General features: G+C 57.6%; 54 protein-coding genes and 1 riboswitch (2 of these 55 running past the window's edge). Of the genes, 24 read left to right on the plus strand and 30 right to left on the minus strand.

Annotated elements, in window-relative coordinates:
• The 4 genes in view from cobG to AC5SEO_RS17935 are tightly spaced (at most 5 nt apart) and all read right to left on the minus strand, a layout consistent with a single transcriptional unit that may run on beyond the window.
• Positions 1–673, minus strand: the 5' portion of a protein-coding gene (gene cobG / locus AC5SEO_RS17920; RefSeq protein ID WP_174068687.1) for a precorrin-3B synthase. It extends 686 nt beyond the left edge of the window; 673 of the gene's 1359 nt are visible here — the first part of the coding sequence; the start codon lies at positions 671–673; its stop codon lies beyond the left edge, outside the window.
• The gene (cobN, locus tag AC5SEO_RS17925; RefSeq protein ID WP_174068688.1) at positions 670–4020 is read right to left on the minus strand and encodes a cobaltochelatase subunit CobN; all 3351 of its coding nucleotides are present in this window, start codon (positions 4018–4020) and stop codon (positions 670–672) included. Before cobN ends, cobG begins: the two co-directional genes overlap by 4 nt.
• Before the next feature lie 5 nt (positions 4021–4025).
• Positions 4026–5063 carry a cobalamin biosynthesis protein CobW gene (cobW, locus tag AC5SEO_RS17930; protein WP_003516415.1) on the minus strand — a complete coding sequence of 346 codons (1038 nt, stop codon included), beginning with the start codon at positions 5061–5063 and terminating at the stop codon, positions 4026–4028.
• Positions 5060–5446 (minus strand): DUF1636 family protein, encoded by a 387-nt coding sequence (locus AC5SEO_RS17935; protein ID WP_174068689.1) that lies wholly within the window; start codon positions 5444–5446, stop codon positions 5060–5062. The genes cobW and AC5SEO_RS17935 overlap by 4 nt, the downstream gene beginning before the upstream one ends.
• A 155-nt stretch (positions 5447–5601) precedes the next feature.
• Positions 5602–5817, minus strand: a riboswitch (cobalamin riboswitch).
• A 127-nt stretch (positions 5818–5944) separates the two neighbouring features.
• On the opposite strand from AC5SEO_RS17935, the gene cobO reads away from it, so the two are divergent.
• Entirely contained in the window at positions 5945–6562 is a 618-nt protein-coding gene (gene cobO, locus AC5SEO_RS17940) for a cob(I)yrinic acid a,c-diamide adenosyltransferase (protein WP_035252400.1), read from the plus strand.
• Position 6563: 1 nt separating this feature from the next.
• Positions 6564–8021, plus strand: coding sequence for a cobyric acid synthase (locus AC5SEO_RS17945; RefSeq protein WP_174068690.1), 1458 nt, complete (start codon positions 6564–6566; stop codon positions 8019–8021).
• Here AC5SEO_RS17945 and cbiB read toward each other — a convergent pair.
• The gene (gene cbiB, locus AC5SEO_RS17950; RefSeq protein WP_174068691.1) at positions 8008–8973 is read right to left on the minus strand and encodes an adenosylcobinamide-phosphate synthase CbiB; all 966 of its coding nucleotides are present in this window, start codon (positions 8971–8973) and stop codon (positions 8008–8010) included. The two genes, AC5SEO_RS17945 and cbiB, sit on opposite strands and share 14 nt — an antisense overlap.
• Between cbiB and cobD the strand changes: the two genes are divergently transcribed.
• Complete coding sequence (gene cobD / locus AC5SEO_RS17955; protein ID WP_174068692.1) at positions 8972–10018, plus strand: threonine-phosphate decarboxylase CobD; 1047 nt, start codon at positions 8972–8974, stop codon at positions 10016–10018. The two genes, cbiB and cobD, sit on opposite strands and share 2 nt — an antisense overlap.
• Here the strand turns inward: cobD and AC5SEO_RS17960 are convergent.
• The 9 genes from AC5SEO_RS17960 to AC5SEO_RS18000 all read right to left on the minus strand — a co-directional run bounded on the left by AC5SEO_RS17960 (position 10000) and on the right by AC5SEO_RS18000 (position 19372).
• On the minus strand, positions 10000–11277 hold the full coding sequence (locus AC5SEO_RS17960; protein ID WP_003516405.1) for an L-fuconate dehydratase: 1278 nt from the start codon (positions 11275–11277) through the stop codon (positions 10000–10002). The two genes, cobD and AC5SEO_RS17960, sit on opposite strands and share 19 nt — an antisense overlap.
• Positions 11278–11313: 36 nt before the next feature.
• On the minus strand, positions 11314–11643 hold the full coding sequence (locus tag AC5SEO_RS17965; RefSeq protein WP_003516404.1) for an L-rhamnose mutarotase: 330 nt from the start codon (positions 11641–11643) through the stop codon (positions 11314–11316).
• A gap of 11 nt (positions 11644–11654) precedes the next feature.
• Positions 11655–12788, minus strand: coding sequence for a mannitol dehydrogenase family protein (locus tag AC5SEO_RS17970; protein ID WP_174068693.1), 1134 nt, complete (start codon positions 12786–12788; stop codon positions 11655–11657).
• Positions 12785–13795 (minus strand): zinc-binding alcohol dehydrogenase family protein, encoded by a 1011-nt coding sequence (locus tag AC5SEO_RS17975; RefSeq protein WP_025594697.1) that lies wholly within the window; start codon positions 13793–13795, stop codon positions 12785–12787. Before AC5SEO_RS17975 ends, AC5SEO_RS17970 begins: the two co-directional genes overlap by 4 nt.
• A gap of 3 nt (positions 13796–13798) precedes the next feature.
• Positions 13799–14620, minus strand: coding sequence for an amidohydrolase family protein (locus AC5SEO_RS17980; RefSeq protein ID WP_174050226.1), 822 nt, complete (start codon positions 14618–14620; stop codon positions 13799–13801).
• Between the two features lie 4 nt (positions 14621–14624).
• Positions 14625–15638: an aldo/keto reductase gene (locus AC5SEO_RS17985; protein ID WP_495363904.1), complete on the minus strand. Its 1014-nt coding sequence runs from the start codon at positions 15636–15638 to the stop codon at positions 14625–14627.
• Positions 15639–15759: 121 nt separating this feature from the next.
• The gene (locus AC5SEO_RS17990; protein WP_003516397.1) at positions 15760–16701 is read right to left on the minus strand and encodes an ABC transporter substrate-binding protein; all 942 of its coding nucleotides are present in this window, start codon (positions 16699–16701) and stop codon (positions 15760–15762) included.
• A 74-nt stretch (positions 16702–16775) separates the two neighbouring features.
• Positions 16776–17798 (minus strand): ABC transporter permease, encoded by a 1023-nt coding sequence (locus AC5SEO_RS17995; protein ID WP_003516396.1) that lies wholly within the window; start codon positions 17796–17798, stop codon positions 16776–16778.
• A gap of 8 nt (positions 17799–17806) precedes the next feature.
• Positions 17807–19372: a sugar ABC transporter ATP-binding protein gene (locus AC5SEO_RS18000; protein WP_013637002.1), complete on the minus strand. Its 1566-nt coding sequence runs from the start codon at positions 19370–19372 to the stop codon at positions 17807–17809.
• A gap of 254 nt (positions 19373–19626) precedes the next feature.
• Between AC5SEO_RS18000 and AC5SEO_RS18005 the strand changes: the two genes are divergently transcribed.
• Entirely contained in the window at positions 19627–20319 is a 693-nt protein-coding gene (locus tag AC5SEO_RS18005) for a FadR/GntR family transcriptional regulator (protein ID WP_013637003.1), read from the plus strand.
• A gap of 43 nt (positions 20320–20362) precedes the next feature.
• Positions 20363–21895, plus strand: coding sequence for a UxaA family hydrolase (locus AC5SEO_RS18010; protein ID WP_025594703.1), 1533 nt, complete (start codon positions 20363–20365; stop codon positions 21893–21895).
• A gap of 94 nt (positions 21896–21989) precedes the next feature.
• On the opposite strand, the gene purH is transcribed toward AC5SEO_RS18010, so the two are convergent.
• From purH to htpX, 4 genes are all read right to left on the minus strand, one after another.
• Positions 21990–23606: a bifunctional phosphoribosylaminoimidazolecarboxamide formyltransferase/IMP cyclohydrolase gene (gene purH / locus AC5SEO_RS18015; RefSeq protein WP_174068694.1), complete on the minus strand. Its 1617-nt coding sequence runs from the start codon at positions 23604–23606 to the stop codon at positions 21990–21992.
• A gap of 153 nt (positions 23607–23759) precedes the next feature.
• Positions 23760–25400, minus strand: coding sequence for a heparinase II/III family protein (locus tag AC5SEO_RS18020; protein ID WP_076845212.1), 1641 nt, complete (start codon positions 25398–25400; stop codon positions 23760–23762).
• 151 nt (positions 25401–25551) lie between these two features.
• Positions 25552–26937, minus strand: coding sequence for an RsmB/NOP family class I SAM-dependent RNA methyltransferase (locus AC5SEO_RS18025; protein ID WP_495363905.1), 1386 nt, complete (start codon positions 26935–26937; stop codon positions 25552–25554).
• Positions 26934–27899, minus strand: a complete 966-nt coding sequence (gene htpX / locus AC5SEO_RS18030; RefSeq protein ID WP_065662925.1) for a zinc metalloprotease HtpX — start codon at positions 27897–27899, stop codon at positions 26934–26936. Before htpX ends, AC5SEO_RS18025 begins: the two co-directional genes overlap by 4 nt.
• 119 nt (positions 27900–28018) lie before the next feature.
• Here htpX and AC5SEO_RS18035 point away from each other — a divergent pair, with 119 nt between their 5' ends.
• Positions 28019–28219: a DUF1674 domain-containing protein gene (locus AC5SEO_RS18035; protein ID WP_003516384.1), complete on the plus strand. Its 201-nt coding sequence runs from the start codon at positions 28019–28021 to the stop codon at positions 28217–28219.
• A gap of 62 nt (positions 28220–28281) precedes the next feature.
• On the opposite strand, the gene AC5SEO_RS18040 is transcribed toward AC5SEO_RS18035, so the two are convergent.
• The 8 genes from AC5SEO_RS18040 to hemE form a co-directional block, all read right to left on the minus strand.
• Positions 28282–29163, minus strand: a complete 882-nt coding sequence (locus tag AC5SEO_RS18040) for a ParB/RepB/Spo0J family partition protein (RefSeq protein WP_003516383.1) — start codon at positions 29161–29163, stop codon at positions 28282–28284.
• A 31-nt stretch (positions 29164–29194) separates the two neighbouring features.
• Entirely contained in the window at positions 29195–29989 is a 795-nt protein-coding gene (locus AC5SEO_RS18045; protein ID WP_003516382.1) for a ParA family protein, read from the minus strand.
• A 19-nt stretch (positions 29990–30008) separates the two neighbouring features.
• Complete coding sequence (rsmG, locus tag AC5SEO_RS18050; RefSeq protein WP_174068695.1) at positions 30009–30626, minus strand: 16S rRNA (guanine(527)-N(7))-methyltransferase RsmG; 618 nt, start codon at positions 30624–30626, stop codon at positions 30009–30011.
• Between the two features lie 11 nt (positions 30627–30637).
• Entirely contained in the window at positions 30638–32521 is a 1884-nt protein-coding gene (gene mnmG, locus AC5SEO_RS18055; RefSeq protein WP_174068696.1) for a tRNA uridine-5-carboxymethylaminomethyl(34) synthesis enzyme MnmG, read from the minus strand.
• A 62-nt stretch (positions 32522–32583) separates the two neighbouring features.
• Positions 32584–33915 (minus strand): tRNA uridine-5-carboxymethylaminomethyl(34) synthesis GTPase MnmE, encoded by a 1332-nt coding sequence (mnmE, locus tag AC5SEO_RS18060; protein ID WP_035252361.1) that lies wholly within the window; start codon positions 33913–33915, stop codon positions 32584–32586.
• Between the two features lie 85 nt (positions 33916–34000).
• Entirely contained in the window at positions 34001–35266 is a 1266-nt protein-coding gene (rho, locus tag AC5SEO_RS18065) for a transcription termination factor Rho (protein WP_013637014.1), read from the minus strand.
• Positions 35267–35451: 185 nt separating this feature from the next.
• Positions 35452–35997 carry a protoporphyrinogen oxidase HemJ gene (hemJ, locus tag AC5SEO_RS18070; RefSeq protein WP_026330887.1) on the minus strand — a complete coding sequence of 182 codons (546 nt, stop codon included), beginning with the start codon at positions 35995–35997 and terminating at the stop codon, positions 35452–35454.
• Positions 35994–37028 carry a uroporphyrinogen decarboxylase gene (gene hemE / locus AC5SEO_RS18075; RefSeq protein WP_111802466.1) on the minus strand — a complete coding sequence of 345 codons (1035 nt, stop codon included), beginning with the start codon at positions 37026–37028 and terminating at the stop codon, positions 35994–35996. Before hemE ends, hemJ begins: the two co-directional genes overlap by 4 nt.
• Positions 37029–37435: 407 nt before the next feature.
• On the opposite strand from hemE, the gene AC5SEO_RS18080 reads away from it, so the two are divergent.
• The 5 genes from AC5SEO_RS18080 to dnaQ are packed head-to-tail and all read left to right on the plus strand — an operon-like array spanning position 37436 to position 41043.
• Positions 37436–38257, plus strand: coding sequence for a pyruvate, water dikinase regulatory protein (locus tag AC5SEO_RS18080; RefSeq protein ID WP_003516369.1), 822 nt, complete (start codon positions 37436–37438; stop codon positions 38255–38257).
• Between the two features lie 31 nt (positions 38258–38288).
• On the plus strand, positions 38289–38888 hold the full coding sequence (locus AC5SEO_RS18085; RefSeq protein ID WP_174068697.1) for a Maf-like protein: 600 nt from the start codon (positions 38289–38291) through the stop codon (positions 38886–38888).
• Positions 38881–39741, plus strand: a complete 861-nt coding sequence (locus AC5SEO_RS18090) for a shikimate dehydrogenase (protein WP_174068698.1) — start codon at positions 38881–38883, stop codon at positions 39739–39741. The genes AC5SEO_RS18085 and AC5SEO_RS18090 overlap by 8 nt, the downstream gene beginning before the upstream one ends.
• Positions 39741–40349, plus strand: coding sequence for a dephospho-CoA kinase (gene coaE / locus AC5SEO_RS18095; RefSeq protein ID WP_025594720.1), 609 nt, complete (start codon positions 39741–39743; stop codon positions 40347–40349). Before AC5SEO_RS18090 ends, coaE begins: the two co-directional genes overlap by 1 nt.
• Positions 40342–41043 (plus strand): DNA polymerase III subunit epsilon, encoded by a 702-nt coding sequence (gene dnaQ, locus AC5SEO_RS18100; protein WP_003516361.1) that lies wholly within the window; start codon positions 40342–40344, stop codon positions 41041–41043. The genes coaE and dnaQ overlap by 8 nt, the downstream gene beginning before the upstream one ends.
• Before the next feature lie 120 nt (positions 41044–41163).
• On the opposite strand, the gene secB is transcribed toward dnaQ, so the two are convergent.
• Positions 41164–41646, minus strand: coding sequence for a protein-export chaperone SecB (gene secB / locus AC5SEO_RS18105; RefSeq protein ID WP_003516359.1), 483 nt, complete (start codon positions 41644–41646; stop codon positions 41164–41166).
• A 99-nt stretch (positions 41647–41745) separates the two neighbouring features.
• The gene (locus AC5SEO_RS18110; protein WP_149910365.1) at positions 41746–42303 is read right to left on the minus strand and encodes an FxsA family protein; all 558 of its coding nucleotides are present in this window, start codon (positions 42301–42303) and stop codon (positions 41746–41748) included.
• A gap of 141 nt (positions 42304–42444) precedes the next feature.
• On the opposite strand from AC5SEO_RS18110, the gene AC5SEO_RS18115 reads away from it, so the two are divergent.
• The 5 genes from AC5SEO_RS18115 to gyrB all read left to right on the plus strand — a co-directional run bounded on the left by AC5SEO_RS18115 (position 42445) and on the right by gyrB (position 47771).
• Positions 42445–43143, plus strand: coding sequence for a Tim44/TimA family putative adaptor protein (locus tag AC5SEO_RS18115; protein WP_003516349.1), 699 nt, complete (start codon positions 42445–42447; stop codon positions 43141–43143).
• Positions 43140–44252, plus strand: coding sequence for a murein transglycosylase A (gene mltA, locus AC5SEO_RS18120; protein ID WP_038489214.1), 1113 nt, complete (start codon positions 43140–43142; stop codon positions 44250–44252). The genes AC5SEO_RS18115 and mltA overlap by 4 nt, the downstream gene beginning before the upstream one ends.
• The gene (locus tag AC5SEO_RS18125) at positions 44249–44818 is read left to right on the plus strand and encodes a Smr/MutS family protein (protein ID WP_013635178.1); all 570 of its coding nucleotides are present in this window, start codon (positions 44249–44251) and stop codon (positions 44816–44818) included. The genes mltA and AC5SEO_RS18125 overlap by 4 nt, the downstream gene beginning before the upstream one ends.
• Positions 44815–45180: a helix-turn-helix domain-containing protein gene (locus AC5SEO_RS18130; protein WP_003516346.1), complete on the plus strand. Its 366-nt coding sequence runs from the start codon at positions 44815–44817 to the stop codon at positions 45178–45180. Before AC5SEO_RS18125 ends, AC5SEO_RS18130 begins: the two co-directional genes overlap by 4 nt.
• A gap of 155 nt (positions 45181–45335) precedes the next feature.
• Positions 45336–47771 (plus strand): DNA topoisomerase (ATP-hydrolyzing) subunit B, encoded by a 2436-nt coding sequence (gene gyrB, locus AC5SEO_RS18135; RefSeq protein ID WP_003516345.1) that lies wholly within the window; start codon positions 45336–45338, stop codon positions 47769–47771.
• A gap of 104 nt (positions 47772–47875) precedes the next feature.
• Here the strand turns inward: gyrB and AC5SEO_RS18140 are convergent, their stop codons facing one another.
• A complete protein-coding gene (locus tag AC5SEO_RS18140; RefSeq protein WP_174027876.1) occupies positions 47876–48478 on the minus strand; it encodes a nitroreductase family protein in 603 nt (200 codons plus the stop codon).
• A gap of 127 nt (positions 48479–48605) precedes the next feature.
• Here AC5SEO_RS18140 and AC5SEO_RS18145 point away from each other — a divergent pair, with 127 nt between their 5' ends.
• From AC5SEO_RS18145 to AC5SEO_RS18180, 8 genes are all read left to right on the plus strand, one after another.
• Complete coding sequence (locus AC5SEO_RS18145) at positions 48606–49448, plus strand: fumarylacetoacetate hydrolase family protein (protein ID WP_019565943.1); 843 nt, start codon at positions 48606–48608, stop codon at positions 49446–49448.
• 125 nt (positions 49449–49573) lie between these two features.
• A complete protein-coding gene (locus AC5SEO_RS18150) occupies positions 49574–50806 on the plus strand; it encodes a polyhydroxyalkanoate depolymerase (protein WP_174068699.1) in 1233 nt (410 codons plus the stop codon).
• 68 nt (positions 50807–50874) lie between these two features.
• Positions 50875–51642: a M48 family metallopeptidase gene (locus AC5SEO_RS18155; RefSeq protein ID WP_013635183.1), complete on the plus strand. Its 768-nt coding sequence runs from the start codon at positions 50875–50877 to the stop codon at positions 51640–51642.
• 102 nt (positions 51643–51744) lie between these two features.
• Positions 51745–52407: a phosphoribosylanthranilate isomerase gene (locus AC5SEO_RS18160; protein WP_003516340.1), complete on the plus strand. Its 663-nt coding sequence runs from the start codon at positions 51745–51747 to the stop codon at positions 52405–52407.
• Between the two features lies 1 nt (position 52408).
• Positions 52409–53629, plus strand: coding sequence for a tryptophan synthase subunit beta (gene trpB, locus AC5SEO_RS18165; RefSeq protein WP_019565940.1), 1221 nt, complete (start codon positions 52409–52411; stop codon positions 53627–53629).
• A gap of 4 nt (positions 53630–53633) precedes the next feature.
• Positions 53634–54473 (plus strand): tryptophan synthase subunit alpha, encoded by an 840-nt coding sequence (trpA, locus tag AC5SEO_RS18170; RefSeq protein ID WP_003516338.1) that lies wholly within the window; start codon positions 53634–53636, stop codon positions 54471–54473.
• A gap of 27 nt (positions 54474–54500) precedes the next feature.
• Positions 54501–55394 (plus strand): acetyl-CoA carboxylase, carboxyltransferase subunit beta, encoded by an 894-nt coding sequence (accD, locus tag AC5SEO_RS18175; protein WP_003516336.1) that lies wholly within the window; start codon positions 54501–54503, stop codon positions 55392–55394.
• 85 nt (positions 55395–55479) lie between these two features.
• Positions 55480–56859, plus strand: a complete 1380-nt coding sequence (locus AC5SEO_RS18180; RefSeq protein ID WP_173739217.1) for a bifunctional folylpolyglutamate synthase/dihydrofolate synthase — start codon at positions 55480–55482, stop codon at positions 56857–56859.
• 49 nt (positions 56860–56908) lie between these two features.
• Here AC5SEO_RS18180 and trxA read toward each other — a convergent pair whose 3' ends face one another.
• Positions 56909–57116 carry the 3' portion of a thioredoxin gene (gene trxA / locus AC5SEO_RS18185; RefSeq protein WP_003516334.1) on the minus strand. The gene runs 113 nt beyond the window's last position, so 208 of the gene's 321 nt are visible here — the last part of the coding sequence; its start codon lies beyond the right edge, outside the window — the gene reads right to left on this strand; it ends in the stop codon at positions 56909–56911.

Here is a 57116-nt window from a genome sequence, read left to right on the forward strand (position 1 = left end):
AAATCGCCTTTATCGTCCGCAAATCCAGATCGCGGCCACGGGCAAGCGGTCCTTTGCCCGCCAGATGGACGAGCAGCAACAGGACCACATCCGCCGCCTTGTCGGCTTCAACAAATCCCGCCCGTAGCGCCTTGCTCTCCGGACCTCCGACAAGCAATTGCCAGAAAACTCGATGATCGAGCCGCACCGCCTTCAGACGGATATCGGCCAGCAAATCGCCCATGGAAAGACGGCCGCCCCCATCGATGATGACGGACATTTTTGCGGCGAGGTTGTCATGCAACGCCAGCGCGGCAGCCTCTCTGCGAATCTCATCCGCAATAGCACTGCCATCGGCGATTTCCCGATCGTCCCGACCGGAAAGAGGTGAGGTCTCGACTGCCAGTCCGTCGCGAAGCGGCAAACCGAGCGCCAGAACATCATTCTCCAGGTCGCAGGCGCTTTCCCGCGTCAGGCCGCGGAACTGCAGGCTGCCACGTGCCGTGATGTCGATCACCCCGTTGCCGTGCCGCTCAGCAAGATCGCAAAGCGCGATCATATCGCGGGGCGTAATATCCGCCTCGAATGCGATGCGCGACAGGTAGCCGTCACCGGTCAGCATCGGGGTCGATAAGGCCGGACACGTCCCACGGCGGCCAAACGGCTGGACCGGATCGGAAGGGGCCGTCCTCATGCGCCGACCCTTTCAGAACGGGGCAGGATCAGCATTTCAAGTTCCGCATCCACCGCATTGCGGCGGCTGTGCCACAACCCGCGACGACGGGCAGATAAAAAGCGCGTCGCCATGACCTCCGCCGCCTTCGGATTTTCCCGCAGGATGAAATCGCGCACGTCCTCATTGCCGAAATAGGCGTCGTAAAGCGCCTCGATCAGCGAGGAAGATACCGCATGGGTGGTTTCGGCAAAACCGATCAGCCGGTCAACCGTCTCGGCAAATTCAGCCGCCCCGCGCGGGCCGTGCCGCATCTGTCCGGCAATGAAGCGCGGATTGACGGCGCGGGCCCGAACAACGCGCGTCAGCGCATGTGAAATGGACCGCGCGCGCGGACGCGCGGGATCGGTCGTATCCAGCGCCACGATATCGGCAACGCCGCCAAGGACTGCCTTTGCGGCGGAAAACCCACCAATGAAGGCGACATCGGAAGAGCCGTCGAGAAGATCCCGGCCCGGATCGTCACCGGTGTGAACGAGAAGGTCGGCACGGCGCACCAGCTCGACAAAACCGGCATCCTCGAAAATCTCAAGCCCATCCGCACCGCCAAAGGCATGGCTTGCCGCATCCAGATAGGCTTGCCCTAGTTCCTCACGTTCTTCCCATTTTCCGCTGGCGAGTTTCTCCTCAGTGCCCGCACCATAGGTGCCGGGTGCGGAGCCGAAGATGCGTGCCGGTATATGCCCGAGTGCCACCGCCTCTTCCGCCAGCGGATTGTCGCCCGGCGCTTCATCCCGCCGCGCGACGGCCTTGGCGGCGGCGTTTAGAAGAGCGATCAACGCCGGAAACATGTCGCGGAACAGGCCGGAAATCCGGAATGTGACGTCGACACGCGGCCGCCCGATACTCGCCGGCGGCAGAACCTCAATGCCTGTGACGCGACCCGTCGCCAGGTCATGGATCGGTCTCGCCCCCATCAGATGCAGCGCCTGCGCCACATCCTCGCCGCCATTGCGCAGGCTGGCGCTGCCCCAGAGATCAAAAACCAGATGTTTCGGCCAGTCGCCATGGGATTGCAGATGGTGCCGAAGCACTTCTTCGCCCGCCATGCGGCCCAGCTCGAAAGCCGTCGGCGTCGGCATGGTGCGCGGATCGGCAGCATAAAGATTGCGGCCCGTCGGCAGGACATCGAGACGCCCGCGCGCGGGTGCGCCGGAAGGACCGGGGACAATATGGCGGCCATCGAGCGCGGCAAGCAGCGCTGTTTTTTCCGCCGCAGCACTTTCAAGCCTCAGAAGATCGGTCTCGCCTTCGGGGCTGCGGCCAAAAACATGCTGGCCATCCTTGATGGCGAAGTCCTTGAGGTCGCAGAGGAAGGCGTCGATGCGCGACAGCGCCGCATCGGCATCGTCCTTTGCACCGACACCGGCATCCGCCGCAAGACCGGTTTCCAGCGCCTTCTCTACGATCAGTTTCGCCAGCCGGTCGCGGCGGCGGCGGTCGAGCCCATCCGCCTGCGCATATTCGTCGACGAGCTGTTCCAGAGCCGATTGTTCCGGCGAAAGCCCCGCATCTACCAGCACAGGCGGAACATGGCCGATCGTGACGGCAGCGATCCGCCGTTTGGCAACCGCCGCTTCACCCGGATTGGAAACGATGAACGGATAGACCACCGGCAAAGACCCGGTGACGATTTCAGGAAAACAATCGCGGGAAAGCGCAACTGTCTTGCCGGGCAGCCATTCCAGTGTGCCATGCGCACCGACATGCACAATGGCATGCGCCCCTACGACACGCTGCATCCAGGCGCCGAAAGCGACCAACGCATGACGTGGCGGCAGGGCAGGGTCATGGTAATCCACCCGCCGATCCTCATTTCGCCCACGATCCGGTGCCAGGGCCACGAATATCTGGCCGAAACGGGCGACGCGAAAACGGAATGCGCCGTCGGCTAGTGCGTCGTCCTGTTCGGCCGAACCCCACGTGCTATCCACGGAGGCGGCAACCCCTTCAGGCAAACCCAAAAGAAAATCACGATAGTCTGAAAGTCCGACAGCCGCTACCTGCTGCTCGACACAATCCAGCAAAGCCCGCGCCGTTTCGGGAATATCCGAAACCACATATCCTGCCGCGGCCAGATCGCGCAGCATTTCAAGCACGCTTTGCGGCACATCGAGACCAACGGCATAACCCGTGCGCCCCGGCGCAGCACCGGGATAATCCGGCATCAAAATGACGATCCGCCGTTCCTGTGGCGTGGACTGTTTTAATTGCAGAAAGGCAGCGATTCTGTTTGCCACCTGTTCGACGCGATCAGCCTCCGGTACATTGATGAGGCTGATACCGCCATCAGTCCGCACCTGCTTGAATGATATCGCGCCAGAAAGAATCCGGCCATCGAGTTCCGGCAGGACCACATGCATGGCAAGATCGGAAGGGTTGAGACCGCGCGCATTTTCCGCCCAGCCGTCCCGTCGCGTCGTCGCCATAACCACCTGAAACACCGGCACGCCGAGGCGATCAAACAGGGTTTTACCGCTGTCGTCCATCTGGCTGGCAAAAGCCGTGGCGGCAACGATGGCGGCGGGCTGGAGTTCGTGCAGTACGGTTTCGAGAAAGCGAATTGCCTCCCCATCCTTGAGGCCGCTGACGAAAATCGGCAATGGCGCAAAACCGCGCTGAGAGAGCGCGTTAAAAAGCGCATCCACGGGCGCCGCATCGGCCGCAAGAAGCATGGAGCGGTAAAAGAGAATAGGAAGGACAGCTGCACCGGCGGGAAAACCGGCGCAGGCTTCCGCCTGATCCACGACGCCTTTACCCGGCCGGTAAAAGCCGGCTTTCGGCAGCGGTTGAGCCTCGATATCTGGCCATGCGCCACCACTTACAAGGGCAGCAAGACCAATGGCAAGCCGGTCCATATTTTCCCGCCCACCCTCGCGGAAGAAGGCGAGGACGGACGCCAACGTCTGGCGATCAACAGTCGAGGCCGCTTCGAGCTTTTCGTCTCTCTCACTGCATTCACCCGGCAGGAGCATAAGTTTTATGCCACGTCGCCGCGCCATCGTGCTGAGCTGATCGACGCCATAGCGCCAGCGTTCCGCGCCGCCGAGAATCCGGATAAGGATGACACGGGCATGTTCGGCCGTCTTTTCGATCCACAGATCGACCGACATCGGATGCCGAAGCTCGGAGAGGTTGGCAGCGGACAGGGACGGAAGCGCGCCCTCTGCCTGCCGCCATGCCTGTTCCAGCCCGGCAAGATCGCTTGCCGAAAAAGACAGCATCACCACATCCGATCGCGGCTGGTTGAGATCAACCGGCTCGATCAGGTCGTCCAGAGACGAAGATGTGGTGGCGAGAATGTGCATTTCTATCAGGCGGCCAGCATCTGTTCGATCTTTTCGCGGTTGAGGCCCTTTTCGCCTATGACGACGAGGCGGCTGCGGCGCTCTTCACCGGCCGCCCAGGGACGGTCATAATAATGGTTGACGCGGCTACCGACTGCCTGCACCTGCAGGCGCATCGGCTTGGTGGATACTTCGACGAAACCTTTGATGCGCAGAACATTTTCCGCAGCCGCTGTCTCAGCGATACGAGCCGCCAGCGCTTCCGGATCGGTCACGGCCGGCAGGTCGATGACGAAGCTGTCGAAATCGTCATGTTCGTGGTCAAGTTCACCATCGTGATGGGTGCGGCGGTTTTCGATATCCTCTTCAACCGCAAGACCGAGGCCGATCAGCACGGCCGGATCGATGACGCCATTCGAGGCGACGACGATCTTTGCGGCCCGCGGCAAATGCTCGAGAATATGAGCCTTCGCCTTGTCCAGACCGGCGCTATCGAGCAGATCCGCCTTGGTCAGCACGATAAGATCGGCACAGGCGATCTGGTCCTCAAAAACCTCTTCGACCGGATCGTCGTGATCGAGGGCTTCGTCATTTGCGCGCTGGGCGGCAAGGGCTTCCATGTCATGCGCCACCTGACCCTCGGCAAGGGCAGCGCCATCCACAACAGCCACCACAGCGTCAACCGTCACGCGGCTCTTGATGGCAGGCCATTGAAATGCCTGCACCAGCGGCTTGGGCAGGGCAAGGCCGGAGGTCTCGATGAGGATATGCTCCACCTTCGGCTGCCGGCTTAGAATCTGTTCGATGGCCGGCTGGAAATCATCCGCCACCGTGCAGCAGATGCAGCCATTGGCCAGCTCAACGATGTTTTCCTCCGGGCAGCTCTCAATGCCGCATCCCTTGAGGATATCCCCATCGATGCCGATATCACCGAATTCGTTGACGATGATGGCAAGCCGCTTGCCATCTAGCTTTTCGAGAAGACCGCGCAGCAGCGTGGTTTTTCCAGCCCCCAGAAAGCCAGTGACGATGGTGCAGGGAACGCGGTCCAGAAGGGTGCTCATGATCTCTCCTCGGTAAAATCGAATGGGGGAATGCGCGCCACCATGCCGCGCTTCAATGTGTCGGGGCGGCCGCGCCAGGGCATCAGGCCATCTGCGGAGGCGGCCAGCATGCGAGCGCCGGTCAGCAGGTCTTCCGCATCGTTGGGCGTCAGCCCGCCGAATACATAGGACCAGCCATCGGCACCGCGCAGCACGGCACTGAGGCCTCGTTTGCAATTGCCAAGGCAATTGACGGAGCGAACATCGATACCGGAGTCACGCGCTTTTGCGATGGCAGCTTCCGCAAGGATGGTGCCGGGGCGCGGCTCCGCATTGGGATCGGTGTCGTCGCGACAGCTTCGGCAGACAAAAACGACCACGCCGGAAGCTGTGTTGGCTTCCATTGTCCCGTCCGCACAAGAAGATGTTGTGGTAATATCCAAACCGTTCCGCTTTCCGCGCCTTTAAACTCATCGGGGTGCGGATGTCGAAAACAGCGCACTGAAAAGCGCGGCTGCAAATCAATTCGACCGGCTGACCGGAGCACCCCGCCCGGGAGACGTTTTTTCCTGAAACGGCAGGTCTCCTGGCTTGCGGCTTTAAAACACCCTGCACCACCTTCCCGGGCCAATTTTATGGTCCAGTGGCTTCATAGTGCGGGCTTACCGCTTACAGTTGCGGGGGCAGCCACGGAATGACCCCGTTATGGGGTGGAACCGTGTTCCCTCTTAGCTTTTCCCGTTGCCGGGAAAAGACCGTCAGTGCCTTACCCTTAGGCTGAACGGGCGTGACGGTCAATGCTGCCGGCTTGTCGATTGCCGGGTGCGGCAAATTGAGTATAGTCGCCGCTCCGAATGGCGGGGGCATACGGTCCCGCGCCGCTGGACGAGAAGGAAAACGCGATGACACGCGATATCAGCGACAGCGAAGCCGAACGCCACCGGCAGAAAATGGTCAACCGCAAGACGGTTCAGGATGCCGAAGTCGCGGAAAAGACCATCGAAAAAGGTCTGCTGATGATCAATACCGGCCCTGGCAAAGGCAAATCCACGGCCGCTTTCGGCCTTGCCCTGCGCATGCTCGGCACAGGGCGGCGGGTCGGCGTCGTGCAATTCATCAAGGGCGCATGGTCGACGGGTGAACAGCAGGCCCTGACTTTGTTCGGCGACAGGGTGGAATGGCGCACTATGGGCGAGGGGTTTACCTGGGACACGCAGGACCTGAAGCGCGATGTCGCGGCAGCTACAAAGGCCTGGGAGGAAGCGAAAGCACTGATGGCCGACGAGACGATCGGATTGCTGGTTCTCGACGAACTGAACATTGCGCTCCGCTATGATTACCTGCCGCTGGAAGAGGTCGTCGAAACGCTTTCCAACCGTAGATCCGATCTGCATGTCATCGTTACCGGCCGCAACGCCAAACAACCGTTGATCGACGCTGCCGACATGGTGACGGAAATGACCCTCGTCAAACATCACTTCAAGGCGGGCGTAAAGGCGCAGGCCGGGATAGAATACTGACATGACTGCACGTGTGCTGATGTTTCAGGGAACCGGCTCGGATGTCGGCAAATCGCTGATGGTGGCTGGCCTTGCCCGCGCCTTCGTCAGGCGTGGCCTGTCCGTCATGCCGTTCAAGCCGCAGAACATGTCGAACAATGCGGCGGTCACTGCCGATGGCGGCGAGATCGGTCGCGCGCAGGCGCTGCAGGCGCGGGCAGCAGGCGTTCCGCTGTCGGTTCACATGAACCCGGTGCTTTTAAAGCCGCAGAGCGAAACCGGCGCACAGGTCGTCGTACAGGGTAAAATTGTCGGCAATGCCAAGGCTGCCGATTATCAGCACATGAAAGCCGGGCTGATGCCGCGTGTGCTGGAGAGCTTCGAGCACCTGAAACAACAGGCCGATCTGGTGCTGGTGGAAGGGGCGGGAAGTGCTTCCGAAATCAACCTCCGCGCCAACGACATCGCCAATATGGGTTTTGCCCGCGCCGCAGATGCTCCCGTGATTCTGATCGGCGATATCGACCGGGGCGGGGTCATCGCCAGCCTCGTGGGCACAAAAACCGTTCTCGAACGCGATGATGCCGCGATGATAGAGGGCTTCATCGTGAACCGCTTTCGCGGTGACCCTACGCTGTTTTCAGACGGCATGCGGATGATCGCGGAAAAGACCGGCTGGGCGTCCATCGGGCTATTGCCGCATTTTTCCGATGCTGCGAAATTGCCGGCGGAGGACGCCCTTGGGCTTACCGGCCCGGCGCAACAAAAGCCCGGCGCGAAAATCCGCATTGCCGTGCCGATCCTGCCGCATATCTCCAATTTCGACGATCTGGATCCGCTCGACATGGAGCCGGATGTGGAACTGATCCGAGTGCGGCCGGGCGAGACCATTCCCGCCGATTGCCGGCTGGTTCTGCTCTGCGGTTCGAAATCCACCATAGCTGATCTGACCGTGCTGAAAAATGCAGGCCTCGACATCGACATCAAGGCACATGTGCGCCGCGGCGGTTATGTTCTCGGTCTCTGCGGCGGATACCAGATGCTTGGAAAAACCGTTGCCGACCCTGACGGCATCGAAGGACCACCAATGACGGTCGGTGGGTTGGGCCTGCTGGATGTGACGACGGTTTTGACCGGCGACAAGAGGCTCGTTTCCGTCCAGGGACAGAGTTTCGACGGAATTCCCTTATCCGGCTATGAAATGCATGTTGGCGAAACAACGGGTGCCGCGGGCAACCTGCCATTTTCGACCATTGACGGACATGCCGATGGCGCAATTTCGCCCGATGGCCGCATCTTAGGCACCTATATCCACGGCCTGTTTGCGGATGACCGCCAGCGCGGGGCGTGGCTTGAGCGCCTTGGTGGGCAGAGCACGCAACTGAACTATGATGCGCAGGTGGATGCCGTTCTTGATCGCCTGGCGGCCCATATGGAGAACCACCTCGATCTCGACAGACTGCTTTCTATAGCGCGATAAGGATTGCCAGCAATCCGAACAGCCCGATCAGCAGGAAGTCTGCGATCCTCGCCAGCCTGAGCGCTGTGCGAATATCGCCAGCAACCAGTGTCGCTCTTCCGCCTTCGCCCATGAAACGAGCCTCGATCATCTGCCCGCCATAGGAGCGCGGCCCGGCCAGCGCAAAGCCCAGTGCCCCGGCCAATGCCGCCTCCGGCCAGCCGGCATTGGGAGATCGGTGATGCCGCGCATCGCGGCGTATCGCGGCAATTGCCCCTTTCGGTGATGCACCCTTCACGAAAAACGCGGCGACCACGAAAAGACCGCCGCTCAGTCTCGATGCCGGCAAATTGACCAGATCGTCCAGCCGGGCCGACGCCCAACCAAAGGCCTCATGGCGTGGCGAGCGATGACCGATCATGCTGTCGGCCGTGTTGATTGCCTTATAACCCGCACCGCCTGGCAGCCCCAGAAGACCAAGCCAGAGGGAAGGGGCGACAATGCCGTCAGAGAAATTTTCAGCCAGGCTTTCAATCGCCGCCCGGCAGATTGCCGCCTCATCCAGCGCCTGCGGATCGCGCCCGACGATCATGGAGACAGCTTTGCGCCCGCCGTCAATCCCCTCGCGTTCCAGCGCAATGGCGACGGCCTCCACATGCTGTTCCAGACTTTTTTGGGCCGGAAGTGACGCCCCAAGCACCGCAACAAGCAACAGACCAAGGGGCAATAAAAGCAGAACCGATTGCACTAACCATGCAACAAGCACCGTCAGCGCCAGAAAAACGGAGAGCGCCGCGACGCCTGCCGCCTTGCGCTGCGAAAATGAAGCACTCTCCCGGTTCCATTTTTTGTCCAGCAGCGCGATAAGCGAACCGATCCAGGTGACGGGATGACCGATGCGTTTGAACAGCCAGTCCGGATATCCAGTCAGGCGTTCGATCAAGAGCGACAGAAAAGCGAGAGCGAAGAACATGGGCGATAAGGTACCGGAAAAGGCGCAGGCTACGATCCGTCACGGCGGCAATCTCGGCAAGGCGCGTCTGATGTTTCCTGAAGCGCCGGAACCGTGGATCGACCTGTCGACCGGGATCAATCCGCACTCCTACCCGCATTCTCCCGTTCCCGCCAGCGCATTTGCCCGCCTGCCGGAGCCTGACGCGGCCGAAGAATTGAAAAGGTTGGCCGTCGCCTCTTTCGGCGCACCATCAGCCGGGCATGTGGTTCTGTCCCCCGGCACCCAGATGCTGATGCCATTGCTGGCTCACCTGGCACTCGAACGAGGAGCGAAAAGCGGAGCCGTGCTCTCACCCGCTTATGCCGAACATGCCCGCACCGCGCGCATGGCCGGACTGACAGTGACCGAGGTAGACCATATCAGTGGTCTGTCAGCTTACGACTATGCGGTGGTGGTCAATCCCAACAACCCCGATGGTCGCGTCACGGATCGAGAAGCTTTGTTGTCGCTGGCCGAGGCGATGCGCCGCAAAGGCGGCCTGCTCGTCGTAGACGAGGCCTTTATCGAGACAGGACATACGGAAAGTCTTGCGAATGCCGCAGGGCGCGACGCGCTGGTGGTACTGCGATCCTTCGGCAAGTTCTATGGCATGGCAGGGGTCCGGCTCGGTTTTGCGCTTGCGCATCCCGACATCGCTGCGGAACTGGAGGCAAGGCTTGGCCCCTGGGCAGTATCCGGGCCGGCGCTCAACATCGCGATGCAGGCTTTGGCGGACAGGGAATGGCAATCATCCATGCGCCTCCGGCTTGCGGCAGAAGCACAGCGTATGAGTGAATTGCTGGAAAAAGCGGGCCTGAAGATTGCCGGCGGTACGTCCCTGTTTACCCTGGTGCGGGACCACCGGGCTAAAGAACTGTTCGATCACCTTGGCCTGCACGGCATTCTGGTGCGCATTTTTGATGAAAGGCCGAACGACATGCGTTTCGGCCTTCCCGGCAGCGAAGCGGAGTGGCAGCGCCTCACGGAAGCGCTGTTATCCTTCAATCATCCCTTGAACGTGTAGGTCGCAATAGAATCCGGCTTCATTTCGATGGAGAAACCGGGCAGCTTCGGCGGCATGTACGCGGCATTGCGAATATCGCAGGGTTCGATGAAATGCTCGTGCAGATGGTCGACATATTCGATCACGCGGCCTTCCTTGGTGCCGGAAACCACGAGATAGTCGATCATCGACAGATGCTGCACATATTCGCAAAGGCCGACGCCACCGGCATGCGGCCAGACCGGCAAATTGTATTTGGCAGCAATCAACAAAACCGCCAGCACCTCGTTGAGACCTCCCATGCGGCAGCTGTCGATCTGCACGACGTCGATTGCACCTTCGGCGATGAACTGCTTGAACATGATACGGTTCTGGCACATTTCGCCGGTTGCCACCTTCACGGAGCCGATGGCTGCACGGATCTTGCGATGGCCGGCGACATCGTCCGGGCTGGTCGGCTCTTCAATGAAGAAGGGCTTGGCGAAGGCAAGTTGCTTGACCCATTCAATCGCCTGATCCACTTCCCACACCTGGTTGGCGTCGATCATCAGATAACGGTCGGGGCCGATCACCTCGCGGGCGATGGTGAGGCGGCGGATATCGTCTTCGAGATCACGGCCAACCTTCATCTTTACATGGTTGAAACCGGCATCGATCGCTTCCTGGCAAAGACGGCGCAGCTTGGCGTCGTCATAACCGAGCCAGCCGGCTGATGTGGTGTAGCAGGCGTAGCCTTCGTTCTTCAGCGTCTCGATACGTTCCTTTTTGCCGCTTTCGGCTTTTTTGAGGATCGCAAGCGCATCGTCCTTCGTCAGCACGTCAGTTAGATAACGGTAATCGACGATATCGGCGATTTCTTCAGGGCTCATATCGGCAACAAGCTGCCAGACCGGCTTACCCGCCTTTTTGGCCAGCAAATCCCAGACAGCATTTACGACAGCGCCGGTGGCGAGATGCATCGCGCCCTTGTCCGGGCCGATCCAGCGCAGCTGGCTATCACCAGTCAGGTGGCGCCAGTATTTGCCGGGGTTCTCGGTGACCGTCGCCAGATCGGTTCCGACCACCAGATGGCGCATCGCCTTGATGGCCATGCAGCAAATCTCATTACCGCGGCCAATGGTGAAGGTCAGCCCGTGGCCTTTCAGTTCCGGTTCGTCGGTGTCGAGAATGACGTAAGCCGCCGAATAATCCGGGTCGGGGTTCATCGCATCCGAACCATCAAGGCTCTGGGAGGTCGGAAAACGCAGGTCGAAAACTCGCAGATCAGTAATTTTGGTCATGGCCGTTCACTCGCGGTCAGTGTCAAAGGAAATCGTTCAGTCGTGGTGGAAGGTTTCTTCCATCATTGCCCACCACTCGCCCTCCTTGCGGCTTTCGAGTGGTTGCTGGCAGGGAATGGTGAAAGACCACCATTCCTGGTTCTTTGGGCTTGCCGCCATCTTCGCCATATCGGCGCTGAAATCGGTGCCGTGATATTCCCAATATCCGAACAGCAGATTTTCCGGTTCGCGCAGGAAGATCGTGTAGTTGCGGATGTTGCAATCGCTGATGAGCGCCAGAATTTCGGGCCAGACGGCGGCGTGGAGCCTTCTATATTCCGCAATCATGTCCGGTTTGACGCCGATGACCATTCCCATGCGCTGCATACAAAACTCCGTTATTGCTTGATGGTGGCGAGCGCCGCACGCAGTTTCTGCTGCGGCACGTTTAACCCCAGACGTTCCGCCGCAGCGATGACCGGGACAAAACGACGGCGTTTCTTTTCATCGTGATTGCCTGAAATGTCCGCGAGCCGGTGGGCGAGAAAGGGGTTCAGGAAACGCTCCCGCACCGCACGGATATAGGCTTGCGCTTCTTCCCCCATGCCTTCTGCGACAAAGACCGGCAGAACCTCGTCCCGCCAGAGCGTTTCCAGATCTCCCGAAAGCGCATCGTCGGCCATTGCCTGCCGCACGGTCTCGTTTTTCGCACGGGCATCCCGCAACCATCGCTCCGCCAGATAGGAATGGCCAAGATTGAGCAGGAACAGCTTCAGCTTTTCATAGCGGTCGAGATCATCAGTCAGCACCACCGCAGGGTGGGTGCAGGGCAGAACAAGGCCCTCCTGCTTCTCGATTGCCCAAAGCGCATAGGGCTCGGCAACTGCGCCAACCGGATCGATCGGCTCGGAAACGATGCGGTCTACAAGGCTGTTGGCAAAACGGCATTTCTCATTCAGGTAGAAGCCGAAACCCGCCGGCAGCTGCCATTCGTCGGCAAGCTGGCGAACAACCTCTTTCAACCGGTCGCCGTTGCGCGGAACAAGCTCGCAAGGAAAGATCGATACAGGGGCTTCCGGATTGGTCTGAAAACGTTCCAGCAGCAACAGGCAGAGCTTTGCAGGAAAACTCTTTGGTACAAGCGTGAAGTCGTCGGCAAGACCCGGCCCGTCGAACGAATCCAGCTCATAACCGCGGTCACCCGTATTGGACAGAATGACCCCTGCCCCGCAGGCGATGCGCCGCACCTCGGCCCAGTCGGCCGCCGCCGTCAGCGCGCGCGCGACAGCCTTACCTGGAATTTCCTCATCCACCTCTTGCCCGTCGCGAATGCCGCGAATGCGCACCGGATAGGGCGTGCCATCGTTCAATGCTACCACACGCTTCAGGCTCTCCGCATTGCCGGTCGTCTGAACGATTGTGATGCGCCCGAGCGCCTCGCCTTTTTCCAGCGCCTGCGAAATGAACAAATCCGCATGCGCCAGAAGAAAGCGGCTGGTACCGAATTGCAGGATGGGTGTGTCGGTCGTCATGCGACCTCCACCATGCCCTTGATGACTCCGGCTTTCGGATCGGTCAGCCCGGCGAATTTGGAAGGCACATCGGCAAGTGTCATGCGGTGAGTAATGAGTGCCTCCGGTACCTTGCCTTCCCGCAGCGCCTGCAACACCCGCTCGAAATCCTCCGGCGTGGCGTTGCGGCTGCCGAGCAGCGTGGTTTCGCGCTTGTGAAACTCCGGATCGTTGAAGGAGATATCGCTGGCAACGATGGAAACCAGCACATAGGAACCACCGTGGCCGACGAAGGAAAAGCCACGCTCCATGGCTTTAGGATTACCGGTCGCATCAAAAACGGCATCGAAGAAATCGCCGCCGGTGATATCCGACAGGCGATCCTTGTCGCCCTCGCCAAGCGTCACCGTATGGGCAACGCCGAGATGGTCCTTGCAGAAATCCAGCCGGTCGGTGCGCCCGTCAATCATCGTCACCTCACCGCCATCGAGAACGGCGAAAACCGCAACCGCCATGCCGATCGGACCGGCACCGACGATCAGGACCTTCTGACCCTTTTCCACCGACCCACGACGCACGGCATGCGCGCCAATCGCCAGAAATTCGGTCATTGCCGCCTGATCGAGGCTCAAGCCCTCCGCCTTCAGCACGAATTGCTGCGGAACGCTCAGATATTCGACCATGCCGCCATCGCGATGAACGCCAAGCACACCGATGTTGCGGCAGCAATTGCTCTTTCCTTTGCGGCAGGCGCTGCACTCACCACAGGAAATATAGGGTATGACGGTAACGACATCGCCCGCCGAAAGATGGCTGCCTTCCGGCGCCTCTTCCACCGTGCCGGAAAGCTCGTGGCCCATGATGCGCGGATAGGAAAGATAAGGCTGATTACCGGTGAAAATATGCAGGTCCGTGCCGCAGACACCAATGCGACGAATACGCACCAGCACTTCACCTTCGCCACGGGCCGGCTTTGGTAGTTCCTTGGGGACAAGTTGACCGGGGGTCTCGCAGAAAATCGCCAGCATGCATCACCTGTTGGGAAGGGAATAAAAACGAACGGCGTTGCCGCCAAAGACGGCCGCATGGTCGTGCTCAGGCACGATTTCGCGGCAGAAGTCCAGCCATTCCTGATAGTCGCCAGCCAGCCGCAATACCGGCCAGTCGCTGCCGAAGATCACGCGTTCGCCGCCGAACAGTTCCAGAATGGTTTCGGCATAGGGCCTGACGGCTTCCGGTCTCTGCTCGCCACGCTCGGTCAACAGGCCGGACAGCTTGCAATGGAGGTTGGGAAGGGCCGCCAAAGCTGCCATGTCCCTGCGCCAGTCCCCATATTGGCCCGTGGCGATAAGCGGCTTCGCCCCGTGATCGATGACAACAGGCAATTGCGGATGGCGGCGCGCGAAAGCGAGAAGATGCGACAGATGCGGCGGCAGGACCAGCGCATCGAACACCAGTGCATGTTTCACCAGCGCATCCACGGCGGCATCGAGCGCGGGATCGTCGATCCAGGTCACATCATCCATGCCTTGCAGCATCGGCCGTACGCCCTTGAAGGCAGGATGTTTTGCCCGCCGGGAGATTTCCGCCACAGCATCCGCGGACTTCATGTCCACCCAGCCGACCACGCCCTTGATGAAATCGGTGCTGCCAGCCAGATCGAGCATGAAATCCGTATCGGCCGTACTTTCCATCGTCTGCACCAGCACCGTTCCGGAAACTCCGGCCTTTGCCAGCAGAGGAAACAGATCCTGCGGAAGAAAATCACGGTAGATGGCAGCCAGAGACGGTGGCGGCCATTGCCCGGCACGATCCTTCATCAGCCAGAAATGCTGGTGGGCATCGATGATCATCGCTTCATGCCTTTGTGCCGGGCACGGGTGCGCCTTCGGAAATCAGGCCACGCTTTTGCAGCTCCGACCAGAATTCGTCCGGAACAACCTGTTCGAACCATTCGATGTTTGCGGCAAGTTGCTGCGCATTGCGCGCGCCGGATACGACCGTGACCGAAGCCGGATGCCCGAGCGGAAACTGTAGCGCAGCCGCCTGCAACGAAACACCAACGTCGTCACAAACGCCCTGAAGCGCATCCACCCGCGTGATAGTGTCGGCAGGCGCATCGGCATAGTTGAATTTGCGGTTGCCTGCCAGAATGCCTGAATTGAAAGCACCGGCGACCACGATCGCAACGCCGGTTTCCGCGCAGCGGTTCATGAAGGCAAGGCTCTGCTGCTCCAGAAGCGTATAACGGCCGGCAAGCATGGCAACGTCGATGTCGAAAACATCCATGGCGTCGCCGACGATTTCCCACTCGTTGACGCCGAGGCCGATAGCACCCGTCGACCCTTCCTCGCGCAGCTTGCCGAGTGCCCGGAAGCCGCCGCCAGTGGTCAGCTGCTCCCAGTAGTGCTGGTGCTTTTCGCCATGCGTGAAAGAGCCGATATCGTGCACATAGAGAATATCCGGCTTCAGAACGCCGAGCCGCTGCTGGCTCGCTTCGAAGGAGCGCAGAATACCGTCATAGGAATAATCATAGACCGGGCGGAAAGGCAGCGGCGCAATATAGGCGTCCTCTTCCGGGCCCACAGTTTCATCGGGAACCATGACGCGACCGACCTTCGTGGAGAGGGTGTATTCGCTTCGGTCATGCTCCGTCACCATGGTTCCAAGGCGACGCTCCGAACGCGTGTAACCGTAAAAAGGTGCGGTATCGAAATAGCGAATGCCGCTTTCCCATGCCTTGTCGAACGCACCTTTGGATTCCTCGTAGGGCGTAACGCGGTAGAGATTACCCATCTGGGCGCAACCAAGGCCCATGACCGTGACTTCAACGGCACGGCGCGGCAATTTACGTGTATCGGAGACTTTCATCGCAAGGGCTTCCTGAATTTTTCGGTAGAGCGGATGTTGAAAACCGTATGCGGTATTGACTGAAATCCCGCTTCTGAAATTTGTGATGCGCGCCGCTCAAAGAGCGGCGCGCCGTCATGCGTTAATAAAGAACGTTCTTGGCTTCCGGCTTCTCGATATTGTCCTTGGTGACAACAACAACGCCGGTGTCGACGAACTTTTCGACCTTTTCTTTGCTGATGAGCTTGGAAACGGTCTGGATGCCCTTTTCGCCCATCTGATACGAACCCTGAACGACGATGCCGGCCAGCGTGCCGTCCTTGACGAAGCCCTGAAGGTCCTGGTTACCGTCAAAGCCGATGCCGACAACCTTGCCTGCCTTACCGGCCTGGGCGAGCGCGCGGCCTACGCCGATTGCGGTGGGTTCGTTGGCGCCGAAGATGCCCTTGAGATCGGAATTGGCGGCCAGAACGTCGGTTGTCTGGTTCAGCGCCGTCGCCATCTGCGACTGCGAATAGAACGGACCTACGATCTTAAGGTTGGAATGCATCTGGATATAGTCGGTGAAACCGCCAACGCGTCCGATTTCCGAACCGGCACCGGCGACGTAGGACATCACGGCGATCTTGCCTTCCTTGCCAACCTTGTCGATCAGCGCCTGAGCAGCCAGTTCGCCGGCTTTCTTGTTATCGGTCGCCAGGAAGGACTGATAATATTGCTCGGAACCCTTGGCGAGCTGCGAGTCGATCAGAACCACGGGAATGCGGGCTTCCCAGGCTTTCTTGACAGCCGGAACCAGCGCATCAGGATCGGAAGGAGCAAGAACGATACCCGAAACCTTACGGTTTACAGCGTTTTCAACCATGTTGACCTGATCGGCGATGGCCGATTCAGAAGCCGGACCCTGGAAGGTCATGGTGTTGCCGGCAGAGTCCTTCATCGCCGCATCGGCGCCCTTCTGAACGTTCTGCCAGAAGGTGGAATTGACGGTCTTGACGATGACGGCGATTTCGCCGGCCTGCACGGTGGAGACGCTCCACAGCGCGATTGCGGATGTCAGAAGGGCGGTCGTAAGCTTGTTCATTTCTTCCTCCGTGATGTCGGCATACCGGGCCTCCCGTGCCGATCTTGTTTGCGGATAGGGTCCGCAGCCCTGTATCAGCGGCGGTTGCGCAGCTGGTCGATCCAGACGGTGACCAGAATGACAAGACCGATGATGATCTGTTGCGTGAAGGCGGACACGCCATTCATATTGAGACCGTTGCGCAGGATGCCGATGACGAAGGCACCGATTGCCGTGCCTGAAATCGTGCCCACGCCGCCGATGAGCGATGTGCCGCCGATAACGGCGCTGGCAATGGCGTCCAGCTCATACATCACGCCCTCATTTGGCTGGGCTGTGACGAGGCGCGACATCAGCACGCAACCGGTCAACCCGGCGAGCGTACCGGACAGGATGTAGGTGAAATTGGTGACACGTGCGACGTTTACGCCGGACAGACGCGCAGCATCCGCATTCGAACCGACGGCATAGATGTGACGGCCAAGGATGGAGCGGTTGAGCATGAAGGAAACAGCCAGCGCAATAACCACCATGAGGATGACGGGGTAGGGAATGCCCGGAAACACTACGTTCGGAAAACCGTCATCCCCAATATTGACGATGCGGAAGAGGGCGCCGTTGCCGAGTTCACCGAAGGATTCGCCGAGGCCGGAAACCGCTCGCGCGCCGGTGATCTGCAGTGCCACGCCACGGGCGATCAACATCATGCCGAGCGTGGCGATAAACGGTGGCAGCTTGAAGCGCGTGACCATGAGGCCATTGATGAGACCGCAAAGCGACCCCGTCAGAATGCCAAGCAGCATGCCGACCGGCACCGGCATACCCAACTCCTTCACCGCAAGCGCGGCAACGACACCGGCCAGAGCAAGCACCGAACCAACGGAAAGATCGATGCCGCCGGTGATGATGACGCAGGTCGCACCAATGCCGAGAAGGGCTATGGAGGTCACCTGAAGCGCAATGGTCATGGCATTGTTGACGGAGAAGAAGGCGCTGCTGGTGGCGGAAAACACCATAACCAGCACAACGAGACTGCCAAGAGCCGCAAACTTCTGGATGATGTCCTTCTGGCGGTCGCTGAAAGCGAAGCTCTTCTTGGGTTCTGCAATATTAGCCATGTCGTTCCTCACTGCGCGGCCCGGCCGTAACCGGACGCGTACCGCATGATTTCTTCCTGATTGGTCTTGGCGGTCTCAAGCACGCCCGTGATCCGGCCCTGGTGGAAAACGGCGATACGATCCGTCAGTCCCAGAATTTCCGGCAGTTCCGAACTGATGAGAATGACGCCGATGCCCTGTGCAGCCAGCTCGTCCATGATCTTGTAGATCGCGAATTTTGCGCCGACATCGATGCCGCGCGTCGGCTCGTCGAAAAACAGCACGCGCGACTGCCGGAACAGCCATTTGCCAATGATGATTTTCTGCTGATTGCCACCTGAAAGCAGCCGCACCGTCTGTTCGATCGAAGGGGTACGGATGTTCAGGAGATCGACGTAACGTCTGGCGACATCGTCGTGCTTCTTGAAGTCAATCAGCCCGAAGCGGTTGGAGACCTCGCCGATATTGGCAAGCGTCGTATTGGCCGCAACCGACATCTTGATCGCAAGACCATCGCTTTTGCGGTCTTCGGACAGATAGGCGATACCCTCTTCGATGGCATCTCGCGGGGAACTGATGGAAAGCTCCCGCCCGTTGAAAACGACCTTGCCAGCATCCAGAGGATCGGCACCGAAAATCGCCCGTGCGACTTCCGTGCGACCCGCACCCATCAGTCCGGCAAAGCCGAGAATCTCACCGCGCCGCAGCGAGAAACCGACATCGTGGAACACACCCTTGCGCGTCAGCCCTTCCACCGAGAAAATAACATCATCCGTAGGGCGCGACGTGCGTTCCGGGAACTTCTCCTCCAGCGAACGCCCGACCATGCGCGTGACGATATCGTCAACGGTGATCGATGCAAAATCGTCGGTGGAAATATAACGCCCGTCCCGCAAAACCGTCACGCGGTCGACGATTTCGGCCATTTCATCGAGCCGGTGGGAAATATAGACGATGCCGACGCCAGAAGCCTTGAGATCGCGGATCACCTTGAACAACAGCCGCGTTTCCTGCTCGGTCAGCGAGGAGGTCGGCTCATCCATGATGAGGACTTCAGCATCCAGGGAAAGCGCCTTGGCAATTTCGACCATCTGACATTGCGCGACCGAGAGGCCGCGGACAATCTGGTCAGGGTCGATATCGACGCCCAGCCGATCGAGACAGCGCTTTGCATCAAGCCGCAGCTTCTTGCGGTCAACGAGGAAACCACGGCGCGGCTCGCGGGCGAGATAGATGTTCTCGGCAACGGAAAGATGCGGAACGAGGTTGAGTTCCTGATGGATGATGGCGATGCCGGCGGCTTCGGATTCCAGCGGCGATGCATATTGCACTTTGACGCCCTTGTGCAGGATGGTTCCGTCGCTTGGCTGGTAAACGCCGCTGATGATTTTCATCAGGGTGGATTTTCCGGCACCGTTTTCGCCGCAGACAGCGTGAACCTCGCCGCTGCGCAAGTCGAAATGCACATTCGACAACGCTTTGACGCCCGGAAATTCCTTGCTGATGTTTTCGAGACGCAGGAGGCCTGAACCAAGGCCGCGCGCCGTCTCCTCAGGCGAAAAATCGCCTCGAATTGTCGATGCGCCCTGCGACATCAAGAAACCTCCACCCGCGCTCCCCGCTCCACCGGGGGCAATAATGAGCCAAATGGTTAGGCCGCTTTTTTAAAATGGTCAAGCCAATTAGCCCAAAATTTGAATCACGCGTCTGGTACACGCAAAATCATCTCAAAAAACTTATTGAAATAACATTGTAAATTCATGTATTTAAGTAATTTCTTGCGTATTGATGCGCTTGGCGCTACGGTAAGGCCAAATTCAGATAACAGACAAGGTTCGTCAGAAAACACATGAATGGTCAGGCCAAAATAGCGGAACCACGCAGGCTTTATCAGCAGATTGCGGACCAGATACGCGAGCTGATCGATCTGGGAGAGTTTCTGCCTGGAACACGACTTCCCGCCGAACGGGAACTGGCACAGAAGCTCGGGGTTTCGAGACCATCACTGCGCGAGGCACTGATTGCGCTTGAAATCGACAACACCGTCGAAATCCGCATGGGTTCCGGTGTCTATGTGTCCACCGAGGCCCTTCAGACAACCCACAACACCAAATCCTTGGGCGACAGCCCTTCCGAACTGATGCAGGCGCGCGCAGCGCTGGAAGGCGCGACAATCGTACTGGCGGCGAGCCGCATGACCGATGAAACGATTGCAAACCTTCGCCAGATTCTCAACACGATGCAGCAGGAAATAGAGGCCGCGCGCAAACCTCTCGATCAGGACCGGCTTTTCCACGTCACCATTGCCGAACAATCCGGTAACAGCGTTCTGGCCCGGCTGGTGGCAAACCTCTTCGATGAGCGCCACAGCCCGATTTCGGCACAATTGCGTGTGAAATTTGAGGATCGCGATACCTGGACCCACGCCCTTCAGGAGCACGAGGCGATTTTGGCGGCCCTGGAGTTGAAAGATCCGCTGCTGGCGCAGGCGGCCATGCATACCCATCTGGAAGGTTCCAAGAGACGCTGGGTAGACGGCTGACTTCAAAACATAGCAGGCAATGTACCGGGGAGGAGAAAAACCCGTGAGTGAGAATTCCGAGGCAACCATTTTGCTGAACGCCAACGACAATGTCGCGGTGGCACGCCGGTCGATACCGGCCGGTGGTGCGACGGGCAGAGGCGATCTGACAGCCCGGGAGCTGATCGGACGCGGCCACAAGGTGGCCCTGACGTTTATCAGATCCGGAGACGAGGTCCTGAAATACGGACAGGTGATCGGCATCGCGACACAGGATATCGAGCCTGGCCGGCATGTGCATCTGCACAATCTCGCCATGGTGCCTTCCGAACACACGCATCAGTTCAGTGTCGATATCGAGGAAAAAGGCATGCTGCCCGAGGGCGAGCGCCGGACCTTCAAGGGTTTTGACCGGGGTCTCGGTGGCGTTGGCACACGCAACTACATCGGCGTCATCGCATCCGTGAACTGTTCCGCCACCGTGTCGCGTTACATCGCCGATTATTTCAACAAGCAGGGCGGCCTTGAAGGGTTCGACAATGTCGACGGCGTTGTGGCACTGACCCATGGCGGCGGCTGCGCGCTCAATACGAAATCGGAAGGTTATCGTCTTCTGATCCGCACCATTCAGGGTTATGCCCGCCACCCGAATTTCGGCGGTATTCTGCTGATCGGCCTCGGCTGTGAGACCAACCAGATCGCCCCCATCCTCGAACATTACAAGATGGAGGAGGGCGAACGGCTGCGCACCATGACGATCCAGCAGCACGGCGGCACACGCAAAACGATCGATGCCGCCATTGCCGAGATAAAGGCGATGCTGCCAATGGTCAATGCTGCCCAGCGCACTGAACAGCCGCTTTCAAAACTGAAGGTCGCGCTGGAATGCGGCGGTTCGGATGGTTACTCCGGAATATCGGCAAACCCGGCCCTGGGATATGCATCAGATCTCATCGTCCGCAACGGCGGTACAACGGTTCTTGCCGAAACGCCGGAGATTTACGGCGCTGAACACCTGCTGACGAAGCGTGCCGTCACGCCTGCTGTTGCCGAAAAGCTGTTGCAGCGCATCGACTGGTGGCGGGATTATACCGCTCGCAACGGCGATGAGCTGAACAACAACCCATCGCACGGCAACAAGCTTGGTGGACTAACCACCATTCTTGAAAAATCGCTGGGTGCAGTGGCCAAAGGTGGCTCCATGCCACTGAAGGCGGTCTACGAATTCGCGGAAACCGTTACTGAGCAGGGCTTCGTCTTCATGGATACGCCCGGTTACGATCCTGTTGCAGTCACCGGCCAGGTCGCCGGCGGCTGTAACGTCATCTGTTTCACCACCGGCCGCGGCTCCGTGTCGGGATTCAAGCCGGCACCCTGCATCAAGATCGCCACCAATTCCGAAATGTACGAGCACATGAAGGAAGACATGGACCTCAACTGCGGCGAGATCGTTACCGGCGCGGAAACCATCGAGGAATCCGGCAAACGAATTTTCGAGCACATTCTTGCAGTCGCTTCGGGAGACAAGACCGTCAGCGAGATTTACGACTACGGCGACAATGAATTTGTGCCGTGGCAGGTGGGCGCGGTTACCTGACCCGCTTCCAATACGTGCATCGGACTGTCCCACGTGAAACAAAAGGCCCGGAAATCACTTTCCGGGCCTTTTAAATTCTGTGCGCCGTTTCTGCTTAATGGCGGAAGTGACGCATGCCGGTAAAGACCATCGCCACATTGTGCTCATTGGCCGCATCGATCACGTCCTGGTCGCGCATGGAACCACCGGGCTGAATGACTGCGGTGGCACCTGCTGCAATGGCTGCAAGCAAACCGTCGGCGAAGGGATAAAACGCTTCAGAAGCCACAGCAGAGCCGCGCGTCAGCGGCTCAGCAAGGCCGAGTGCCTTGGCCGCATCTTCCGCCTTCTGGGCGGCGATACGGGCGGAATCCACCCGGCTCATCTGTCCGGCGCCGATACCTGCCGTCTGGCCGTCCTTGGCATAGATCACCGCGTTGGACTTCACGTGCTTGGCAATCTTGAAGGCGAACTTCATGTCGTCAAGTTCCTGAGGTGTCGGTACACGCTTGGTGACCACCTTCAGTTCCAGATCCTCCACCATGCCGTTGTCACGGCTCTGAACCAGAAGACCGCCGGAAACCGTCTTGGCCGTAATGCCGGCCGCGCGCGGATCTGGCAGGCCACCGGCTGCCAGCAGTCGCAGATTGGGCTTGCGGGCGATAATGGACTTTGCCTCTTCCGTCACATCGGGTGCAATGATGACTTCGGTGAAGAGCTTGACGATCTCTTCTGCCGTTTCCGCATCGAGCGTGCGGTTCAAGGCGATGACGCCGCCAAAGGCCGAAACGGAATCGCATGCCAGCGCGCGCCGGTAGGCTTCTGCAAGTGTTGGACCCGTCGCAATACCACAGGGGTTGGCGTGTTTGATGATCGCTACAGCCGGCGCATTCTCCGGCAGGAATTCTGCTACCAGCTCGTAGGCTGCATCCGTATCATTGATGTTGTTATAGGAAAGCTGCTTGCCTTGAAGAAGCGTCGCCGTGGAAACACCGGGGCGCTTTTCGCCGGTCAGGTAAAAACCGGCGCTCTGGTGCGGGTTCTCGCCGTAACGCATTTTTTCCTTCAGCGCACCGCCGATGGCACGGTAATCCGGCGTTTCGATAGCCAGCGCCTCAGCAAACCAGTTGGAAATCACCGCATCGTAAGCCGCAGTGCGGGCATATGCCTTGGCGGCGAAGGTCTGGCGCAGCGCGTAGGAGGTTTGACCGTCATCGGCCTGCAGGGCTTCCACCAGCGCAGGGTAGTCGGACGGATCGGTGACAACAGTGACATAGGCGTGGTTCTTGGCCGAAGCGCGGATCATTGCCGGGCCGCCAATATCGATATTCTCGACCGTCGTGGGGTAGTCGCCACCCTTGGCGCGAACTTCCTCGAAGGGATAGAGATTGATGACGGAGAGATCGATCGCCTCGATACCGTGAGCCTTCATTGCCTCGACGTGATCAGCATCATCCCGGATAGCCAGAAGTCCACCATGCACGTTGGGATGAAGGGTTTTGACGCGACCATCCATGATTTCCGGAAAATTGGTCACATCGGAAACATCCGTTACCGGCAGTCCCGCGTCAGCGATGGCCTTTGCCGTGCCACCCGTCGACAGCAGCTTGACGCCAAGTTTGGACAGGACAGTTGCCAGCTCGATAATGTCCGTCTTGTCAGAAACGGAAAGAAGGGCTGTGCGGATTTTAACTTTATCGGGAGCGGGGATTTTTTTGGAAACGACAGCCATCGGGCATACTCCGTTTAACGGGGAGGACAGGCTGGACTGGGATTGATCCAGCAATTGCCGCCGCGTTAACACAGCTTGCCATATTAATAAACAGCGGGGACGCGGAACGGCGAAAACTATGGCGGTTTTTGCCTGAAACTCGCCAGGAATCCTCTACGCCTTGCGTTCGATGATCCAGCGGATTTCCCGAGTATTCGCCAGATTGAATGGCAACTCGATCTGCTGCGAAGGCCGCATGCCGGATGCATCCGCCATAAAAACATCCTCGGTCACGAAAAGCTCCAGTCCCGGCGCCGAAAACAGCCAGGTGGTTCCATCCGCTGCCTCAAGATAAACCGACTCCTCGTCCTGTTGGTATAGCTGGATGTGGGGGTGGATATGGAACCGCGATACCGCCGATATGGATTGCAATTGCGCCTTCACCACATTCTCGTCGGCCCGAAGCAGATCACGGCCCTTTATCTTCGTACCGGCAACATTCAGCTCAATTTCCCGATCGTGATAGCAACCGAAATTCTGCAAATAACCGTCATGCGACGCCCACAGGACATCATTGCCATTTGCATCCGTTCCGCGGCGGCTCTCCACCTGACTGACACCGGAAACCATGATCGGCCCGAGCAGTCTCGAGCGGGAAAGTCTGCAAGACGACGTGTCGGCGAGCGTGACCGTTGAATGGGCCGCCGTCGAGCGGCTCGCTCGCTGATATTCGGGTGCTGCGTTTTTCGGGAAGCCCGAATTGACGATGAACCGGCTCTTGCCACAGGACATCTCAAAGGACAGGCAGCCCGAATGGGCGTTACGCGAAAGCTCCGCGGAGCCTGGATGACCAGTATCGACGATGATGACCGTCTCATCGGTTGCAAGACGATGATAATTGACATCCGGCAGCATTTTGGACGGCCGGCCGGCTGTCTCATCGTAACGAAGTACCGACACAAGTTCATTGGCAAGCGTGGCGGTGGCGCCATTGAACAGCGCCAGATCGCCGCCCTGATGGCGGAAAAACCGGATGGCCGGAAACATCCTGTCAATCGCCGGCACCAGCCCCGAGGGCAGATCGTGACCGAGATTGATGTAGCTTTGCCTAAGCGGCAAAAGATCGAGCAGCAAATCCAGCATGACCCTCGGATTGCGGGAAACATGCCCGCCATCTGGAAGAATCTGGCGTTCCATTTCCTGCGCCAGCTTCATTCCGTGCCGAGTAATATGGGAAAGGCGGGTCGGCATGGCGATGGACGCGACGGCCAGCGCAATCCTGATCCGCAGCCTCGCTTCGCCATCCGGCGCATGTTTGACGATCCTGTCGAGATAACGCACGTGAAACGCAAGACTTTTCAGGAAACGACGATAAAAACCCGCATCGGCCTCATGTAAAACGACGGGAGAATGGGACAGCCAGGCAATCAGCCTCTGTGCCGCGATCTCCGGAGACCAGGCAATCCCCGCAACCCGCTTGCCGTGAATAGTCATCCATTCGGCGACGATACGGCGCGCCCGCTTGCTTGCCTCACTCGATCTATCGGAACGGATATGCCGCAGCCAGCCAAATGCATGCAGCCGCTCTTCAAAAACCAGCGAAGGATAGTCCACCTGAAATGGCGATAGACCGCCGGTTTCGACGACGCGGCCGGCGAGCGCAATCCGGCCCCGCAGCAATTCCTCGGCAAAATACGGATCGATTGCCCTCAGATCAGTCGGCGCCGCCACCAGACCATCGGGAACGCGATTGGCAAACCGGGATATGCGCAGGCGCAAAGGAGCAAGGCCCACACACAGATGACGATACGCCATCCGCGAGAGAAGACCGGCGGCATTGATGCTGCCTGCAAAGGACCCTGACAAGCTGTGTTTCCCGTTTCACATGTTTTGTTTTTATGAGTGAACCGTGATGATCGGAACGTATCGGCAATTATCCAATGATTCGCGGAAGCTTGGCTTTTTTCTACTTCTTACGCAAGACACTGCTAAAAAACCCGTCGATGCCGCCGAGCATATCCGGCGTTGTACGAAGATCGCCTTCGGCAGTGACGGCGGCTTCCATTCCTGGCCAATCGTCCTTGCGAACGGCAACACGCTCGAAGTCCGGGTTTTCCGCCAGGACCTTTGCAATCATCGCTTCCCCTTCAGAGGGATCGAGCGAGCAATTGGAAAACACCACAATGCCGCCAGCTCCCACCAGCGTGAGCGCGTGTCGCAACATCTGTCCCTGAAGAGCGGCAAGCTTGGCAATATCATTCTCGTCCTTCGTCCAGCAGACATCGGGATGTTTACGCAACGTGCCGGTAGACGAGCAGGGGGCATCCAGAAGAACGGCGTCGAAAAGCTGTTCCGGCTGGTACTTCAGCATATTGGCTTCAACGGTTTCGGCGTGAAGACCAAGCCGGTCGAGATTTTCCCTGAGGCGGCGAAGACGATTGCCGGACTGGTCCAGGGCAGTCACCTTCGCGCCGGCAAGCGCGAGCTGGGCAGTCTTGCCGCCCGGAGCTGCACAGAGATCGGCAACACGTTTTCCGGAAATATCGCCCATCAGCTTCACAGGCATGCTGGCCGCGAGATCCTGAACCCACCAGGCACCCTCGGCAAAGCCTTCAAGCGAGGGAATCTGGCCTTCAAATTCACCGAGACGGACACTGCCATTTGGCAAAACCGTACCGCCCAGCTTTTCCGCCCAGACAGCCGGATCCTTCTTCACCGTGAGATCGATGGAAGAGGGCGTCAGCTGCGCTTCGGAAATCCGTTTGGCAACCTCATCTCCATAAGCCGAAACAAGCCGAGCGTAGAACCAGTCCGGCAGCACGGGCACATCCGCGATCGCCTTTTCGATTTCTGCTTTTTCCCGGCCCAATCGCCTGAGGACGGCATTCACCAGCTTGGCAAAACGTCTGTTGCGCGGATCGCGGTGTGCCTGTTCCACGGCAAGATCGACCGCAGAATGATCGGGGACATCGAGGTGAAGCACTTGCGCTGCACCAACGACAAGGACGTGATGAAGCGACCGGGCGCCCTGCGGCAACGGTCCGTCAAGCAGCATCGACAAGGCGGCTTCGATACGCGGAAGGTGGCGAAGCGCGCTGTTGACGATCGCTCTCACCAGCGCCCGGTCCGCAAGGGATAGCGCGCGATAGACGGGATTGCCGTTTTCGCTGTCCAGCATACCGTCCAGCGAGGTTTTCTTTTCCAGCACGGCCGCCAGAATGCGGGTTGCGGCAACGCGTGCAGCAAGGCCGGGTTTATCCTGGAAAGACGAAGGGCCGTCTTCGCGGCCCCTTGCATGGTCCTGTCCCGGTTTTTTAGACCGCGACGGCTTATTTTGAGTATCGGATGTCAAGACCACGGTCCCTTGCGCTCGTTTTCTTTGCCTCGTCCCCAGCCCGTATTGGGAACGGAGCCTGATTTGCGCTGAGGTCTATCACCCGATGGCGTTCGCGTCGATCCTCGCGGGGAAAACTCCTGCGCCATGGCGTGAAGTGCCGCCACCCGGTTTTCCGTATTCGGATGCGTAGAAAACAGGTTGTCCATGCGCTCACCGGACAGGGGATTGATGATGAACATATGCGCCGTCGCCGGGTTACGCTCCGCATCCTCATTATGAATGCTCTGCGCCATGCCCGAAATTTTCTGCAGTGCCGAAGCGAGCCAGAGCGGATTGCCGCAAATTTCCGCTCCCCGCCGGTCGGCAGAATATTCTCGCGTACGGCTAATGGCCATCTGCACCAGCATCGCGGCGAGCGGCGCCACGATCATCGCAACCAGTACGCCGATAAAGCCCAGCGGATTATTGTTGTTTTCACGATTGCCACCAAAGAAAAACGCGAAGTTGCCGAGCATCGAGATGGCGCCTGCCAGCGTCGCGGTCACAGTCATCGTTAGCGTATCTCGGTTCTGCACATGGGCCAGCTCATGCGCCATGACACCAGCCACTTCTTCAGGGGTGAGGCGCTCCAGCAGGCCCGTCGAGGCGGCGACAGCGGCATTCTGCGGGTTTCTTCCCGTCGCGAAGGCGTTCGGCTGCGGGCTGTCATAAATATAAACCTTGGGCATCGGAAGATCGGCATTATGCGAGAGATCGCGGATCATGTGGAAAAATTCAGGCGCATTCGCCTCATCGATCTCGCGTGCACGATAGGCCGACAGGACCATCTTGTCCGAATTCCAGTAGGAGAAAAGATTCATACCAGCGGCAATAAGCAAGGCAATCATCATGCCGCCCTTACCGCCGATCAGAAAACCGACACCCATGAACAATGCCGTCATGAAGGCCAGAAGCATTGCCGTGCGCATCATGTTCATATGTCAAATTCTCCTTGTTACCACTCAGGAAATATTCCGGGGTTTATAAAGCCCATCTGTTTATATAATCTGGTGAACGGCAAACATATTTCAATATCCCGTCATAGGGAGGATTACTCATGCAGGATGCGGATAATGACAACGGCGCAGAAATGCTCAAGCGGCTTTCGCCGGCGGCGGAACGTGCGTTGAAGGAAGCGGAAGAACGGCGCAAACAACAGGCGGATCTTCAATTGCCGCAGGAAACCGGCGGTCGCGGCGGCGCGGAACCTGTTCGTTTCGGTGACTACGAAATAAACGGCCGCGCTATCGACTTTTGAGCACCACAGCATAAAAATACCCGCTAAACGCGGGTATTTTATCAATTAAAACCGATACTTGCTTATTTTTGCTCTAGAAGGCGGCACACGGCTTCCAGCTGCTCTAGCGTGCGGTATCCGATGCGGATTTGTCCCGATCCGCCTTTGTGGCTGATCTTCACGTCCAGACCGAGAGCATCCGAGAGGCTGCGTTCAAGCGCGACCGTATCGGAATCCTTCTCAGGCGAAGGCCGCTTCTCCAAAACGTCACCCTGCGACTTGATGTCGTTTTGCGCCAGGCGCTCGGCATCACGCACCGAAAGACCCTTGGAAACGATAGTCCGAGCCAGACCTGACGGATCGGAAGTGGAAACAAGTGCGCGCGCATGGCCAGCGGAAAGCGAACCATCCGCCAACATGTCCCGAACCGGATCGGGAAGTTTCAAAAGACGAAGGCTGTTTGCAACATGGCTTCGGCTCTTGCCGATGATTTCACCGAGGTCGTTCTGAGTGTAGCCATGTTCGGCGATCAACTGCTCATAGCCCATCGCTTCTTCAAGCGGATTGAGATCGGAACGCTGGACGTTTTCGACGATAGCCAGCTCCAGAGCCGTTCGGTCGTCTACATCCCGAACGATGACAGGAACGTCCGTAAAACCGGCCAGCTGTGCCGCGCGCCAGCGCCGTTCACCAGCGATTATCTCGTAGCGGTTGACGCCAATCGTTCGCACGACCACAGGCTGAACAATCCCGTGCTGACGAATGGACGAGGCAAGATCCTGCAACTCATTTTCGTCAAAGTGTCGACGTGGGTTTCTCTGGCTGCGAGCGATGAACTCGATCGGGATGGCGCGATCCGCACTAACGGCGCGCTGCGGTTCACCCACCGGCACAGGCTGATCCATTTCGCCGATCAACGCCGCGAGACCGCGTCCGAGTCGACGCTTGGAAAGATCATCACTCATAAGATATTACTCCATATACTCCGGCAAAACGTCAGGCCGCCTTGCGCAGACGCTCTCTCTGGATCACTTCGGAAGCCAATTGCAAATAAGCCTGGCTGCCAGCGCATTTCAGATCATAAAGAATTGCCGGTTTACCATAAGACGGCGCTTCGGAAACCCGAACATTGCGCGGAATGAGAGTGTGGTAAACCTTTTCTCCCAGATGCATCCGCACATCGGAAACCACCTGCTGCGCAAGATTGTTGCGCGCATCGAACATCGTGAGAACGATACCCTGAATATCAAGCTGCGGATTGACGGAGCCGCGTATCTGGCTAACCGTATCCAGCAGCTGACTGAGGCCTTCCAGCGCAAAGAACTCGCACTGCAACGGTACCAGCACCGAATGGGCGGCGGTCATGGCATTCATCGTCAAAAGATTAAAAGAGGGCGGGCAATCTACCAAAATATAGGAATAGTCTCTGGCTTCCTGCGTCTCCATGGCGGTACGCAACAGAAAGACGCGGTTGGCAACATTCGCAACCTGCATCTCAAAGCCCAGAAGATCCATCGTTGACGGGACGATATCGAGGTTCGGAACTGCTGTCGGAACCGCAACTTCGGCAACGTTATGATCACCCACCAGAAGATCATAGGAAGAAAGCTTGCGCTCTTTGCGGTCGATTCCCAAACCTGTGCTGGCATTACCCTGCGGATCAAGATCAATGATCAGCACCCGCTCACCAATAGCCGCCAATGCAGTAGCCAGATTGATGGCCGTCGTTGTTTTGCCAACGCCACCCTTCTGGTTTGCGACTGCGATAATCCGGTTTTTTTCAGAAGTCATACCGCACCTGACCAGCTCGTCAGTGCCTCTTAGTGAGGTTACTGATTTCAAGAACAACAGAATCTGCCTCAATGGCACTCTGGTGTTTTATCAGATCAAACTGCCAGCGGCCATGCGCTTTCTGCAGTTCGGATTCATAATCCCTGCCTTTATTGAAATATGCCCTGAGATTTGGATTATTCTGCGCCCACGGGTAAATATATTCGAAAAGTAAATTCATCTCGGCGAGGGCTCTCGCCGAAACCGCATCGCAATTTTCAACGGTTTCAGGCGCTTTTTCAATTCTGACTGGATGAACCGCGCCTCTTGCGCCGGTTTCCTTCAGCGCAATTCGCAAAAACGCAGCCTTTTTATTGTTGCTCTCTACCAGATCGACCCAACCATCACCCAGTTCCGCGAGAAAAATCGCTGTAATGACGCCCGGAAAACCGCCGCCGCTTCCCAGATCAATCCATTTTTGCGGTTGAGGGGCGAGCTGAAATATCTGTGCACTGTCCGCCACATGCCGGCTCCAGAGCTCAGTGAGAGTCGAAGGCGCAACCAGATTTGTGGTTTTGTTCCACTTCTTGAAAAGCTCGACGAAATGTTCGAGCCTCTCCTGTGTTTCACGTGAAACACTCTGGCCGTTTATCTTCATGGTCCGACTCGCTATTGGTGCATGCGCAATTTTTCACTTCCTGATGCGGAGCCTTTCCGCAGAAGTGCGAGAAGCAGCGATATCGCAGCAGGTGTCATACCGTCAACACGCGCAGCCTGGGCAATGTTCTCTGGACGTGCCTTTTCCAGCTTTTGTTTCAGTTCGTTGGAGAGACCGGACAAAGACTGAAAATCGAAATCATTGGGAATTTTTCTGTCTTCATCGCGCTTGATATCGACAATATCCGCGCTTTGGCGCTGCATATAGACAGCGTAACTCGCTTCTATTTCCAAAACCTCAGCGACCTTGGTATTAAGCGCCCGTAGTTCCGGCCAATGAGCGGTAAGAGTTTCCATTGTGATATCGGGGTAGGCGAGCATTTCATAAACCGAACGACGCTGACCGTCCTGGTTGAGTTTCAATCCCTGTTTAGCAGCCTGGGAGGGACTGATGGAAATGCTCTTCATCAGCTCGCGACCCCGATCCAGATCGGAGATAAAATCTGCGAAGCGTTTTTGGCGGTCATGCCCGATAATGCCGGCCATCTGACCAATAGGTGTAAGTCGCAGATCAGCGTTGTCAACGCGAAGTGAAAGCCGATATTCGGCTCTTGACGTAAACATGCGATAGGGTTCGCTGACACCCTTGGAGGTGAGATCGTCGATCATCACACCGATATAGGATTCGGTACGACTGAAATGGATAGGGTCTGCGTCGCCTGCATATAGCGACGCATTCAATCCGGCAACCAGACCCTGGGCACCTGCCTCTTCATAACCCGTCGTGCCATTGATCTGCCCTGCCAGGAACAATCCCGGAATTTTCCGGCATTCCAGAGAAGGCTTCAGCTCACGCGGATCGACATAGTCATATTCAATCGCGTAGCCGGGCTGAATGATGTTGACTTGCTCAAGGCCGGGGATGGTGCGGATAAACTGCTCCTGAACTGAGGCAGGAAGCGACGTCGAAATTCCATTTGGATAAATTGTGTGGTCATCAAGGCCTTCTGGTTCCAGAAATATCTGATGACCGTCCCGTTCACCGAAGCGTGTAATCTTGTCTTCAATCGACGGACAATAGCGCGGACCAACACCCTCGATCTGTCCCGAATACATCGCTGACAGATGAATATTATCCTGAATGATCTTGTGTCCGGCCGGCGTCGTTCGGGTTACGCCGCATTCGATCTGTGGATTGACAATGCGATCCGTCATAAAGGAGAACGGAACGGGATCTTCATCGGCCGCTTGCCGATCCACGCCTTCCCAATCGATCGTGCGACCATCAAGACGGGCAGGGGTGCCAGTCTTCAATCGCCCCATGGCAAGGCCGAGGCGGGCAAGTGTTTCGGAAAGACCGACAGACGGCTTTTCACCAACACGGCCTGCGGGAATCTTTTCGGAGCCGATATGAATAAGGCCGCGTAGAAAAGTGCCGCTCGTCAACACAACAGCACCACAAGGAATCCGGCTACCGTTTGCCATGATTACGGCGGAGACCTTATCATCCGCCATTTCAATATCGAAAGCATCACCCTCAATAATAGTCAGGTTTTCAATCGTATTGATTTCCCGCTGCATTGCCTCGCGATAAAGCCGCCGATCAGCCTGCGTGCGCGGCCCGCGGACGGCGGGGCCTTTTTTGCGATTGAGCATACGGAATTGAATTCCCGCTGCATCAGCAACCCGGCCCATCAAACCGTCCAGCGCATCTATTTCGCGGACCAGGTGTCCCTTACCGAGACCACCGATTGCCGGGTTACAGGACATCACCCCAATAGTCTCTCGCTTATGGGTAACGAGAGCGGTTTTAGCGCCATGTCGCGCAGCGGCCGCCGCAGCTTCGCTGCCGGCATGTCCACCACCGATAACAATGACATCAAATGACTGGTGCATATCTCCGCGCCTTATCCCAAATCATCGGCTTTGCCGTATTGGCCACCAATGTTTCACGTGAATCATTTTCCTATGCAGAATTCCGAGAAGATCACGCCTAGCAAATCTTCCACATCGACGCGGCCAGTAATGCGTCCAAGCGATGTTGCTGCGAGTCTCAAATATTCCGACCTTATCGCAAGGTCCATGGTCTCGGAATTGAGCGCATCACTAACATAGTTCAGCGTCTCTTCAAGTCGTTTTTTGTGCCGGGCGCGGGCAGGGACCAATGTCTGTGCAACACCAACCCTGCTTTCAATCTCTCGCTTGATCAATAGACGCAATTCGTCGAGACCGACGCCTTCCCTGGCGGAGATGGCGAGATCAAAAACAGCGTCAACTGTAGAAGAGGAAATCGCGGTTTTTGTCCGTAGATGCAAATGGCGAGCATTTTCCAGCGAAATGATCGATTGTTTCGGAGTCGAATCGTTATCTTGCAATACCAAAATAAAATCCGCGGTTTCCGCTGTCAGAACGGCCCGCCTTACGCCTTCCTTTTCGACCACATCCTGCGTCTCCCGAATTCCGGCCGTATCGAATATGCGGACCAGGTAACCGTCGAGATTAATATCGACGCTCAGCACGTCTCTGGTCGTACCAGCAATGTCAGTGACAATAGCAACGTCACGGCCGCTCAGAGCATTAAGAAGCGTGGACTTGCCAGCGTTAGGCTCTCCTACCAGCGCCACCTTGAACCCGTCACGAATAATCTCACTGCTTCCGCCGTTCTGGAGATGGCTGGTGATTTCGCTATGAAGTTGCATCATCGTGTCCCACACCTGCGCGGCAACTGAATCCGGCACATCTTCCTCGTCGGCGAAATCCAGCTCCGCCTCGATCAGGGCGCGAGCACGCGTCAACCGGCCTGCCCAGCCATCGTAGAGCGCTGACAGCTTACCAGTGCTCTGCTCAACCGCCAGCCGCCGCTGCATCTCCGTTTCAGCCTGCAGCAGATCCGCCAGACCTTCAATTTCGAGAAGATCCATCTTCCCGTTTTCAAACGCGCGGCGGGAGAACTCGCCGGCATCCGCCGGCCGAAATCCTTCGAGCAGTTCGAGCTCGGCAAAAATTGATGCGACAACCGCACGGCTGCCGTGGCTGTGGATTTCGATGCAGTTCTCACCCGTAAAGGAATTGGGTCCAGGGAAAACGACCATCAGCGCCTGGTCGATGATCTCATTGTTTCGGTTTCGAATCGAACACAAAACCGCCTGCCGCGGTGCGGGAAGGTCACGACCGGTCAACGTCACAAAGGCTTCGAACGCGCCGGGCCCACTGATCCTGATAATTGCGACGCCGGCCGGCAATGCTCCACTGGAGAGCGCATAAATGGTATCGGCGGAAGCTGGCATCATTCACCTCGGTTAAAACAGTCAAGCCGCATCCGAATGAACGGATGCGGCTTTAAAGCTTTGTCGATGGGACCGGTAAAACTCCGGATCAGGTATTCATCGATTCGAAGAAATCCGAATTGGTCTTGGTCTGCTTCAACTTGTCGATCAGGAACTCGATGGCATCCATCGTTCCCATCGGCGCGAGAATGCGGCGAAGCACGAAAATCTTCTGGAGATCCTGACGCGGCACGAGCAGGTCTTCCTTACGTGTACCGGACTTGAGAATATCGAGCGCCGGGAAGATACGCTTGTCAGCGACCTTACGGTCAAGCACGATTTCCGAGTTACCCGTACCCTTGAATTCTTCAAAGATGACTTCGTCCATGCGGCTGCCGGTGTCGATCAGCGCGGTCGCGATAATCGTCAGCGAACCACCTTCTTCGATGTTACGTGCGGCACCGAAGAAACGCTTCGGCCGCTGCAGCGCGTTGGCATCCACACCACCGGTCAGGACCTTGCCGGAAGACGGAACGACCGTGTTATAAGCTCGGCCGAGGCGGGTGATGGAATCGAGCAGGATAACGACGTCGCGGCCATGTTCGACAAGGCGCTTCGCCTTTTCGATGACCATTTCGGCCACCTGGACGTGGCGTACAGCTGGTTCGTCGAAGGTTGACGACACCACCTCACCCTTGACCGAGCGCTGCATGTCGGTGACTTCTTCCGGACGTTCGTCGATCAGAAGAACGATCAGGTAACATTCCGGATGGTTAGCCGTGATGGAATGCGCGATGTTCTGCAAGAGAACAGTTTTACCGGTACGCGGCGGCGCGACGATCAATCCACGCTGGCCCTTGCCAAGTGGCGCGACCAGATCGATCACACGCGACGACAGATCCTTCGATGTCGGAAGCTCCAGCTCCATCTTGAACCGCTCATTCGGATAAAGCGGCGTCAGGTTATCGAAGTGAACCTTGTGACGGATCTTTTCAGGATCGTCAAAGTTGATCGTGTTGACCTTGAGAAGCGCGAAATAACGTTCGCCTTCCTTGGGTCCACGGATCGGCCCCTCGACAGTATCGCCGGTCTTCAGAGAGAAACGGCGAATTTGCGAGGGCGAAATGTAGATATCGTCCGGACCCGGCAGATAATTTGCATTTGCGGACCGTAGAAAACCGAAACCGTCCTGCAGGACTTCAACGACGCCTTCGCCGATAATTTCGATGTCCTGGCTCGCGAGAACCTTGAGGATTGCGAACATAAGCTCCTGCTTGCGCATGGTGCTCGCATTTTCAACTTCCAGGGATTCAGCAAAAGTTAGCAAGTCGGTAGGCGATTTGCTCTTAAGTTCCTGAAGCTTCATTTCAGCCATGAAGGAAAGACCGTTTGATAATGTAATGTCGGGGGAGGGCGTGTTCGCGAATCAGATGCTGAGGGAGAAGCCGCAGATGACTGAATAATTCACATGCCACGAGATGAGTGGTCCGAAAATAGCGATTGAATAGGGCTACTGCAAGAGGAAAGCACGAATTCCGCGAAATTTATCGTTGCGACCTCTTAACCGAAGGGTTTCACAACCACAAGTATGACTATGAGGATCATCAGTACCGTCGGAACCTCGTTCATCAACCGCCAGTGACGGGCAGGCCTGATATTTTCATCCCGGGCGAACCGTTTGGCACTGCGGGTGAAATAGACGTGGGCGATGGTTAGTAGCACCACCAGTGCGATTTTCGCATGTAGCCAGCCGCCGGAAAAACCATAAACCGACCATGCGAGATAAAGCCCCAATATCCAGCTTATCATCATCGCCGGGTTCATGATGACCTTGATCAACCGCTGTTCCATCACCTTGAAGGTTTCGGATTGCTGCGAACCGGTGGGTGCATCTGTGTGGTAAATGAACAGGCGCGGCAGGTAAAAAATCGCCGCCATCCAGGAAATCACCGCGATGATATGAAGCGCCTTGATCCACAGATAGAGATCGGCCGGATCGGCGTAAAACAACAAAGCGACAAAAGCGGCAAAGACACCGAGCGCCATACCTGCGCGAAGGGCAGCCCTGTTTCCTGAGCGGGCGGAGGTCTGCTTCTCGCCGCTCATGCCCCGGCTCCGCCGGCACGCACCCGCTGCACCAGCCTTGCAACGTTTTCCGGATCGGCCTGCGGCGTGATGCCATGGCCGAGATTGAAGATCAGCGGGCCCTGTCCCAGAGCCTGCAGCACAGCGTCGATACCGTCCTCCAGAGCCTTGCCACCCGCCACCATCAGCATGGGGTCCAGATTGCCCTGTACCGGGCCTTCCTTCTGCAAGTCCCTTGCGAAACCGAGTGGCACCGACCAGTCGAGGCCGATGGCGTCTGCGCCTGTTTTGCGGCGATAATCCTTCAAAAGATAACCGGCCCCCTTGGCAAAGGCGATGATCTTCGCGGAGGGGCGGCGAGCGCGCACCGAAGCGATGATACGGGCGACGGGTTTTACCGCATATTCCTCGAATTCCTTCTCGCCGAGCACCCCGGCCCAGGAATCGAAAATCTGCACCGCATCGGCCCCGGCATCAATCTGCGCCACAAGGTAGTCGGCGGAAACCTCAGCCAGCAAGGCAAGAAGCTTTTCCATGGCTGCCGGCTCCCGATAACCGAACAACCGCGCCGGCGCCTGATCAGGCGTTCCGTGGCCGGCAATCATGTAGGTTGCAACCGTCCAGGGCGCACCGCAAAAACCGAGAAGCGTCGTCTCATCCGGTAAGGTCTGGCGCAAGCGTGAGACGGTTTCGAAAACGGGCGAAAGATGCGCAATGACATTGCTCGCATCCAGCCTGTCAATGCCATCCGCGTCGATCGGATCCATGGCCGGACCCTTTCCCTCGCTGAAGGAAACATTGCGATCAAGCCCATCCGGTATCACCAGAATATCGGAAAAGAGGATAGCTGCATCAAGACCGAACCGGCGAATGGGCTGAAGGGTCACTTCGGTTGCCAGTTCGGGATTATAACAGAGATCGAGGAAACTGCCGGCGTTCTTTCGCGTTTCCCTGTACTCCGGAAGGTAACGCCCTGCCTGCCGCATCAGCCATATGGGCGGAGGTGTGACCGTCTGCCCGTTCAACACCTTTAAAACCTTACGCTCGCTCATGCCACCCAACTTCCAAAAAATAAAATCTAAGAGATTTAAAAGATTTTCTATTTCTTAGAGTCGGTGAGTAGCAAGGATTAAAATCTTTCCAGTCGATATGCCGCAGTCGGGTGTAAGCGCCAAGACCTGAACACGGCATTTCATCGCTTCATCGCAATAAATGGGATAATAGATATTTATATAATATTTTCAGAGATTTAAGTTATATCCTCCGGAGCCGTTGCCTGTGGATCATCTGTGGACAGTTTTGAACAAGTTCAGAGTTTCCAGACAATTCACAGGCATGCCTGATAGCAAGGACGCCACTTGCGGATTGTGGAAAAAACCCACTTTATCCACGAGGCGGCTCGGCCCGCGGAACAATTCGGAAGTTTGTCCCGGTTTATCAACAGCGAGAGAAAAACAGCGTGGAGAACAAAAAAAGTTTCTTCCATTTGCACCTGATTTCGGACTCAACCGGAGAGACTCTCATGTCGGCCGGTCGTGCCGTCTCGGCGCAGTTCCACGCTTCGATGCCGGTGGAACATGTTTATCCGATGATCAGGAACCAGAAGCAGCTCGCCCAGGTGGTGGATCTGATCGACAAGGAACCGGGCATCGTTCTTTATACGATCGTGGATCAGCAGCTGGCCGAGTTCCTGGATTTGCGCTGTCACGCGATCGGGGTGCCCTGCGTCAACGTCCTCGAGCCGATCATCGGCATTTTCCAGACCTATCTCGGCGCACCTTCGAGACGGCGGGTCGGGGCGCAGCACGCGCTGAACGCGGATTATTTCGCGCGGATCGAAGCGCTCAATTTTGCGATGGACCATGATGACGGGCAAATGCCGGAAAGCTATGACGAAGCCGATATCGTCATCATTGGGATCAGTCGAACGTCGAAAACACCGACAAGCATCTATCTCGCCAACAGAGGCATAAAGACCGCCAATATACCGGTCGTTCCAAACGTGCCGTTGCCGGAAAGCCTTTATGCTGCCACCCGTCCCTTGATCGTTGGTCTCGTCGCGACATCGGACCGCATATCGCAGGTACGTGAAAACCGGGAACTCGGCACGACCGGCGGATTTGACAGCGGGCGCTACACGGATCGCGCTACCATCATGGAAGAGCTGAAATATGCGCGTGCGCTCTGTGCCCGTAACAATTGGCCGCTGATCGATGTTACACGCCGCTCCATAGAGGAAACGGCCGCGGCAATCCTTGCCCTTCGCCCGAGGACACGATAATCCGGATCGCACCATTCGGAGCAGATAGTCGATGAAACAAGAGTTGATCCTCGCCTCGTCCAGCGCATCCCGTCAGATGTTGATGCGCAATGCGGGGCTGACATTTTCGGCCATCCCGGCGGATATTGACGAGCGCGCGCTCGACGAGCAGCTGGAAAAAAATGGCGCAAAGCCGGAAGAGGTTGCGCTGGAACTGGCCAAGGCCAAGGCGCTCTCGGTAAGTGCCCTGCATCCGCAAGCACTCGTTCTTGGATGCGACCAGACGATGGCGCTCGGTGCCCGGGTGTACCACAAGCCAAAAACCATGGCCGAAGCCGAAGCACATTTGCTCTCATTATCCGGCAAGGTTCATCGCCTGAACAGTGCAGCCGTTCTTGCCCGCGGGGGTGATGTCGTATGGCAGACGATCTCCAGTGCCGAGCTTTCGGTGCGAAATTTGAGCGCCGAATTCGTCTCCCGCCACCTGCAACGCGTGGGTGAAAAGGCCTTGACCAGTGTCGGTGCCTATCAGCTCGAGGGCGAAGGAATCCAGCTATTTACTTCGATAGAGGGGGATTATTTCACCATTCTTGGCCTGCCGCTTCTGCCTCTCTTAATGAAACTGCGCGACATGGATGTCATCGATGGCTGATTCACGTGAAACATTAACTATAAACGCCTTCGTTGTCGGTTATCCGATCAAGCACTCCCGGTCGCCGATCATCCATTCCTACTGGCTGAAGAAATTCGGGATACCCGGCTCCTATAAGGCCATTGAGGTTGCCCCCGATGACTTCCCCGATTTCATCACGGCACTAAAGGAACAGGGACCTGGTGCAGCGGTGGGTGGCAATGTCACCATCCCGCACAAGGAAGCGGCCTTTAAGTTGGCGGATAGTCCCGACGAGCTGGCGGAGGAACTGGGTGCAGCCAATACCGTCTGGATGGAAGAGGGCAGGCTGCATGCCACCAACACGGATGGCTATGGCTTCGTTTCCAATCTCGATGAGCGCCATCCCGGATGGGAGAAAACCGACCGGGCGGTGGTGTTCGGAGCCGGCGGTGCAAGCAGGGCCGTCGTTCAGTCGCTGCGGGACCGCGGCATTGCCGAAATCCATGTCCTGAACCGCACGGTCGAACGTGCCCGTGAAATGGCCGACCGTTTCGGTGCACGGGTTTTTTCTCATCCTCAGGGCGCGCTTCATGAAGTCATGCAGGACGCCGGGTTGTTTGTGAACACGACATCGCTGGGTATGGACGGAATGGAAGCGCCCGAGATTGATTTTTCGCCGCTCGCTGCAAGTGCTGTTGTAACCGATATCGTCTATGTGCCGTTGAGAACCCCCATCCTCCAGATGGCGCAGACGCAGGGTATTGCGACGGTCGATGGGCTTGGCATGCTCCTTCATCAGGCAAAACCCGGCTTTAAAAAATGGTTCGGCAAAACGCCGGAGGTTGATGACACTCTTCGTTCCCTCATCATTGAGGATATGGAGAAACATTGATGATCGTCATCGGTCTCACCGGCTCGATCGGAATGGGAAAAACGACCACGGCGAAACTGTTTGCCGCGGAAGGGATACCGGTTCTCGATTCTGATGCGGTTGTGCACGACCTCTATTCAGCAGAAGCCGTGCCGATGATCGAAGCCGCCTTTCCGGGCACGACCATTTCCGGCACGGTCGACCGTCTTGAACTCGGTAACATCCTCAGGGAGAATCCGGCTAATTTTAGAAAGCTGGAAGCAATCGTCCATCCGCTTGTTCGTGAAAGACAGGAAGCTTTTCTCCGTAAGGCGAGAGAGGAAAATCAAAATTTCGCCGTTCTCGATATCCCGCTGCTGTTTGAAACCGGCGCGGAAACGAGGGTCGATAAAATAGTCGTTGTTAGTTGCGCGCCGGAAATACAGCGCCAGCGGGTTTTGTCCCGTCCCGGCATGACGGAAGAGAAATTCGAAATGATATTGGCCCGGCAAATGCCCGATGCCGAAAAGCGCCGGCGCGCCGATTTTATCATCGATAGCGGAAATGGTGTCGAAGCGGCACGGGATCAGGTAAGAGAAATTCTGCAGAGACTAAGTGCCGGTTCGGGCAACGGAGAGAAAAATGCGTGAGATCATTTTCGATACGGAAACCACAGGCCTTGAATCGAAACTGGACCGCGTGATCGAAATCGGCGGCATCGAGCTCAACAACCATTTTCCGACCGGCCGCACATTGCATATTTATATCAACCCGGAAGATCGCAAGGTTCACCCGGACGCGCTTGCGGTGCACGGCATCACCGACGACTTCCTGAAAGACAAGCCGAAATTCGCCGAAGTCGTCGACGAAATCCGAGAATTTTTTGAAGGTGCCCGCTGGGTGGCGCATAATGCGACATTCGACATGGGTTTTATCAATGCGGAATTTGCCCGCCTTGGCATTGCGCCGGTCTCATCTGAATTGGTGACGGATACGCTTTCGCTTGCACGCCGCAAGCACCCGATGGGTCCGAATTCCCTCGATGCACTTTGCCGGCGTTACGGGATCGACAACTCCCACCGCACCAAACACGGCGCGCTTCTCGACTCCGAACTGCTCGCCGAAGTCTACATAGAAATGATTGGTGGGCGCCAGACAGCGCTCGGTTTCGGTTCCGGCTCCAAACAGCAAGCGGTCACTATCGAGGATGATGATGTCCCGAATGAGCCGTTGCAAAGACCGCATCCTCTACCATCAAGACTGGATGCGGAGACCATCGCGGCGCACGGCAAGCTCGTTCTCGGTATGGGCGACAAGGCGATCTGGAACCGTTACCAGAATTAAGTGCGCCTGGCGCTTAGATGCGCCGTTGAAAAATGACGAGAACCGTCAAATAAAAAACCCGGGCGATGAACCCGGGTTTTGTTTTGTCTGAACTCTAAAAAGAGCGGCGTCGCGTGCAATTCAGTTCGGTACGGCCTGAACCTTGGCTCTGGCCTGTTCCTCGGCAACGCGCTGCGAAAACATCTGCGCGAAATCGATCGGATCGATCATCAGCGGCGGGAAGCCACCATTGCGGGTGACATCGGCGATGATCTGGCGTGCGAAGGGGAACAGCAGGCGCGGGCACTCGATAAACAGCACCGGCAGCATATGTTCCTGCGGGAAACCGGCAATGCGGAACACGCCGCCATAAACCAGCTCGGCTGCAAACAGAACCTTGTCGCCATCCTTGGCTTCGGCATTCAGCGTCAGCACAACGTCGAAATCCGAACCCGAAATCGGGTTTGCGTTGACGTTGACATTGATGTTGATCGACGGCGCATTGTCACGAGCCTGAAGCGAACGAGGAGCACCCGGATTTTCGAAAGAAAGATCCTTGATGTACTGGGTAAGAATGTTGAGGGAAGGACTAACTGCGCCCTGTGCGCCATTTTCAGCGGTCATTACGTTTCCTCGCGGCGTGATTTCGTGGAAGGCGGTCTATCATTTCGACTTGAGCCTTACAACCCTCGTGCTCTCGGCTCCCTAACCCTTTGCCGTGCTTCAGGGTTTGGGCAGGTTGCGATCATCCGGCTTTTGGGACCAGGGAGAATCCTTGGGCCCTTCGCGGTGAAACTCCTCTTCGTCGAGGTCCACGACCTTGGAGCTACCCTTATTTGCCTGACCATTGCTGAACCCGGAAAAGTCACCGGGTTGCGGCCCGGTCTGGCCGCCGGGTTGACCCGACTGGCGAAAAGAACCGGCCACGACGACGCGGGGTCCGAGGATATTCCAGAAAAAACGTCTCACCGTTTTCGACAGAAGCAGGAGACCGAGTATATCGGTGATGAAACCCGGGATGATAAGCAGGATGCCCGCCACGACGCGCATGGCGCCATTGACCAGCTCATCGGCAGGCTGGGCGCCGGTACGACCTGCGGCCTGAAGATTTCTCACCATGCCGATGCCGCCGAGCCGCAGGATCAGCAACCCCAGAAACGACGTGAACAGGACGAGCGCCAATGTCAGCCACAGACCGATTGTCTTGCCGACGATGATGAAACCGGCAATTTCCAGGATTGGCATCATCAGGATGACGATGGGGAGAAAGGAAAAACGCATCTTCTAGCCTTGCGTGTGCATCTCTGGCAGATTGCCGGTTCCCGAGAACACCGATGATTGAATCTGCACATTTGAATGATGATAAGATGCAGACTATATGATGTTCAGGTTTTTGAATTTAAATGGCGGTTTTGGTAAAAGATGGGCTTTAGCGACTTTATCACATTGTTTTTTCTCGTTGCAGCGGTGCTGATCTTTCTTCAGCTGCGCAGCGTTCTTGGTCGCCGAACCGGCAATGAGAAGCCGCCATTCGACCCTTACACGCCGCGCGATGTCGCGAAAGGCCCCGTCACGGATGATAACAAGGTCGTGACCCTGCCCAAACGCTCTGAGGCGGAGGACGAAAACCGCTTTGCCGAGGCGGATGCTCTGGCACCCGTCGATACTGCCTTGAATACATCCCTGCGCGAGCTGATGACCAAGGACCCGACCTTCCGCCCCAAGGAATTCCTGAACGGCGCCCGCATGGCCTATGAGATGATCGTCATGGGTTTTGCCGATGGTGACCGCAAGACGTTGAAGAACCTTCTGTCGAAGGAAGTTTTCGACGGGTTCGAGGCGGCCATTTCCGAGCGGGAAAGTCGCGGCGAGGTGGTCAAGTCCACTTTCGTGGGAATAGAGAAGGCTGATATCACCCAGGCCGGTATCCGCGATTCCGAAGAGCAGATCACGCTCAGAATAGTCAGCCAGTTGATTTCGGCCACCTATGACAAGGATGGCAAGCTGGTGGACGGCGATCCCGATGCGGTTGCGGAAGTGGACGACATCTGGACCTTCTCGCGTGATGTCCGCTCGCGCGATCCCAACTGGAAGCTGATCGCCACTGAATCCGAGCAATGAACACGCCCTTTTCGTTCGAAGAAGTTTCTTTCGGTGATCTGCCGGGATGGCAGGAGGATGATCCGCGTAAGCTGTTTCCGGCGATGCGGACGATCCTGTCACATCTTCGGAATTCAAAACCCTACAGGACCGGCGCGCTGGGTCTCACCGCCGGCGAACTGGCCTCGCTTCTGGAACTGGCCGATGAGGAACAAGCGGATAGTCCCCAGCAGGCCCGCCGGTTTTTCGAGACGAATTGTGTACCTTTCAAAATTTCACCACCCGGCGGAAAACGCGGTTTTGTAACTGCCTTTTATGAACCGGAGCTTGAGGTATCGTCAGTCCGCGACGATGTCTGGAAGTATCCGGTCTACCGCCGCCCACCGGAGCTGGTGGATATCGACGACGAAAATCGCCCGAGCGGTTTTGATCCGTCCTATGCTTTTGGCAGAGAGGGCGAGGACGGCATTTCCTATTTTCCCGATCGCCGCGCGATCGACGAAGGATATCTGCAGGGCAGGGGGCTTGAGATTGCCTGGGCGAGATCGAAGGTCGATCTGTTTTTCGTCCACGTTCAGGGTGCTGCCCGTCTTCTGTTTCCTGATGGAGAGGTGAAACGCATCACCTATGCCGCCAAGGCCGGGCATCCGTTCTCGCCGATCGGTCGGTTGCTTCTGGATCGTGGGGAACTGGATCCGAAAACGATCTCGATGCAGACAATTCGCAAATGGCTCGCCGACCATCCGGATGAGGTGGATGGGGTGCTATGGCATAATCGCTCCTATATTTTTTTCCGGGAGGCTGATGTTGCCGGCCTGGATATGGGACCGATCGCCGCCGCCAAGGTGCCGCTGGTCGCCGGGCGGGCGCTTGCGGTGGACAGGCTCATCCACACCTTCGGTTTTCCCTTCTTTATCCATGCGCCGTCATTGACCCACCTGGATAATGGCAAGCCCTTCGCGCGGTTGATGCTGGCGCTCGATACCGGCTCGGCCATCGTTGGCCCGGCACGCGGCGACATTTTCACCGGCTCGGGTTTCGAAGCCGGGGAACTTGCAGGCACAGTGCGCAACGACGCCGATTTCTATATGCTGTTGCCGCATGTTGCAGCGAAAAGGTATCGGCGATGAAGGGCAGTCGAAAGCTTGGCAAGGAAGAACGCATTCTGTGGGGTAAGGTCGCAAGAACAGCCAGACCCATCTCCGGCAGGCTGGAGGATTTGCTGGCTTTCGACGATATCGAGGAAGCCGCGGCGGAACCTGTGGTCCCGCAAACGGCAAACGCCGTCTTCCCTAGGATGCTCGCGGAGCCGGTGGACGTTTCGCCCTTTACGCCGGACAAGAAGCCAAAAATTCATCAACCGATGGAAAAGCCGGTTAAGCGCAAGTTGACGCGCGGGCGGTTGCCGCTGGAAGGCCGTATCGATCTGCATGGCATGTTTCAGAGCGAAGCCCATGCGGTTCTGCTCGACTTTCTATTGCGGGCGCACGAACGGGGCCTCCGGCACGTGCTCGTCATCACCGGTAAGGGTCGCTCCATCGGCAGCGATGGTGCGCTGAAAAGGGCCGTGCCCATGTGGTTCGCCAAACCGGAATATCGTTACTTGATTTCATCCTATGAGGATGCATCCGCCAATCACGGCGGCGATGGCGCTCTCTATGTCCGTTTGGCGCGCCGCAAGGGTGAAAAATCATGACGCCCTTTGCAGAAGCCGTGCGGCTGCTTCGTGAGCGCAAGGGCGTGACACAGAAGGAGATGGCAGCGGCAATCGGCGTTTCCCCCGCTTATCTCTCGGCGCTGGAGCACGGCAAACGCGGCAAACCGAGCTTCGATCTCCTCCAGCGCATCGCCGGATATTTCAACATCATCTGGGATGAGGCGGAGGAATTGTTCTTTCTCGCCGGCTCCTCCGACCCCAAGGTGGCGATCGACACGGTCGGTCTGCCGCCGCAATATACGGCTTTTGCCAATCGGCTGGCGCGGGATATTCGCAAGCTGCCGCTGAGTGTGATAGAGGAACTGTCAGCGGTGCTACAAAAAAGCCGTTCTTGCGATTGAAACCCCTCTATCCCCTGCTTTATGCAGCGTTCTGAGGCATGTGGCCTTTGGGATTGAGTGTAGAATTTCTATAGTCGTATGTCGGATTTGAGTGATTCGCGGGCTTCAGGCCTTCTCACTGAAAACTTGGCCAGGAAATTTTGGAAAGAGTACTTATGACCGAAACATCGTCAAGCGAAGTCGGCGCCAACACTGAATACGGAGCCGATTCGATCAAGGTCCTCAAGGGTCTTGATGCTGTGCGCAAACGGCCCGGCATGTATATCGGCGATACCGATGACGGCTCCGGTCTGCATCACATGGTCTACGAGGTGGTTGACAACGCCATCGACGAGGCGCTTGCGGGTCATGCCGATCTGGTGACGGTGACGCTGAACGCCGATGGTTCGGTGACGGTAACGGACAACGGACGCGGCATTCCGACTGATATCCATTCTTCCGAAGGCGTTTCCGCCGCGGAAGTCATCATGACCCAGCTTCATGCGGGCGGAAAATTCGACCAGAACTCCTACAAGGTTTCCGGCGGTCTGCATGGCGTGGGCGTTTCGGTCGTAAATGCGCTTTCGGTTTGGCTGAAGCTCAGAATCCGCCGCAATGGCAAGCTGCACGAAATCGGCTTCACCCATGGGGTTGCCGATGCTCCGCTCTCGGTCATTGGCGAATATGAGGGCCGCTCCGGCACGGAAGTGACCTTCCTGGCGAGCCCCGACACCTTCACCATGACGGATTATGATTTTGGTACGCTGGAGCATCGCCTGCGCGAACTGGCGTTTTTGAATTCCGGTGTTCGTATCGTGCTCACCGACAAGCGTCATTCTGATATCAAGCAGGAAGAGTTGCTCTACGATGGCGGTCTTGAAGCCTTCGTGCGTTATCTCGACCGGGCCAAGAAACCGCTGGTGGACAAGCCGGTGGCCATTCATGGCGAAAAGGACGGCATCACGGTTGAGGTCGCGCTCTGGTGGAACGACAGCTACCATGAAAATGTGCTCTGCTTCACCAACAACATTCCGCAGCGCGACGGCGGCACCCATATGGCCGGCTTCCGCGCGGCGCTCACGCGTCAGATGACATCCTATGCCGAGACTTCCGGCATCATGAAAAGGGAAAAGGTCAGCTTGCAGGGTGAGGACTGCCGCGAAGGACTGACGGCAATTCTTTCCGTCAAGGTTCCTGACCCCAAGTTTTCTTCGCAGACGAAGGACAAGCTCGTTTCGTCTGAAGTGCGCCCTGTCGTGGAAAGTCTCGTCAATGAGGCCCTGTCTACTTGGCTCGAGGAACATCCGTCCGACGCCAAGATCCTTGTCGGCAAGGTGGTGGAAGCGGCCATTGCCCGTGAAGCCGCCCGCAAGGCGCGCGAACTGACGCGCCGCAAGGGTGCGCTCGATATCGCCTCTCTGCCCGGCAAGCTCGCCGATTGTTCCGAACGCGATCCGGCGAAATCCGAACTCTTCCTCGTCGAGGGTGACTCCGCAGGCGGTTCGGCCAAGCAGGGCCGCTCGCGCGAAACGCAGGCCATCCTGCCGCTACGCGGTAAGATCCTGAACGTTGAGCGCGCCCGTTTCGACAAGATGCTGTCCAGCCAGGAAATCGGCACGCTGATCACCGCGCTCGGCACGTCGATCGGCAAGGACGAATTCAACGCAGACAAGCTGCGCTACCACAAGATCATCATCATGACGGATGCTGACGTCGACGGCGCCCACATTCGTACCCTGCTGTTGACCTTCTTCTTCCGCCAGATGCCGGAACTGATCGAGCGTGGCCATCTCTATATCGCCCAGCCGCCGCTTTATAAGGTGACGCGCGGCAAATCCGTGCAGTACCTCAAGGATGAGAAGGCGCTGGAAGAATATCTGATCTCGATGGGCATCGAGGATACGTCGCTGACGCTCGGCTCCGGCGAAGTACGCATCGGCGCTGACCTTCGTGAGGTCATTCTCGATGCGGTGCGCATGCGCACGCTGATCGACGGTCTGCATTCCCGCTACAGTCGCTCCATCGTGGAACAGGCCGCCATTGCCGGCGCCCTGAACCCCGAGCTTTCGGCCGATGCTGCCCGTGCCCAGGAAACCGTTGCCGAAGTGGCCCGGCGTCTGGACATGATCGCGGAAGAAACCGAACGCGGCTGGTCCGGCATGGTGCTGGAAGATGGCGGCTTGCGCTTCGAGCGCATGGTACGCGGTGTCAAGGAAATCTCGACGCTCGATATGGGCCTGATCGGTTCCGTCGATGCCCGTCATATCGATCAGCTCGCGGCCCGCACGCGCGATATTTACGTCACTCCGCCGGTTCTGCAACGCAAAGACGGCACTATGGAACTGGCCGGACCGCGTGCGCTTCTGGATGCTATTTTCGCCGCCGGCCGCAAGGGTCTTTCCATGCAGCGTTACAAGGGTCTCGGTGAAATGAACGCCGAGCAGCTGTGGGAAACCACACTCGACGCCAATGTGCGTTCGCTGCTGCAGGTCAAGGTCAACGATGCGACGGATGCCGATGGTCTGTTTTCGCGCCTGATGGGCGATGAGGTGGAACCGCGCCGCGACTTCATTCAGGAAAATGCGCTCAGCGTTGCCAATCTCGACATTTAATCCTGTAGGACGTCTCGCGTGACGATTCACGTGAAACGAAACTTTAACGAAAGGCCCGGCGGTCAATTTTCCGCCGGGCCTTTTGTCATCTGTGTTGTCGGATATCAATCGGCCTTGCCGGTGAACCGCCCCTTGAAAGCTACGTCCGAAAGGGGGAGGCGCTTGCTGGGTACTTCCCGTTCTGCCAGATCGTCAGGAAGAACAGCCTTGTCGGCCAATGTGCCGATGGCAACTGCGGCCTCCACCTTATATCCATCCGGAACATCAAGCTTTTCCACGATCTGGTCTTTAAATATGCCTGCCATGCCATGGGCGTGGTAACCGAGCAGATGCGCCTGCATGGCGAGTGAAAACCATGCCGCACCGGCATCGAAGGAATGGGTCGCTGAAGGCTTTTTCTCACCCTCTCGTGAAATATTGTGGTCGCGGGAAAGGATGAAGAGTAGCACCGAGGCATTTTTTGCCCAGCGCTGGTTTCCTTCCATCAGCAGTTCCACGAAGAGCGGCCAATCCTCGCTATCTTTGTGCGCGTAGACAAACCGCCACGGTTGCTGGTTGGATGCCGATGGCGCCCAATGCGCGGCATCGAGAATGGTCAGCAGATGCTCGTTTGGCATCGCATCTCCATCGAATGCGCGTGGAGACCAGCGATCGAGGAAGAGTGGATCGACGGGATATTCGGATTGCCGGGAATTGCTGTTCGTCACGGGCGTGTCCTTTTGATTGTCGGGAGGGAAAAGGTATTTTTCGAAAGTCGAAGCAGTCAAGGGGTGACAAGTATGAATGTATCGTTCATATATGCATCACCTTGTCTGACAACCGGGAGAGAGTTCCATGAAATTGATGCGCGTTGGCCAGCCTGGCCAGGAAAAACCTGCGATCCTCGACGCGGAAGGAAAAGTCCGCGATCTGTCTGCTCATGTCAAAGACATCGGCGGTGAAGCCATTTCTCCGGAAGGCCTGAAGAAGATTGCCGCCATCGACCTCGGCACTCTTCCCGTAATCTCCGAAGAGCGCATTGGCGCTTGCGTTGCCGGAACCGGAAAATTCATCTGTATCGGCCTCAATTTCTCTGACCACGCCGCTGAAACCGGTGCGACCGTACCGCCGGAACCGGTCATTTTCATGAAGGCGACCTCGGCAATCGTCGGTCCGAACGATAACGTTGTCATTCCGCGCGGTTCTGAGAAGACCGACTGGGAAGTCGAACTCGGCGTCGTCATCGGCAAGACCGCGAAATATGTATCTGAGGCCGATGCTCTCGACTACGTCGCCGGTTATTGCGTTTCGCACGATGTTTCTGAGCGCGCGTTCCAGACGGAGCGTGCCGGACAGTGGACCAAGGGTAAATCCTGCGACACCTTCGGTCCGATCGGCCCCTGGCTGGTCACGAAGGACGAAATCACCGATCCGCAGAACCTCGGAATGTGGCTTAAGGTCAACGGCCAGACAATGCAGGACGGCTCCAGCAAGACCATGGTTTACGGCGTCGCGCATGTCGTTTCCTATCTCAGCCAGTTCATGTCTTTGCATCCCGGCGACGTCATTTCCACCGGCACGCCTCCGGGCGTCGGCATGGGCCAGAAGCCCCCGCGTTACCTCAAGACCGGCGATGTCGTTGAACTCGGCATTGAAGGCCTCGGTTCCCAGAAACAGACCTTCGTTGCCGACATCTGATTATCAACAAACGTTCAACTGAAATTGAGGCGCCGGAGGGAAACCACCGGCGCCTTCGATTTTGTGCAGTTGCGAAAAGCTGCTATGGTCAAAAAAAGAGCTTGATCCGCGAGGAGGCGTAATCAGTGTTCTACCACCTCTATGAAATGAACCATGCGGCGATGGCGCCACTGCGCGCCGGTGCCGATATGATGCGCCAGGCATGCAGCAATCCTTTGAACCCGCTTTCCAGCACCGCCTTCGGGCGAAGTCTCGATGCAGGCTTTGAGGTATTCGAGCGCCTGACGCGCCGTTACATCAAGCCGGAGTTCGGTTTGGCGACTACCACCGTCGATGACCGGACCGTTGCCGTCACTGAAGAGATCATCTGGTCGCGTCCCTTCTGCAATCTCGTTCATTTCAAAAAAGAACTCGATGCGGCCCGCAAACCAGATTCGAAGGTGCTGCTGGTGGCGCCTATGTCAGGCCACTACGCCACATTGCTGCGGGGAACGGTCGAGGCGCTGCTGCCATCGGCGGATATCTATATCACCGATTGGATCGATGCCCGCATGGTGCCAGTCACCGAAGGGACATTCGATCTCGACGATTACATCAGCTACGTCATCGATATGCTGCGCGAGATCGGTCCCGGCGCCCATGTGGTCGCTGTTTGTCAGCCCTCGGTTCCGGTTCTGGCCGCAGTGTCCCTGATGGAAGCCGATGGTGACGGTTTCGCGCCTGCATCCATGACGCTGATGGGCGGTCCGATCGATACGCGCATCAATCCCACAGCTGTCAACGGTCTGGCCACGGCCAAGCCAATCGAATGGTTCCGCGACAATGTCGTCATGCAGGTACCGTGGCCGCAGCCGGCTTTTGGCCGGAATGTCTATCCCGGCTTCCTGCAATTATCCGGCTTCATGTCCATGAACCTCGACAAGCACATGACGGCACACAAGGATTTCTACCTGAACCTCGTCAAGAACGACGGCGATTCCGCTGAGAAGCATCGCGATTTTTACGATGAATATCTGGCCGTGATGGATTTGACGGCGGAGTTCTACCTGCAGACGGTGGAAACCGTCTTCATCGAACACGCGCTTCCCAAGGGAAACATGCAGCATAGGGGCAGGGCCGTCGATCCCGCTGCCATTCGTAACGTCGCGCTGTTCACCGTGGAAGGCGAAAACGACGATATTTCCGGTGTGGGCCAGACCAAAGCCGCGCACGATCTTTGCCGGAACATCCCCGATGAAAAGCGTGCGCACTACATGCAGCCCGACGTCGGTCACTACGGCGTTTTCAACGGGTCGCGTTTCCGCAAGGAGATTGTGCCGCGCATGGTGGAATTCATCCGCAAGAACCAGACTGTCTAGCGCTGGAAGCCAGGCGATGCCGCGCATTTGCGTGGCCAAGCCGGTGTCGAATCGGCTATGAACAGTCCATGTTTTCGTTCCTCAGAAAATCCGTGAAGTCGCCGGCGCCGAAAAAGGTAGCGCCCAGCCAGCGCACCGTCGAGGTGGCTGGCCGTCATGTGCCCATTACGGTGAAGGAAAACCCGCGCGCCACGCGCATCACCTTGCGCATCGAACCCGGCGGCCGGGCTCTTAAGCTGACGATCCCGATGGGGCTTCACCATGGCCAGGTGGATGATTTTCTCGAAAGGCATCAGGGCTGGATTGAAGGCAAGCTTTCGAAAATCACCCCAGATGACGGTTTGCGTCATGGTGCGTCGGTTGATATTCGCGGCGTATCCCATCGTATCCATCACACTGGCAGCCTGCGTGGCCTGACTCACATCTCCAAAGACGAGGACGGCACGGCGGTATTGAAAGTCAGCGGAGCGCCCGAACACCTGCGCAGACGGGTGGCCATGTTTTTGAAAAAGGAAGCGAAGGCTGATCTGGAGAGGCTTGTTGCGGTTCACGCGAGCGCGGCCGGAAAGCCCGTGCGATCCATCAGCATGAAGGACACCCGCAGCCGCTGGGGTTCGTGTTCCCATGATGGAAATCTGAGTTTCTCGTGGCGTATCGTCATGGCTCCGGAAAAGGTCATCGATTATCTCGCAGCCCACGAGGTTGCGCATCTGCGGGAAATGAACCACGGCCCGAAATTCTGGGCCCTGTGCGAAAAACTCTGCCCGCATACGCAGGAAGCCAAGGAATGGCTGAAACGTCACGGCTCTAAACTCCACGCCATCGATTTTGATTGAAAGTGGAGACGTGCATCGCCATCTGGATTCACGTGAAACATTCCATGGAAAACGGGTGCGATTTGGCTCGACTCTTGTCGCATTTCGTGTCAGGTCGCGGGTATGAAACCGGATATCAAGATTTGCGGATTGAAGACACCGGAAGCGCTGGAGCGTGCCGTCAGGCGCGGCGCCTCCCATGTCGGCTTTATTTTCTTTGAAAAGAGCCCCCGCAACATCGAGCCCGATATCGCCGGCAGGCTGGCAGAAGCCGCCCGTGGCGCCGCAAAGGTTGTCGCCGTTACCGTCAATGCCGACAATGATGATCTAGACGAGATCGTCGATCTGCTGAGACCGGATATTCTGCAATTGCACGGCAGTGAAAGCCCGGAGAGGGTGCTGAACATCAAAGCACTCTACGGACTTCCGGTAATGAAGGCGCTTTCCGTTCGCGACGCCGCTGATCTTGCCAAGATTGATCCCTATATAGGTATAGCCGACCGTTTCCTGCTGGATGCCAAGGCGCCTGCGGGTTCCGATTTGCCGGGCGGCAACGGAGTAACCTTCGACTGGACCATCCTGCGCTCTCTTGACGGAAGTATCGATTACATGCTTTCCGGGGGATTGAACAAGGACAATGTCGCGGAGGCTCTGGCCGAAACCGGAGCTGGCGGACTGGATTTGTCGTCCGGTGTGGAGAGCGCGCCGGGCGTCAAGGATCTTGCGATGATTGATGCATTCTTCGATGTGGTGAATGATTGGTCGAAAGGCCCAAAGGGAGCTTGAAGTGAACGACGCGCCAACACCCAATTCTTTCCGCGCCGGTCCCGATGAGGACGGCCGTTTTGGCATTTACGGAGGCCGCTTCGTTGCCGAAACGCTAATGCCGCTTATTCTGGATTTGCAGGCGGAGTGGGAGAAGGCAAAGACCGATCCCGAATTTCAGGCAGAACTCAAATATCTCGGCGCTCATTACACTGGCCGCCCGAGCCCGCTTTATTTCGCGGAACGCCTGACGGCCGAACTGGGCGGCGCCAAGATCTATTTCAAGCGCGAAGAGCTGAATCACACCGGCTCGCACAAGATCAACAATTGCCTTGGCCAGATCCTGCTTGCCAAGCGCATGGGCAAGACCCGTATCATTGCCGAAACCGGTGCCGGCCAGCACGGCGTTGCCTCGGCGACCGTCGCCGCACGCTTCGGCCTGCCCTGCGTCGTTTATATGGGCGCGACGGATGTTGCCCGTCAGGCGCCGAATGTTTTCCGCATGAAGCTTCTGGGCGCTGAGGTAAAGCCGGTAACGGCTGGCCACGGCACTCTGAAAGATGCCATGAACGAGGCGCTGCGCGACTGGGTCACCAATGTCGATGACACCTATTACCTGATCGGCACAGCTGCCGGCCCGCATCCTTATCCGGAAATGGTTCGCGATTTCCAGGCCGTCATCGGTGAGGAAGCAAAGGCACAGATGCTGGAGGCGGAGGGCCGTCTTCCGGATATGGTCATTGCGGCTGTTGGCGGTGGCTCGAATGCCATCGGCATCTTCCATCCTTTCCTTGATGACAAGAGTGTCCGTATCGTCGGCGTCGAGGCTGGCGGCAGGGGTCTTTCGGGCGAGGAGCATTGCGCTTCAATCACGGCCGGTTCGCCGGGGGTTCTGCACGGAAACCGCACCTACCTTCTTCAGGATGCGGATGGCCAGATCAAGGAAGGCCATTCCATCTCCGCAGGTCTCGATTATCCCGGCATCGGCCCTGAGCATTCCTGGCTGAACGATATCGGCCGCGTGGAATATGTACCGATCATGGACCACGAGGCGCTGGACGCCTTCCAGATGCTGACGCGCCTCGAAGGCATCATTCCCGCTCTGGAGCCAAGCCACGCGCTGGCGGAAGTCATCAAGCGCGCACCGAAGATGGGCAAGGATGAGATCATCCTGATGAATCTTTCGGGTCGTGGGGACAAGGATGTCCACACCGTCAGCAAGTTCCTCGGAATGGAAATGTAAGGCCATGACTGCACGTATGGACAAGCGCTTTGCCGATCTGCGCGCTGAAAACCGCCCGGCTCTGATTACCTATTTCATGGGCGGCGACCCGGATTTCGAAACCTCGCTCGGCATCATGAAGGCCCTGCCGGAAGCAGGCGCCGACGTTATCGAGCTCGGCATGCCGTTTTCCGACCCGATGGCGGATGGCCCGGCGATCCAGCTGGCAGGACAGCGCGCGCTGAAAGGCGGCCAGACGCTGAAAACCACGCTCGATCTCGCCCGCGAGTTCCGCAAGGAAGACGACGCGACCCCGATCGTGATGATGGGATATTACAATCCGATCTACATCTACGGCGTCGACAAATTTCTGGACGATGCGTTGGCGGCTGGCGTCGACGGTCTGATCGTTGTCGATCTGCCGCCTGAAATGGATGATGAGCTCTGCGTGCCCGCCTTGGCGCGCGGCGTGAATTTCATCCGTCTCGCCACGCCGACGACGGATGGCAAGCGCTTGCCGACCGTTCTTAAAAATACCTCAGGTTTCGTTTATTACGTATCGATGAACGGTATTACCGGTTCCGCACTGCCCGATCCGTCGTTGATCTCTGGCGCGGTCGGTCGTATCAAGGCGCATACGGAACTGCCGGTTTGCGTCGGTTTTGGTGTCAAGACGGCCGATCATGCCAAAGCGATCGGTGCCGTGGCGGATGGCGTGGTGGTCGGTTCGGCCATCGTCAACCAGATCGCCGGCAGTCTGACGAAGGACGGGCAGGCAACCGCCGATACCGTGCCATCCGTCACGACGCTGGTAAAAGGACTTTCAACGGGCGTGCGTGCGTCGCGCCTTGCCGCTGCGGAATAAGCGCGCGGCCCAGTCAGGAGTAGTCAGTTGAACTGGATCACCAATTACGTACGGCCCCGGATCAATTCCATGCTTGGCCGCCGCCCGGAGGTTCCTGAGAACCTGTGGATCAAGTGCCCGGAAACGGGCGAGATGGTCTTCCATAAGGATCTGGAAGATAACAAGTGGGTCATTCCGGCTTCCGGTTACCACATGAAGATGCCGGCAAAGGCGCGTCTCGGCGATCTTTTCGATGGTGGCGTCTATGAGGCCTTGCCGCAGCCGAAGGTAGCGCAGGATCCGCTGAAGTTCCGCGATTCCAAGAAATACACCGATCGTCTGCGCGACAGCCGCACGAAGACCGAGCAGGAAGATACCATCCTTGCCGGCGTTGGTCTCCTGAAAGGCCTGAAGATCGTTGCCGTTGTGCATGAATTCCAGTTCATGGGCGGTTCTCTCGGCATCGCGGCCGGCGAAGCCATCGTCAAGGCGTTCGAGCGCGCCATTTCAGAGCGTTGCCCGCTGGTCATGTTCCCGGCCTCCGGTGGCGCCCGCATGCAGGAAGGCATTCTGTCGCTGATGCAGCTGCCGCGCACCACGGTTGCTGTCAATATGCTGAAAGAAGCAGGCATGCCCTACATCGTGGTTTTGACGAACCCGACGACGGGTGGTGTCACTGCTTCCTACGCCATGCTGGGTGACGTGCATATCGCCGAGCCGGGCGCCGAAATCTGCTTTGCGGGCAAGCGTGTGATCGAACAGACCATTCGCGAAAAGCTCCCGGAAGGCTTCCAGACATCGGAATACCTGCTGGAGCACGGCATGGTGGATATGGTGATCGATCGCCGCGAAATTCCCGATACGCTGGCAAGCCTTCTCAAGATCATGACGAAGGCTCCGGCAGAAGCAAACGCGGTCATTCCGCTCGCGGCTTCGGCCTGACGGAAAAATATGTCGCCCGGAGGCGGGAAGCGCCTTCGGGATGACGTTATACGTTGCATGATTTCATCTCGGGTGCGGCGGACAAATGGCCAATACAACGCCTGAAAGGCGAACAGAAGATATGACGAAGCCCGCAATCGGCGAGGCCGAACAGATCATAGAAAAGCTGATGCAGCTTCACCCCAAGGGTTTTGATCTTTCACTGGACAGAATTTCCCGTCTTCTGGAAAAACTAGGCAGCCCTCAGAAAAGGTTGCCGCCGGTTATTCATGTCGCAGGCACCAACGGCAAGGGTTCGGTTACGGCCTTTTGCCGCGCATTACTGGAGGCGGCAGGACTTTCCGTGCACGTCCACACCTCTCCGCATCTCGTGAACTGGCATGAACGTTATCGCATCGGCGTTTCCGGCGAAAAAGGCCGTTATGTCGATGATGCCGTCTTTGCGGATGCGCTGCGCCGCATCGAAGCTGCCAACGGCGGCCAGATGATAACGGTTTTCGAAATTCTGACCGCCGCGATGTTTCTGCTCTTCGCGGAGCATCCGGCAGATGCTGCCGTGGTCGAGGTTGGGCTCGGTGGGCGCTTCGATGCGACCAATGTGATCAACAACCCGGCCGTTTCCGTTATCATGCCGATATCGCTCGATCATCAGGCCTATCTCGGCGACCGGGTGGAACTGATTGCCGCTGAAAAGGCCGGCATCATGAAGTCGGGTTCCCCTGTCGTCATTGGTCATCAGCAGTATGATGCGGCGCTGGATACCCTCGTTTCCACGGCTGAGCGTCTTGGTTGCCCGGCATCAGTCTATGGGCAGGATTTTTCCGCCCATGAAGAATTCGGCCGTATGGTCTACCAGGATGAATTCGGCCTGACCGACGCGCCGCTGCCACGTCTTCCCGGTCGACACCAGCTTGCCAATGCCGCTGCTGCGATCCGGGCCGTCAAGGCTGCCGGTTTTGAGGTGACGGAGCGGATGATCGAAAAGGCCATGACAACAGTGGAATGGCCCGGCCGTCTTCAGCGTGTCCTAACCGGAAAAATCGCTGAAATCGCTCCGAAGGATGCGGAAATCTGGATCGATGGTGGTCACAACCCAGGCGCGGGCGAAGTCATTGCCGAGGCAATGGCGGGGTTTGAAGAAAAGACACCGCGCCCGCTGTTCATCATTGCCGGTATGATCAACACCAAGGATCCGGTGGGCTATTTCAAGGCTTTCGCCGATATCGCGGAGTATGTCTTCACGGTTCCAATCGGCGGCACTGATGCCGCAATCGATCCCGTCGTGCTTGCCCATGCGGCCTTTGATGCCGGTCTGGTTGCGGCGCCTACATCTTCGCTGACCGAGGCGCTGGACGAGCTATCGCGTCGCTTCGATCCCGAAGGGCCGCCGCCGCGCATCCTGATCGGCGGCTCGCTTTATCTTGCCGGAAACGCGCTTGCATTGAATGGTACGGTTCCCGAATAAAAAAGCCCGGCATCGCTGCCGGGCTTTTCTTTATTCCATGGAAAGTCGCTTACGCGGCGCCGGAAATCCAGGCCGAAAGCGCTGTCTTGGGCGCAGCGCCGACCTTGATGTCAGCCACTTCGCCGCTCTTGAAGATGGCAAGAGTCGGGATGGAGCGAACGCCGAACTGGGCAGCCAGTTCCGGGTTTTCGTCGATGTTGAGCTTCGCGACCTTGACCTTGCCGGCAAGCTCGGACGAAATTTCTTCAAGGCTCGGC

Source organism: Agrobacterium sp. K11 (genome assembly GCF_059429395.1).

Coding starts and splice junctions, on each gene's coding strand:
- AC5SEO_RS18035 (WP_003516384.1), top strand. CDS start 28,019: ATGCAGGATGCGGATAATGACAACGGCGCAGAAATGCTCAAGCGGCTT.
- AC5SEO_RS18020 (WP_076845212.1), bottom strand. CDS start 25,400: ATGGCGTATCGTCATCTGTGTGTGGGCCTTGCTCCTTTGCGCCTGCGC.
- rsmG (WP_174068695.1), bottom strand. CDS start 30,626: ATGAAGATAAACGGCCAGAGTGTTTCACGTGAAACACAGGAGAGGCTC.
- purH (WP_174068694.1), bottom strand. CDS start 23,606: ATGGCTGTCGTTTCCAAAAAAATCCCCGCTCCCGATAAAGTTAAAATC.
- AC5SEO_RS18085 (WP_174068697.1), top strand. CDS start 38,289: ATGAAACAAGAGTTGATCCTCGCCTCGTCCAGCGCATCCCGTCAGATG.
- AC5SEO_RS17985 (WP_495363904.1), bottom strand. CDS start 15,638: ATGAAAGTCTCCGATACACGTAAATTGCCGCGCCGTGCCGTTGAAGTC.
- AC5SEO_RS18160 (WP_003516340.1), top strand. CDS start 51,745: ATGAAACCGGATATCAAGATTTGCGGATTGAAGACACCGGAAGCGCTG.
- mltA (WP_038489214.1), top strand. CDS start 43,140: ATGAACACGCCCTTTTCGTTCGAAGAAGTTTCTTTCGGTGATCTGCCG.
- AC5SEO_RS18045 (WP_003516382.1), bottom strand. CDS start 29,989: ATGACTTCTGAAAAAAACCGGATTATCGCAGTCGCAAACCAGAAGGGT.
- cobO (WP_035252400.1), top strand. CDS start 5,945: ATGACACGCGATATCAGCGACAGCGAAGCCGAACGCCACCGGCAGAAA.
- dnaQ (WP_003516361.1), top strand. CDS start 40,342: ATGCGTGAGATCATTTTCGATACGGAAACCACAGGCCTTGAATCGAAA.
- cobW (WP_003516415.1), bottom strand. CDS start 5,063: ATGAGCACCCTTCTGGACCGCGTTCCCTGCACCATCGTCACTGGCTTT.
- AC5SEO_RS17960 (WP_003516405.1), bottom strand. CDS start 11,277: ATGACCAAAATTACTGATCTGCGAGTTTTCGACCTGCGTTTTCCGACC.
- AC5SEO_RS18040 (WP_003516383.1), bottom strand. CDS start 29,163: ATGAGTGATGATCTTTCCAAGCGTCGACTCGGACGCGGTCTCGCGGCG.
- cobN (WP_174068688.1), bottom strand. CDS start 4,020: ATGCACATTCTCGCCACCACATCTTCGTCTCTGGACGACCTGATCGAG.
- AC5SEO_RS18090 (WP_174068698.1), top strand. CDS start 38,881: ATGGCTGATTCACGTGAAACATTAACTATAAACGCCTTCGTTGTCGGT.
- AC5SEO_RS17965 (WP_003516404.1), bottom strand. CDS start 11,643: ATGCAGCGCATGGGAATGGTCATCGGCGTCAAACCGGACATGATTGCG.
- trpA (WP_003516338.1), top strand. CDS start 53,634: ATGACTGCACGTATGGACAAGCGCTTTGCCGATCTGCGCGCTGAAAAC.
- AC5SEO_RS18000 (WP_013637002.1), bottom strand. CDS start 19,372: ATGTCGCAGGGCGCATCGACAATTCGAGGCGATTTTTCGCCTGAGGAG.
- cobD (WP_174068692.1), top strand. CDS start 8,972: ATGGGCGATAAGGTACCGGAAAAGGCGCAGGCTACGATCCGTCACGGC.
- AC5SEO_RS18125 (WP_013635178.1), top strand. CDS start 44,249: ATGAAGGGCAGTCGAAAGCTTGGCAAGGAAGAACGCATTCTGTGGGGT.
- coaE (WP_025594720.1), top strand. CDS start 39,741: ATGATCGTCATCGGTCTCACCGGCTCGATCGGAATGGGAAAAACGACC.
- mnmE (WP_035252361.1), bottom strand. CDS start 33,915: ATGATGCCAGCTTCCGCCGATACCATTTATGCGCTCTCCAGTGGAGCA.
- AC5SEO_RS18110 (WP_149910365.1), bottom strand. CDS start 42,303: ATGCGTTTTTCCTTTCTCCCCATCGTCATCCTGATGATGCCAATCCTG.
- cbiB (WP_174068691.1), bottom strand. CDS start 8,973: ATGTTCTTCGCTCTCGCTTTTCTGTCGCTCTTGATCGAACGCCTGACT.
- AC5SEO_RS18005 (WP_013637003.1), top strand. CDS start 19,627: ATGAATGGTCAGGCCAAAATAGCGGAACCACGCAGGCTTTATCAGCAG.
- hemJ (WP_026330887.1), bottom strand. CDS start 35,997: ATGAGCGGCGAGAAGCAGACCTCCGCCCGCTCAGGAAACAGGGCTGCC.
- gyrB (WP_003516345.1), top strand. CDS start 45,336: ATGACCGAAACATCGTCAAGCGAAGTCGGCGCCAACACTGAATACGGA.
- AC5SEO_RS17945 (WP_174068690.1), top strand. CDS start 6,564: ATGACTGCACGTGTGCTGATGTTTCAGGGAACCGGCTCGGATGTCGGC.
- mnmG (WP_174068696.1), bottom strand. CDS start 32,521: ATGCACCAGTCATTTGATGTCATTGTTATCGGTGGTGGACATGCCGGC.
- AC5SEO_RS18145 (WP_019565943.1), top strand. CDS start 48,606: ATGAAATTGATGCGCGTTGGCCAGCCTGGCCAGGAAAAACCTGCGATC.
- AC5SEO_RS17970 (WP_174068693.1), bottom strand. CDS start 12,788: ATGACGACCGACACACCCATCCTGCAATTCGGTACCAGCCGCTTTCTT.
- hemE (WP_111802466.1), bottom strand. CDS start 37,028: ATGAGCGAGCGTAAGGTTTTAAAGGTGTTGAACGGGCAGACGGTCACA.
- AC5SEO_RS17980 (WP_174050226.1), bottom strand. CDS start 14,620: ATGATCATCGATGCCCACCAGCATTTCTGGCTGATGAAGGATCGTGCC.
- rho (WP_013637014.1), bottom strand. CDS start 35,266: ATGGCTGAAATGAAGCTTCAGGAACTTAAGAGCAAATCGCCTACCGAC.
- AC5SEO_RS18180 (WP_173739217.1), top strand. CDS start 55,480: ATGGCCAATACAACGCCTGAAAGGCGAACAGAAGATATGACGAAGCCC.
- AC5SEO_RS17935 (WP_174068689.1), bottom strand. CDS start 5,446: ATGGAAGCCAACACAGCTTCCGGCGTGGTCGTTTTTGTCTGCCGAAGC.
- AC5SEO_RS17975 (WP_025594697.1), bottom strand. CDS start 13,795: ATGCTGGCGATTTTCTGCGAGACCCCCGGTCAACTTGTCCCCAAGGAA.
- secB (WP_003516359.1), bottom strand. CDS start 41,646: ATGACCGCTGAAAATGGCGCACAGGGCGCAGTTAGTCCTTCCCTCAAC.
- AC5SEO_RS17995 (WP_003516396.1), bottom strand. CDS start 17,798: ATGGCTAATATTGCAGAACCCAAGAAGAGCTTCGCTTTCAGCGACCGC.
- AC5SEO_RS17990 (WP_003516397.1), bottom strand. CDS start 16,701: ATGAACAAGCTTACGACCGCCCTTCTGACATCCGCAATCGCGCTGTGG.
- AC5SEO_RS18155 (WP_013635183.1), top strand. CDS start 50,875: ATGTTTTCGTTCCTCAGAAAATCCGTGAAGTCGCCGGCGCCGAAAAAG.
- AC5SEO_RS18130 (WP_003516346.1), top strand. CDS start 44,815: ATGACGCCCTTTGCAGAAGCCGTGCGGCTGCTTCGTGAGCGCAAGGGC.
- AC5SEO_RS18115 (WP_003516349.1), top strand. CDS start 42,445: ATGGGCTTTAGCGACTTTATCACATTGTTTTTTCTCGTTGCAGCGGTG.
- htpX (WP_065662925.1), bottom strand. CDS start 27,899: ATGAACATGATGCGCACGGCAATGCTTCTGGCCTTCATGACGGCATTG.